Annotated in this window: 52 protein-coding genes, 1 tRNA gene and 4 pseudogenes; 22 read left to right on the top strand and 35 right to left on the bottom strand. The window is 54.8% G+C overall.

Annotated elements, in window-relative coordinates; translation table 11 throughout:
• Positions 1-7: 7 nt before the first annotated feature.
• The 3 genes from ACLRGG_RS18575 to ACLRGG_RS18565 form a co-directional block, all read right to left on the bottom strand.
• Entirely contained in the window at positions 8-922 is a 915-nt protein-coding gene (locus ACLRGG_RS18575; protein ID WP_416251146.1) for an ABC transporter permease subunit, read from the bottom strand.
• Between the two features lie 131 nt (positions 923-1,053).
• Positions 1,054-2,169 carry a branched-chain amino acid ABC transporter substrate-binding protein gene (locus ACLRGG_RS18570; protein ID WP_345828045.1) on the bottom strand — a complete coding sequence of 372 codons (1,116 nt, stop codon included), beginning with the start codon at positions 2,167-2,169 and terminating at the stop codon, positions 1,054-1,056.
• Positions 2,170-2,669: 500 nt separating this feature from the next.
• Positions 2,670-3,545, bottom strand: coding sequence for a LysR family transcriptional regulator (locus ACLRGG_RS18565; protein ID WP_416251145.1), 876 nt, complete (start codon positions 3,543-3,545; stop codon positions 2,670-2,672).
• A gap of 134 nt (positions 3,546-3,679) precedes the next feature.
• Here ACLRGG_RS18565 and ACLRGG_RS18560 point away from each other — a divergent pair, with 134 nt between their 5' ends.
• Both ACLRGG_RS18560 and fos read left to right on the top strand, forming a co-directional pair.
• Positions 3,680-4,936: an alpha/beta fold hydrolase gene (locus ACLRGG_RS18560; protein ID WP_416251144.1), complete on the top strand. Its 1,257-nt coding sequence runs from the start codon at positions 3,680-3,682 to the stop codon at positions 4,934-4,936.
• 182 nt (positions 4,937-5,118) lie between these two features.
• Positions 5,119-5,517, top strand: coding sequence for a fosfomycin resistance glutathione transferase (gene fos, locus ACLRGG_RS18555; RefSeq protein ID WP_416251143.1), 399 nt, complete (start codon positions 5,119-5,121; stop codon positions 5,515-5,517).
• A 186-nt stretch (positions 5,518-5,703) separates the two neighbouring features.
• On the opposite strand, the gene yajD is transcribed toward fos, so the two are convergent.
• From yajD to ACLRGG_RS18540, 3 genes are all read right to left on the bottom strand, one after another.
• On the bottom strand, positions 5,704-6,051 hold the full coding sequence (yajD, locus tag ACLRGG_RS18550; protein WP_067707249.1) for an HNH nuclease YajD: 348 nt from the start codon (positions 6,049-6,051) through the stop codon (positions 5,704-5,706).
• Positions 6,052-6,187: 136 nt separating this feature from the next.
• A complete protein-coding gene (locus ACLRGG_RS18545) occupies positions 6,188-6,400 on the bottom strand; it encodes a hypothetical protein (RefSeq protein ID WP_416251142.1) in 213 nt (70 codons plus the stop codon).
• 881 nt (positions 6,401-7,281) lie between these two features.
• Positions 7,282-8,403 (bottom strand): Gfo/Idh/MocA family protein, encoded by a 1,122-nt coding sequence (locus ACLRGG_RS18540; RefSeq protein WP_416251141.1) that lies wholly within the window; start codon positions 8,401-8,403, stop codon positions 7,282-7,284.
• A gap of 312 nt (positions 8,404-8,715) precedes the next feature.
• On the opposite strand from ACLRGG_RS18540, the gene ACLRGG_RS18535 reads away from it, so the two are divergent.
• A tRNA-Asn gene (locus ACLRGG_RS18535) sits at positions 8,716-8,791 on the top strand.
• A gap of 139 nt (positions 8,792-8,930) precedes the next feature.
• Here ACLRGG_RS18535 and ACLRGG_RS18530 read toward each other — a convergent pair.
• From ACLRGG_RS18530 to ACLRGG_RS18515, 4 genes are all read right to left on the bottom strand, one after another.
• Entirely contained in the window at positions 8,931-9,401 is a 471-nt protein-coding gene (locus tag ACLRGG_RS18530) for a DUF1203 domain-containing protein (protein ID WP_416251140.1), read from the bottom strand.
• 349 nt (positions 9,402-9,750) lie between these two features.
• Positions 9,751-10,683 (bottom strand): DMT family transporter, encoded by a 933-nt coding sequence (locus ACLRGG_RS18525; protein ID WP_416251139.1) that lies wholly within the window; start codon positions 10,681-10,683, stop codon positions 9,751-9,753.
• A gap of 39 nt (positions 10,684-10,722) precedes the next feature.
• Positions 10,723-11,175, bottom strand: a complete 453-nt coding sequence (locus ACLRGG_RS18520) for a glutathione peroxidase (protein WP_416251138.1) — start codon at positions 11,173-11,175, stop codon at positions 10,723-10,725.
• 178 nt (positions 11,176-11,353) lie between these two features.
• Complete coding sequence (locus tag ACLRGG_RS18515; protein WP_416251137.1) at positions 11,354-13,156, bottom strand: DNA/RNA non-specific endonuclease; 1,803 nt, start codon at positions 13,154-13,156, stop codon at positions 11,354-11,356.
• Between the two features lie 132 nt (positions 13,157-13,288).
• On the opposite strand from ACLRGG_RS18515, the gene ACLRGG_RS18510 reads away from it, so the two are divergent.
• Complete coding sequence (locus ACLRGG_RS18510) at positions 13,289-13,984, top strand: RluA family pseudouridine synthase (protein WP_416251136.1); 696 nt, start codon at positions 13,289-13,291, stop codon at positions 13,982-13,984.
• A gap of 110 nt (positions 13,985-14,094) precedes the next feature.
• Here the strand turns inward: ACLRGG_RS18510 and ACLRGG_RS18505 are convergent, their stop codons facing one another.
• Entirely contained in the window at positions 14,095-14,634 is a 540-nt protein-coding gene (locus tag ACLRGG_RS18505) for a DUF2058 domain-containing protein (RefSeq protein ID WP_416251135.1), read from the bottom strand.
• Positions 14,635-14,869: 235 nt separating this feature from the next.
• On the bottom strand, positions 14,870-17,080 hold the full coding sequence (gene katG, locus ACLRGG_RS18500) for a catalase/peroxidase HPI (RefSeq protein ID WP_416251134.1): 2,211 nt from the start codon (positions 17,078-17,080) through the stop codon (positions 14,870-14,872).
• 363 nt (positions 17,081-17,443) lie between these two features.
• Here katG and ACLRGG_RS18495 point away from each other — a divergent pair.
• From ACLRGG_RS18495 to ACLRGG_RS18485, 3 genes and pseudogenes are all read left to right on the top strand, one after another.
• A pseudogene (locus tag ACLRGG_RS18495) lies at positions 17,444-18,127 on the top strand (metal ABC transporter solute-binding protein, Zn/Mn family).
• Entirely contained in the window at positions 18,124-18,933 is an 810-nt protein-coding gene (locus ACLRGG_RS18490) for a manganese/iron ABC transporter ATP-binding protein (protein WP_416251133.1), read from the top strand. Before ACLRGG_RS18495 ends, ACLRGG_RS18490 begins: the two are co-directional and overlap by 4 nt.
• Positions 18,933-19,760: a metal ABC transporter permease gene (locus ACLRGG_RS18485; RefSeq protein ID WP_416251132.1), complete on the top strand. Its 828-nt coding sequence runs from the start codon at positions 18,933-18,935 to the stop codon at positions 19,758-19,760. Before ACLRGG_RS18490 ends, ACLRGG_RS18485 begins: the two co-directional genes overlap by 1 nt.
• 83 nt (positions 19,761-19,843) lie before the next feature.
• On the opposite strand, the pseudogene ACLRGG_RS21480 reads toward ACLRGG_RS18485, so the two are convergent.
• The 3 genes and pseudogenes from ACLRGG_RS21480 to ACLRGG_RS18470 form a co-directional block, all read right to left on the bottom strand.
• A pseudogene (locus tag ACLRGG_RS21480) lies at positions 19,844-19,915 on the bottom strand (hypothetical protein); the annotation flags it as partial.
• 16 nt (positions 19,916-19,931) lie between these two features.
• Entirely contained in the window at positions 19,932-20,000 is a 69-nt protein-coding gene (locus ACLRGG_RS18475) for a hypothetical protein (RefSeq protein ID WP_416251180.1), read from the bottom strand.
• Positions 19,987-20,154, bottom strand: a complete 168-nt coding sequence (locus ACLRGG_RS18470) for a hypothetical protein (protein ID WP_416251131.1) — start codon at positions 20,152-20,154, stop codon at positions 19,987-19,989. The genes ACLRGG_RS18475 and ACLRGG_RS18470 overlap by 14 nt, the downstream gene beginning before the upstream one ends.
• A 671-nt stretch (positions 20,155-20,825) precedes the next feature.
• Here ACLRGG_RS18470 and ACLRGG_RS18465 point away from each other — a divergent pair.
• From ACLRGG_RS18465 to ACLRGG_RS18450, 4 genes are all read left to right on the top strand, one after another.
• On the top strand, positions 20,826-21,308 hold the full coding sequence (locus ACLRGG_RS18465) for a winged helix-turn-helix domain-containing protein (RefSeq protein WP_416251130.1): 483 nt from the start codon (positions 20,826-20,828) through the stop codon (positions 21,306-21,308).
• A complete protein-coding gene (locus ACLRGG_RS18460; protein WP_416251181.1) occupies positions 21,226-21,654 on the top strand; it encodes a hypothetical protein in 429 nt (142 codons plus the stop codon). The genes ACLRGG_RS18465 and ACLRGG_RS18460 overlap by 83 nt, the downstream gene beginning before the upstream one ends.
• A complete protein-coding gene (locus ACLRGG_RS18455; RefSeq protein WP_416251129.1) occupies positions 21,651-22,103 on the top strand; it encodes a YqeJ family protein in 453 nt (150 codons plus the stop codon). The genes ACLRGG_RS18460 and ACLRGG_RS18455 overlap by 4 nt, the downstream gene beginning before the upstream one ends.
• A 254-nt stretch (positions 22,104-22,357) precedes the next feature.
• Positions 22,358-23,713: a fimbrial protein gene (locus ACLRGG_RS18450; protein WP_503369244.1), complete on the top strand. Its 1,356-nt coding sequence runs from the start codon at positions 22,358-22,360 to the stop codon at positions 23,711-23,713.
• Positions 23,714-23,783: 70 nt separating this feature from the next.
• Here ACLRGG_RS18450 and zinT read toward each other — a convergent pair whose 3' ends face one another.
• On the bottom strand, positions 23,784-24,434 hold the full coding sequence (gene zinT / locus ACLRGG_RS18440) for a metal-binding protein ZinT (protein WP_416251128.1): 651 nt from the start codon (positions 24,432-24,434) through the stop codon (positions 23,784-23,786).
• A gap of 277 nt (positions 24,435-24,711) precedes the next feature.
• On the opposite strand from zinT, the gene ACLRGG_RS18435 reads away from it, so the two are divergent.
• On the top strand, positions 24,712-26,256 hold the full coding sequence (locus tag ACLRGG_RS18435; RefSeq protein ID WP_416251127.1) for a methyl-accepting chemotaxis protein: 1,545 nt from the start codon (positions 24,712-24,714) through the stop codon (positions 26,254-26,256).
• A 146-nt stretch (positions 26,257-26,402) separates the two neighbouring features.
• On the opposite strand, the gene ACLRGG_RS18430 is transcribed toward ACLRGG_RS18435, so the two are convergent.
• Positions 26,403-27,614, bottom strand: a complete 1,212-nt coding sequence (locus ACLRGG_RS18430; protein ID WP_416251126.1) for a pyridoxal phosphate-dependent aminotransferase — start codon at positions 27,612-27,614, stop codon at positions 26,403-26,405.
• Positions 27,615-27,689: 75 nt separating this feature from the next.
• Between ACLRGG_RS18430 and ACLRGG_RS18425 the strand changes: the two genes are divergently transcribed.
• Positions 27,690-28,859 carry a glutamine amidotransferase-related protein gene (locus tag ACLRGG_RS18425; RefSeq protein WP_416251125.1) on the top strand — a complete coding sequence of 390 codons (1,170 nt, stop codon included), beginning with the start codon at positions 27,690-27,692 and terminating at the stop codon, positions 28,857-28,859.
• Here ACLRGG_RS18425 and ACLRGG_RS18420 read toward each other — a convergent pair.
• From ACLRGG_RS18420 to ACLRGG_RS18385, 8 genes are all read right to left on the bottom strand, one after another.
• Complete coding sequence (locus ACLRGG_RS18420) at positions 28,752-29,687, bottom strand: dihydrodipicolinate synthase family protein (RefSeq protein ID WP_416251124.1); 936 nt, start codon at positions 29,685-29,687, stop codon at positions 28,752-28,754. The genes ACLRGG_RS18425 and ACLRGG_RS18420 overlap by 108 nt on opposite strands.
• 9 nt (positions 29,688-29,696) lie before the next feature.
• Complete coding sequence (locus ACLRGG_RS18415; RefSeq protein ID WP_416251123.1) at positions 29,697-30,866, bottom strand: M24 family metallopeptidase; 1,170 nt, start codon at positions 30,864-30,866, stop codon at positions 29,697-29,699.
• The gene (locus tag ACLRGG_RS18410; protein ID WP_416251122.1) at positions 30,850-32,007 is read right to left on the bottom strand and encodes a mandelate racemase/muconate lactonizing enzyme family protein; all 1,158 of its coding nucleotides are present in this window, start codon (positions 32,005-32,007) and stop codon (positions 30,850-30,852) included. The genes ACLRGG_RS18415 and ACLRGG_RS18410 overlap by 17 nt, the downstream gene beginning before the upstream one ends.
• Entirely contained in the window at positions 32,004-33,179 is a 1,176-nt protein-coding gene (locus ACLRGG_RS18405; protein ID WP_416251121.1) for a M20 family metallopeptidase, read from the bottom strand. The genes ACLRGG_RS18410 and ACLRGG_RS18405 overlap by 4 nt, the downstream gene beginning before the upstream one ends.
• A 13-nt stretch (positions 33,180-33,192) precedes the next feature.
• On the bottom strand, positions 33,193-33,939 hold the full coding sequence (locus ACLRGG_RS18400; RefSeq protein ID WP_067707373.1) for an amino acid ABC transporter ATP-binding protein: 747 nt from the start codon (positions 33,937-33,939) through the stop codon (positions 33,193-33,195).
• Complete coding sequence (locus ACLRGG_RS18395) at positions 33,936-34,661, bottom strand: amino acid ABC transporter permease (RefSeq protein ID WP_416251120.1); 726 nt, start codon at positions 34,659-34,661, stop codon at positions 33,936-33,938. Before ACLRGG_RS18395 ends, ACLRGG_RS18400 begins: the two co-directional genes overlap by 4 nt.
• Positions 34,662-34,691: 30 nt before the next feature.
• Complete coding sequence (locus tag ACLRGG_RS18390; RefSeq protein ID WP_416251178.1) at positions 34,692-35,492, bottom strand: ABC transporter substrate-binding protein; 801 nt, start codon at positions 35,490-35,492, stop codon at positions 34,692-34,694.
• Positions 35,493-35,559: 67 nt separating this feature from the next.
• Positions 35,560-35,700, bottom strand: a complete 141-nt coding sequence (locus ACLRGG_RS18385; RefSeq protein ID WP_416251119.1) for a hypothetical protein — start codon at positions 35,698-35,700, stop codon at positions 35,560-35,562.
• Here ACLRGG_RS18385 and ACLRGG_RS18380 point away from each other — a divergent pair.
• The 3 genes from ACLRGG_RS18380 to ACLRGG_RS18370 all read left to right on the top strand — a co-directional run bounded on the left by ACLRGG_RS18380 (position 35,699) and on the right by ACLRGG_RS18370 (position 38,869).
• Positions 35,699-36,595, top strand: a complete 897-nt coding sequence (locus ACLRGG_RS18380) for a GntR family transcriptional regulator (RefSeq protein ID WP_416251118.1) — start codon at positions 35,699-35,701, stop codon at positions 36,593-36,595. The two genes, ACLRGG_RS18385 and ACLRGG_RS18380, sit on opposite strands and share 2 nt — an antisense overlap.
• Before the next feature lie 177 nt (positions 36,596-36,772).
• A complete protein-coding gene (locus tag ACLRGG_RS18375) occupies positions 36,773-37,561 on the top strand; it encodes an SDR family oxidoreductase (RefSeq protein ID WP_416251117.1) in 789 nt (262 codons plus the stop codon).
• Between the two features lie 99 nt (positions 37,562-37,660).
• A complete protein-coding gene (locus ACLRGG_RS18370) occupies positions 37,661-38,869 on the top strand; it encodes an FAD-dependent oxidoreductase (RefSeq protein WP_416251116.1) in 1,209 nt (402 codons plus the stop codon).
• Here ACLRGG_RS18370 and ACLRGG_RS18365 read toward each other — a convergent pair.
• The 6 genes from ACLRGG_RS18365 to ACLRGG_RS18340 form a co-directional block, all read right to left on the bottom strand.
• A complete protein-coding gene (locus ACLRGG_RS18365) occupies positions 38,866-39,507 on the bottom strand; it encodes a DUF998 domain-containing protein (RefSeq protein ID WP_416251115.1) in 642 nt (213 codons plus the stop codon). The genes ACLRGG_RS18370 and ACLRGG_RS18365 overlap by 4 nt on opposite strands.
• 5 nt (positions 39,508-39,512) lie before the next feature.
• Complete coding sequence (locus ACLRGG_RS18360; protein ID WP_416251114.1) at positions 39,513-40,742, bottom strand: MFS transporter; 1,230 nt, start codon at positions 40,740-40,742, stop codon at positions 39,513-39,515.
• 57 nt (positions 40,743-40,799) lie between these two features.
• The gene (locus ACLRGG_RS18355; protein WP_416251113.1) at positions 40,800-42,230 is read right to left on the bottom strand and encodes an EmmdR/YeeO family multidrug/toxin efflux MATE transporter; all 1,431 of its coding nucleotides are present in this window, start codon (positions 42,228-42,230) and stop codon (positions 40,800-40,802) included.
• A 718-nt stretch (positions 42,231-42,948) separates the two neighbouring features.
• Positions 42,949-43,269 carry a DUF496 family protein gene (locus tag ACLRGG_RS18350; RefSeq protein ID WP_067708320.1) on the bottom strand — a complete coding sequence of 107 codons (321 nt, stop codon included), beginning with the start codon at positions 43,267-43,269 and terminating at the stop codon, positions 42,949-42,951.
• 160 nt (positions 43,270-43,429) lie between these two features.
• Positions 43,430-44,488 (bottom strand): FUSC family protein, encoded by a 1,059-nt coding sequence (locus ACLRGG_RS18345; protein WP_416251112.1) that lies wholly within the window; start codon positions 44,486-44,488, stop codon positions 43,430-43,432.
• A gap of 140 nt (positions 44,489-44,628) precedes the next feature.
• Positions 44,629-45,495 carry a LysR family transcriptional regulator gene (locus ACLRGG_RS18340; RefSeq protein WP_416251111.1) on the bottom strand — a complete coding sequence of 289 codons (867 nt, stop codon included), beginning with the start codon at positions 45,493-45,495 and terminating at the stop codon, positions 44,629-44,631.
• Between the two features lie 97 nt (positions 45,496-45,592).
• Between ACLRGG_RS18340 and ACLRGG_RS18335 the strand changes: the two genes are divergently transcribed.
• Together ACLRGG_RS18335 and ACLRGG_RS18330 are read left to right on the top strand one after the other, a co-directional pair.
• Complete coding sequence (locus tag ACLRGG_RS18335; protein WP_416251110.1) at positions 45,593-46,102, top strand: phenolic acid decarboxylase; 510 nt, start codon at positions 45,593-45,595, stop codon at positions 46,100-46,102.
• A gap of 104 nt (positions 46,103-46,206) precedes the next feature.
• Positions 46,207-46,677, top strand: coding sequence for a DUF3237 domain-containing protein (locus ACLRGG_RS18330; RefSeq protein ID WP_416251109.1), 471 nt, complete (start codon positions 46,207-46,209; stop codon positions 46,675-46,677).
• Positions 46,678-46,830: 153 nt separating this feature from the next.
• Here ACLRGG_RS18330 and dacD read toward each other — a convergent pair whose 3' ends face one another.
• Positions 46,831-48,000 carry a serine-type D-Ala-D-Ala carboxypeptidase DacD gene (gene dacD / locus ACLRGG_RS18325; protein ID WP_416251108.1) on the bottom strand — a complete coding sequence of 390 codons (1,170 nt, stop codon included), beginning with the start codon at positions 47,998-48,000 and terminating at the stop codon, positions 46,831-46,833.
• Positions 48,001-48,269: 269 nt separating this feature from the next.
• Here dacD and ACLRGG_RS18320 point away from each other — a divergent pair, with 269 nt between their 5' ends.
• Entirely contained in the window at positions 48,270-49,418 is a 1,149-nt protein-coding gene (locus tag ACLRGG_RS18320) for an acyltransferase family protein (RefSeq protein ID WP_416251107.1), read from the top strand.
• Between the two features lie 87 nt (positions 49,419-49,505).
• Here ACLRGG_RS18320 and ACLRGG_RS18315 read toward each other — a convergent pair whose 3' ends face one another.
• The gene (locus tag ACLRGG_RS18315; protein ID WP_416251106.1) at positions 49,506-50,531 is read right to left on the bottom strand and encodes a glycosyltransferase domain-containing protein; all 1,026 of its coding nucleotides are present in this window, start codon (positions 50,529-50,531) and stop codon (positions 49,506-49,508) included.
• A 309-nt stretch (positions 50,532-50,840) separates the two neighbouring features.
• Between ACLRGG_RS18315 and sbcB the strand changes: the two genes are divergently transcribed.
• On the top strand, positions 50,841-52,268 hold the full coding sequence (sbcB, locus tag ACLRGG_RS18310) for an exodeoxyribonuclease I (protein ID WP_416251105.1): 1,428 nt from the start codon (positions 50,841-50,843) through the stop codon (positions 52,266-52,268).
• A gap of 106 nt (positions 52,269-52,374) precedes the next feature.
• On the opposite strand, the gene ACLRGG_RS18305 is transcribed toward sbcB, so the two are convergent.
• Positions 52,375-53,742 (bottom strand): APC family permease, encoded by a 1,368-nt coding sequence (locus ACLRGG_RS18305; RefSeq protein WP_416251104.1) that lies wholly within the window; start codon positions 53,740-53,742, stop codon positions 52,375-52,377.
• Positions 53,743-54,333: 591 nt separating this feature from the next.
• On the opposite strand from ACLRGG_RS18305, the pseudogene ACLRGG_RS18300 reads away from it, so the two are divergent.
• Both ACLRGG_RS18300 and ACLRGG_RS18295 read left to right on the top strand, forming a co-directional pair.
• Positions 54,334-55,477, top strand: a pseudogene (locus ACLRGG_RS18300) (IS3 family transposase).
• Between the two features lie 30 nt (positions 55,478-55,507).
• Positions 55,508-55,615, top strand: a pseudogene (locus ACLRGG_RS18295) (IS630 family transposase); the annotation flags it as partial.
• A 92-nt stretch (positions 55,616-55,707) separates the two neighbouring features.
• On the opposite strand, the gene ACLRGG_RS18290 reads toward ACLRGG_RS18295, so the two are convergent.
• A partial coding sequence (locus tag ACLRGG_RS18290) for a DUF7657 domain-containing protein (protein WP_416251103.1) occupies positions 55,708-57,173 on the bottom strand: 1,466 nt, incomplete at its 5' end.

Raw genomic sequence — 57,173 nt, 5'->3', positions numbered from 1 at the left:
CATCTCCTTACACCTTAGCGACCAGTGGACGGCCCAGCAGCCCCTGAGGGCGGAATATCAGGATCGCCACCAGCAGAGCAAATGAGAACACATCCTTATAATCAGAGTTGACCAGCCCGGCGAACTGCGCTTCCGCCACCCCTAACAGCAGGCCGCCCAGCATAGCCCCCGGCAGCGATCCAATTCCGCCCAGCACCGCAGCGGTGAACGCTTTGATGCCGATAATAAATCCGGCATAAAAATCAAAGGTGCCATAGTTCATGGTGACCAGTACGCCAGCCAGCCCCGCCATCGCCGCACCGATGACAAACACCAGCGAGATAACCCGATCGGTATTTATTCCCAGGATGGCAGCCATACGGCGGTCCTGCTGCGTGGCACGACAGATGCGCCCCAGCCGGGTGTACTGAATTATCCAGGTGAGAACCGCCATGCCGATGATGGCCGCCGCCAGAATAAAGACTTTGGTCCAGGTTATCTGCACCAGACCCTCGCCGACGTGCAGGCGCAGCACGCCGGTGAGCAGCGTCGGGATCCCCTGCTGATTAGGACCCTGGCTTATCTGCACGTAGTTTTGCAGGATCAGCGACATACCAATGGCTGAAATCAGCGGGGCCAGCCGGGTGGAGTTGCGCAGCGGCCGGTAAGCAATGCGCTCAATCGCCCAGCCATAGACGCTGGTCACAACGATGGTAAACAGCAGCGTCCCGAAGATCAGCAGCGGAAAGGAGTGGATGCCAAAGTAAGAGAGCAGCGCCAGACCGATGGCGCAGAGATAGGCCGAGATCATATAAACCTCGCCGTGAGCGAAGTTAATCATGCCGATAATGCCGTACACCATGGTATAACCGATGGCGATGAGGCCGTAGACGGCCCCCAGCGTCAGGCCATTGATCAGCTGTTGCAGAACGAATGCTTCCATTTTAAAGGGTCTCGCCGAAGGCCAGGCCGCGCCGGAAATCTGTTCCAGCGCATCACCTGAAAGGGTGTCATATCCCGCCCTTTACGGGCGGAACGTTGATTGAAGCATTAATACCGCATCGCCTAGCCTGCTCAGAGCGCGTGGTATTTACCCTTGTCATCCCACTGATAGACCACGTAGTCAGAGACCTTCAGGTCGCCCTTGCCGTCCCATGACTTCGGCCCCATCACGGTGTCCACGCTGTGGCTTTTCAGCCATTCGCTGGCTTTTTCATTGTCTTTACCGGCGCCGTTGTAGGCCGCCGCGATGGCCTGAATGGATGCATAGGCGTAGAGGGTGTAACCTTCCGGCTCAAAGCCCGAGGCGCGGAATTTATCAATTACCGCTTTACCGCTGGGCAGCGTGCGGGGATCCTTACCGAAGGTCATCAGCACGCCGTTGGTGTACTGCGGCCCGCCCGCTGCCGTGACCAGCTCTTCGGTGACCACGCAGTCGCCGGAGAAGAATTTCGCCTGCACGCCCTGCTCGCGCATCTGCCGTACCAGCGGCCCGGCCTCGGGGTGGCAGCCGCCAAAGTAGACGACGTCCGGCTTCAGGGAGCCGATTTTAGTGACCAGCGCATTAAAGTCCTTCTCGCCACGGGACAGCCCCTCATACAGCACTTCCTTCGTACCGCGCTTTTCCAGTGCGGCCTTCGTCGCATCCGCCAGGCCCTGGCCGTAGGTATCCTTATCGTGGATCACCGCGATTTTCTTCGCTTTCAGCACGTCCAGCATATAGTTTGCGGCAACGTCTCCCTGCTGATCGTCACGGCCACACATGCGAAACAGCGTTTTCATCCCGCGTTCGGTAATTTGCGGGTTGGTGGAGCCTGGCGTAATGCTTAACACGCCCGCCTCGTCATACACTTCTGAGGCAGGCATGGTGGATGAGGAGCAGAAGTGGCCGACCACGGCAGAGACTTTTGACTGATCGACCAGGCGGTTTGCCACCGCTACTGCCTGCTTGGGTTCACAGGCGTCATCGCCCTGTACCAGGACAATTTTCTCTCCCTTAATACCGCCCGCAGCGTTGATATCCGCCGCCGCCTGCGATGCACCTTTCCAGTACTGCGCACCGTACGTGGCATTAGGCCCGGTAAAGGGGCCTCCCACGCCAATCACCACATCCGCCTGAGCATAAAACGCCGTGCTCAGGCTGCTTGCCAACAAAACAGAAAGAGACAACCTGTTAAATTTAAAAGACATTGCGATAATCCTCAGCGGTAAAAAACCTTGAGCCACCGGGTGGCATGGGAGAGATCATTGTCATTATTTTCCCCTGCACAGACATACGCTGCGCCAGGGACGCTTTTATTAAGCAAAAAAACCGCCAGTCGTTAACAGCAGGCGCTTTTTATTGTCGATTGATGACCAGGCTCACACCGCAGTGACGTTCCAGCACCGAATTAACCCGCAGCGCGCAGTAAGCGCAGAGCCAGTGGGAATAACGTTGCCACTGCGTGGCGAAGGGAGAAATACAGCATCCGTGCCGACCGCATAATCAACATAGTTGTACCTTTATCCGGGTGCGCACCCGGCTGGTGCAAAAGTGCGAGGAGGATCGCATGTGATGCAGCGGTTATGTGCGGGTTCGCATACTGTGGGTAAGTGCATCCCGATAAAATAAATGGATGCGACGCTGCTGGCGATGAAAAGGCTAAATAATGCATAAGTCGACCAGACGGCTATAACGCGATGATGAAAGCTCAGGCCAGGTGAGCTTCAGCGATAATTTGCATTAAAAATTCTGCCACTACCCGGATTCGTGAAGAGGCTATTAAGTCGGCATGAGTGACCAGCCAGAGTTCTTCAGAAAATACATCTTGTGGGGGGATGACTTCTACTAGTTCGCTGTTCTGGGCGGCAATGAAGCAGGGCAAAACGGCAAGTCCCAGACTGGCTTTTACGGCAGCAATTTTCGTGACAAGGCTGGTCAAGGCTAATGCCGATGTCCTGTCCGGGAAATGCTTATTTAGCCATCTGGCAGAAGACAGATGGCTAAACGATTCGTCCCAGGTGATAAAGCTCCGCCCTGCTATTGGGTTATCTACAGGTGCAGGATGCTCATGAATATAGGTTTCTGAACCGTACACTGCGGATTTTATTACGCCCACTTTACGTATCTTCAGGGAATTCTGCTCAGGCCGGACAAGCCGCAGTGCAATATCAGCATCATTTCGTAAGACTGAGACGGTATTTACACCCGTGATGAGCTCCAGCAGGATATCGGGATAGCAGGCTTTAAAGCGTGGTAACGCAGGAATAATCAGGTGATTTGCCAGTGTTACCGCTGTAGCCAGGCGCACCGTTCCGGCAGGCGTCAGGTCCCGTCCGGACATCTGTTTTTCCAGCGTTTCTACCTTAGCTTCCACCTCTTCGGCATATCTGAGGACCTTTTGCCCTGCATCGGTAAGAAAATACCCGGTCTGATGATGGAGGAAAAGGCAGGTCTGCAAACTGCTTTCAAGTGCGCTAATCTTCCTTGAAACCGTCGACTGGCTGACCTTCAGCTTAACAGCACTTTTGGTAAGACTGTTTGTTCTCGCGACTTCCAAAAAAAAACGTAAATCGTTCCAGTCCATCCTCGCCCCATCCTGTTTTCTATTTTTGGAAGATAATTGGCCGATTTTATCCGTAGTTTTCACCTTATGGAAAAAAATAAACTCCCTGTCATCTTTTATTCCCAGGGCAATTTATTTTTTTCATAAGGAACAACATGATGAGTTCGCCAAATACGCTTGATTTGACCGGGCTAAGTGCATGGAAAGTTGTCGAGGCTTACCTTGCTGCATTTGCTGAAGGAAGAGTGAACGATATCCTCAGCCTGCTTGATGAGAATGTCGTGTGGCATATCGACGGTGATCCTGGCGTGTCCACCGCTGGGATTTTACAAGGGCCAGATCAGGTCAGGCGCTGGTTGCAAAATTTTCCACGGAATTTCAGGGCACGGGAATTTTCTGTCAGTGAAATTATTGCACACCATGACAGCGTTCTGGTGCTGGGCCGCTTTCGTCACACTGTATTAAGTACTGGCAATACGGTAGGCAGCGATATGATCATTCACTTTAAGATATCAGGGTCAAAAATAATGCGTTATCAGATATTTGAAGATTCAGCACTGCTGGCCAGGGCTTTTGATGCCCATGGTGAATGGCCGCTTCAGCAGGTTAGAATTAATGGCATCCTGTATCGTTACCTTGATGTTGGTGAAGGCCCTACGCTTCTTTTTGCTCACGGATTATTCGCAAGCCATGAAATTTTCACTGCACAATTTCAGGCCCTGAGTAAATCGTATCGTTGTATTGTCCTGGACATGCCTGGACATGGCCTGAGCGAATATAACCCTGCTGGCTGGAAACTTGACGACCTCAGCCATGATTTAGCGTTGATGATCCAGGAGCTTTCACTGGGCAAAGTGACATTTATTGGACAGAGTCAGGGCGGAATGATCGCTATCAGACTTGCTGCAAATTATCCGCAGCATGTGTCCGGGCTGGTTCTTATAGGTACCAGTGCCAGGGCTGAATTCTCTGAACGACTGCAAAATTGGCACAGGCAGCGTGAAATTCTGCTCACGGGTTCAGAGCAGGCGCGTGACGATTTATTTAGAAAAATTCAGGGTTATGTCTGCGATGAAGCGTGGTTGCAGAATAATCAGGCAGCAGCCGGGCGGGAACGCAGGATTATGCTTGCCCACAATCGCCAGGGATTAGCGCTTGCGCTGGACGCTGCGGTTTTCGAGCGGGGTGATATATCGACACTTCTGCCTGACATCACTGCGCCGACATTAATCATTTGCGGAGATCAGGACAGGGCAACACCTGTCGGGTTAAGTCAGGAGATAGCAGACCTGATGCCTGACGCCGATTTGCTCATTCTTGCTGGAGCCGGCCACCATCCACCAACTGAAGCAGCGCAGTCCGTCACCGATGCGATTACTGAATTCCTGGGAATACACCTACTATTAAAGTGAACACTTTTTGTTCGCCCCAACTCTTAATATTATGCATCGCGCGATGCCTTCAGTCGTCCGGGAGGATAGGAAGCCTGATCAGTGCGAAACCGGAAAATAACGCTTTCGGCTCACACAGGCAGTGAGCAAAAGTATAAATATGATAACGTGTAATTTCATAGAGTCTGCTGAGGTGACGCTGTATGTTGAACGGGCTGAACCACATAACAATCGCTGTAAACGACGTTTCAAGAAGCTTTACTTTTTACTCCAAAACACTTGGTTTCACACCTAAGGCCAGATGGAGCCGTGGGGCTTACCTTTTTCTGGGTAATCTGTGGCTGTGCCTCTCTGCTGACTCAGTCGATACACGAGAAGATTACACTCATTACGCATTCAGCATCCGAAGCGAAGATTTCGATGAGTTTGTTAATCACCTGAAATCCTCGGGCGTTACTGAGTGGAAAACAAACCAGAGCGAAGGAAAATCATTTTACTTTTTAGATCCCGATGGACATAAGCTGGAAGTGCATGTCGGCGATTTAAATAGCCGTCTTAACGCATGCATCCAGCATCCTTATGAAAATATGCAGTTTTTCTAGCCCTGTACAACAGAGAGGGTCAGTGATAATCAGTGAACCTGAATATACCGTAATGGTCAACCATGACACTTGCGAACAGGTTCAATCCTGGATCTATCCTCTAATATAACTTCCGCTCCTTGCTAGTAGCTAATCTAAGCGACTGTTGCTACCAGATTTTCCCCAGAAGCGGACAGCCTTCAAACGCTATTTCTTCTTATTCAGCATCGACTTTAAATCGGCAAAGGGACTGTAGGTGGCGGCCTCAACATCGTTTTGCGCATCCTCCCCTGCCACAACGGTACTGCCGTACTGGTCTGCTTCTGTGTACTTCGAGTGTTCGTGGTCATGGCAATACAGACACAACAGCTCCCAGTTACTGCCGTCTGCTGGATTATTGGTATGGTCATGATCGATATGGTGAACCGTCAATTCCCGCAGGTTTGAATAAACAAACTCTCGCGAGCAGCGCCCACACACCCACGGATAGATTTTAAGCGCTTTCTCACGGTATCCGCTTTCCAAACGCGTGTAGTTTTTAGGGATCAGAGCCATTGACGATGTTACCTGTGAACAAGAAAATTTTCGTAGTGCACAAATATATCCCAAAATGACATCAAAGCGTCAGCGGATTTCGGTAAGCTCAGCAACCGCGGCGCGGCTGCATGAAGACAAGAACATCTGCCAACGCTTACTCCCTGTGCAGGCCCCTCTTTTTAGCTAACAGCGCAATAATCGTTACGGACACATGCGTGAAAGCGTAGAAAGTGGACAGGGTGACAATAAAGTTGGAGATCGCCTGCGGAAATGAGAACAGTGCACCATACCCCACACCTGCGCCCTTTAAAAAACCCGATGCAATGATAACAGCCATGCATGCGACCAGCGGCCAGAAAAATTTCATGGTAATACTCCTTATTGATACCTCCTTCATTAAAGAAAGAGGTATTTCCTTTTACCAGGTGCACTGCCCCCCAAAATCATTTCCACCTGAATTGTTTCTTGTACCATTATTACCAGACCCGGAAGAATTCAGGCGCCTCCACCAACAGCACTCGCAATAGCTGAGGCTGGACCGCCATGGACCCTGTAACCATGCCACCAAAGATACCATTCAAACAGTCTTTATAGGCTGGGTTTATGTAAGGTGGACAATTTCCATTATTACGGGAATTATGTCCTCCGGACTGGCTCGCTCTCGCACTAGCTCCTGCATATGCCGGGTCGTAAGCACCAGAAGCCCCGCCACTGATTTAATCTCCAAACAATCAAGAAGCCTAATAGTCATTATAATATCCTTATTAGATTAACATAAATATCAACCATCTGAGTTAAAAATGCTAATCTATAACACATAAATATCAAATGAATTATATAGCATATTATTCCCCAAACTCTTAATGCACCTGAGGGTATAATCATCCCTCTATTGCACTCTTTGATACAGCCATAAGGGGTTATAAAAAATTCCTACATTGGCCTCCATGCCCTACTGTCTATCATATTTTTTTAAACAAACATTTGAAAATTGATGGCCATCACAGTTCCTCATGATATTGATAAAATATTATGTTGAGATTATCTCAAAACTTACCATACATACTTTGTAAAAAAACGCTGCACTATCAGAAAATAGGTTACTCGACCTGGCTTAGAAAAATTATTATAAAGGTGTGCTTGATGAGAATTATTTTACAAAACAGAAATTACTCTGTTACCTGTAATTTTCACGTATTCATTCTTTGATTCAGCATTGCCGCCAGTAAAACCGCTTGATAGTGTCCATCACACGCTCACCCAGCGACGCTGCTGCGCGGACAGGGCGATGGCTTCCAGCACCCGCGATACCTGTAAACCCTCGGCGAAATCCGGCCACATGCGATCGTTAGCCGCAACGCCATTAATCAGGTCGCGAATTTCCACCGTCTTCTGATCGTTGAAGCCAATTCCATGACCCGCCGTAATGCAAAAGGCGGCATAGTCCGGATGCGCCGGGCCGGTCAGCAGCGTTTTGAACCCCTGCCGCCCGACCGGATCGTCGTGTCGGTAGACAGCCAGCTCCGCCATACGCTCCTGGGTATAGCGCAAAGCGCCACGTGTACCGGTAACCACGTAGGTCAGCCCCATTTTGCTGCCGCAGGCGATACGCGATGTTTCAATCACGCCGTGCGCACCGTTCGCAAAACGCAGCAGCGCACTGGCCTGATCCTCATTTTCCACCTCACGCATCAGGGAGGGGTTAGCAGCGTCGGGTCGCTGCTTAATCACCGTCTGCATATCGCCGGAAACTTCGCTGATGCTTCCCACCAGATAGTGCGCCATATTCACGATATGGGCAGCCAGATCCCCCAGCGCCCCCAGTCCCGCCCGTGATTTCAGGCAGTGCCAGTCCAGCGGCGTGAGCGGGCTGGCCAGGTGATCTTCGTTATGGGTGCCATAAAAGTGCACCACGTCCCCGATCTCCCCCCGCGCTATGATCTCTTTTGCCAGCTGGCTGGTGGGATTCTTCATATAGTTGAAGCCCACCAGCGTTTTCACACCGGCCTGTTCCGCGGCGCGCGTCATCTCTTCCGCATCTGCGGCATTCAGCGCCAGCGGCTTTTCTGAGTAAACATGCTTACCGTGACGGATCGCCTCCAGCGCCATCTCCTTATGCAGAAAATTAGGCGCACAGATATCTACCACGTCAATATTCGGGTCGGCCACCAGCTCGTGCCAGTCTCCCGTGGAACGGTTAAAACTCAGCGCGGCGGCCTGAGCCTTTGCTATTTCCGGGTCGATCTCCGCGACCATTTCACGAACGACCTCCCCTTTCAGCGCAAAAACGGTGGGGGCCTGAGCATAGGCTATCGCATGACAGCGTCCAATATAGCCTGTACCAATCAACCCAATTCTGACCTTTACCATCGGAGTTTCCTGCGCATTAATAAGGGGTGAACTGGAATGTATATTTCAAAAACAGCCTCAGCAATCAACAAATGAAATAAACGTGACCATTCTGGCGAAAGTTACTGTAACGGATGCTGTTTCTTAATACCGCTTTGCGAGAGCGCCAGCAGTGAATGTGAAAACGCCCGAATAGCTTCAGAAGCCCGTCCCCGCCCGTCAACCCGTGAAAATTCAGCAAAATGCTGTTTTATTCAGCAGTTGATCAAAAAGGTGAAAACAGGCTTTGACATCCCCCGCCCGGGTCGATAACATGCGCCCCGTTGAAACAATTCCTCTGTAGTTCAGTCGGTAGAACGGCGGACTGTTAATCCGTATGTCACTGGTTCGAGTCCAGTCAGAGGAGCCATACATAGAAAAGCCCGCTTAGGAAACTAAGCGGGCTTTTTGCTTTTACGCGCAATTTATAGACGACTGGCGGACGTTAAGCTGTAATGTTCGTTAACAGATACAGATATGCCTGAGGCATCCTGCTTATCTCTGAAGGTTCATTCAGAACGCTCGGCGCAACAGGCATAGCATCCCTGTTTCGCATTATGTATCTGGATATAACTAATCAGCGGATCGGCGAAAAAAAGACCTAAAAGATTTTCAGCCAAATGTCCCTCACAGATATCTGCCTGTCTTAATAAGTGTGTCTCGTCATATGCCCGCAAAGACAAAACTCTGGCTTTCATAACTTCAGGTAATTCGTTGATGTAAATGCCTTGTTTGGTACATCCTTCCCATATATATATTGCATGAGAGCCGAAATAGGGTGTCTCTGCGGGTTGATAGATGTGGTTGATAAGAAGAGCGGTTTCGCCAGCAGGTATATCACACAACGAGATTCTGTCTGGAAATCCGGGGCAGCTAACTACAGTTAGTCTGATTGCACCGTATCTTTTTAGATAGGCATCGCTCTGTCCATAAAGATGGGTAAACGGCTCGGCACTCAGCCCGGAAATTCTGTATTTCATAATACCTCCTGTCGTTTTCAGCATTATATTAGCTGCTATTTGCAGGAGGAACTCGCTGTTTTCGGTCAGGGAAATAGCAGTGATTTGCCAGGGTAAAAGTAGTATATGTCAGGGCCGTTTGTGAAGAAGCAGCATTGCGCAGGAGCACGTCAGGTGCAGTGCGAGGCACTGATATACACTTCTTACCGTCCCCGTTTACGCTTCCACTTATCCACTACATCATCCAATTTTTTGGGCACAAAATTATGTATCCGTGCCGTGAATTCACGATGAATCGAAATGTTTATCCCCACTCCCTGACCATGAAGCGATCAACACTTTATCTGTTTTATGTTTTCTTATTAGCCGATTAAAAAGTGCCCGATTTGCATCTGCCGGACAGGAAACGCAGCATGTCGGCAGGCGCGGTGATCGCCGCCAGACTGACGACTATCAGGGCAACGCCGGCCCATCCATACGTCGGCAACCTTTCTCCCACCAGCATTACCGCCAGCAGCGCGGCAATGACCGGTTCCAGCAGGGTAATCGTCGTTGCCATGCTGGCCGGGATGCGTGCCAGCCCGAAGCCATAGCAGACGTACCCTACAAACATCGGCACCAGCGCCATGTAAATTCCTGTGGCGGCATTATTCCAGGCGTCAAGCAGCGGCGCGCCGGTGATCAGCAACACGGGCATCAGCATCAGACCACCGGCCCCAAACGTGGCACCCATCGCCGCGCGTGGGCGCACACCGCCCTGCATTAACCGCCTGGCTGACCACGAGTAGAGAGCATAGGTGAAGCCAGCCAGCAGACCGAGGGCTATGCCGGCCATCGCTGAGCCGCTTCCTGAACTGTGGCCGCCGCTTTGCGCAATACACAGCAGTGCCATTCCGGCTACGCCAACCAATGCCCCCCCCGCCCACTGCTTTGTCAGCCGCAGCCCGTCAAGACGGGTTTCGATCAGTGCGGACAGCAGTGGCGCCGAGCCGATAGAGATAACGGTGCCAACCGTCACCCCGGCATAGCGCATCGAGGTATAGAAGGCGAGAGGATAGACAGCCACCGGGAGTGCGCCGGTCAATAAAACAGGCCAGTGCCGCGCAATCAGCCGGCGCTGACGAATGATGGTGGTTGCGGCCATCAGGCCCTGCAGCAGCCCGCCAACCCCCATCGCCACCGCCCCCACGGCCAGCGGGCTCAGGTCGGGCGCGTAGGTGGCAGCCGTCCCGGTCGTTCCCCAGAGAATTGCCGCGACAAGCACGCCAGCCATGCCGCTCAAGCGTTGTCCTGATGCCAGCATCAGTATGCCTCTCTTATGGAATGGTTAGACATCCCTATCCTACAGAATGAAGGGGGTGGTGATCGATGCAAAACGCCTGAGCGGTTTACCGTCGCGTCCGATCAGGAACTTAGTGAAGTTCCACTTGATCCGCCCACCCAGCACGCCGGGCAATTCGTTTTTCAGATAACGAAACACCGGGTGCGCTGCGGCTCCGTTGACCTCTACTTTCCCGAACATCGGTAAGCTTACACCGAAGTTAATGTGACAGGTCTGCGCAATTTCGTCGGCATCGCCCGGTTCCTGCTTACCGAAGTGGTTGCAGGGGAAACCAGGCACTACCAAACCCTGGCCGGCGTATTTCCTGTAGAGTGCTTCAAGGCCGCCGTATTGTGGCGTGAAGCCAGAATGGCTGGCGGTATTCACTACAAGAACGACCTTACCCGCGTAGTCGACCATAGAGATAAGCTGGCCGCCAGGGCTGGTGGCGGTGAGTTGATAAAACGCGTTCATATCGGGATCCTCAAAGCAGAATCAGTTCGACGTCGACAGTGCCACGTAGCGCGCTGCTGCATCATAACGTCAATTTTCATCAGGATGAAAGCAGACCTGTTTATCAGGCCCGCTTAAGTAAACTTAAGCGGGCCTTTGGCGGTTTATCTCCTGACGACTCCTCCTCCGGTACTGCCCCTTACAACAGATCCTGCCATGTCATAATCAGTTTCGCCGTTAGCGGCTCCGCCAGCAGTGCGGCATCCGGCTGCCAGCTGTCCCAGTCACGGAAAGCGCTGAAATTAAGCCCGGTCAGGGTTTCCAGCGAACTGACCGAAACGCGAAATTCATCGACGTTGGGCGCTGCCTGCGGATTCGCCAGCGGCAACACCCGGCGCGGTTCGTCCAGCAATTTATCCTGGCTGACCAGCAGCGCGGTGGCCTGCGGATTGCCCTGTGGCCCAATGCGCAGCACTACCTTCCAGAACATCAGCGGCACCTGTAACTCCCCATACTGTCTGCTTTGTTCGTTGAGAACCGGGCCGGTGAGAACGCTGATCTGCTTTTTTGTCTGCAACACGCCAGATTCAAGGATATAGCGCTCAACCCCCTGCCAGTATTGCTGACTCTGGTTAAAGCGGAAATGCTGCGGTGAGCAGTTGGTAAAGTGGAAAGTGTCTTTATTAGCACGAACCGCTTCGGCAGCGCTCCCCCACGTGGGATCGCTGCGGCGGGTAAGGTGGCCCCGATCGAACCAGCGGCTGAACTCGCTGTAGAAAGCCTGACCGGTTACATATCGGCTGTCGATACGGCTGTCCTGATACCAGCTGTCCGCTTCAGGCAACAGCGAGGGCTGACCACTGCTGCGATCGATACTGATATAGCTTGCACCGTCGATGTTGGTGGCGGTAAAAAAGGCCAGCTTTCGCTGCGCGTTCATCAGCAGGGAAAAGTGCTGGTAGTTGAGTCTCGCCTCTGCGCCTTTGCTGCCGTCGAGTAAGGGTGCCACTTCCGCCACGCGCGGCGCGATAATCTCTGCCATATCAATATGCGTACCGGCAAGGAAACCGGCCTGAAAGCCGTCACGATTGCCGTAATTTCCGTCCGGAGCAGCAGCGCTGGCAACGGGCCGCTGGGGCGTAGCATCAGAGGTTAACGCCTGCATCAGCTGTACCTGCATATCAGCAGAAAGCTGCGGCAGTTCGCCTTTCAGCCAGTCGGTCAACGCGCTGATGCGTATCCCTTCGTTAACCCATTTTCCTTTGTCTTTAACTCCCCCATGATGCAGCGCCACCAGCTGCCAGCCGTCGTTGAACACGGGCGCACCGGACGATCCGCCCTCGCTGTCGGCCTCGTAATGCAGAAACTGTTCGTGCCGGGCCAGCAGCATATTGTTGCGCAGCGTAATCTGCTGCGGTGCGCCACCCGGATGATGGATCAGATTAAGGTTGATGCCCAGCGCATGTTTATCGTTGCGATCGTTAAGCGCCAGCGGCAATGGCGTTTCGCCGCTGCCCTGCAGGGCGTCGCCCAACGCGATCAGCGTGCAGTCAAACTCTGCTGTCGGGCTGGTCAGCCAGAAGCGTTCCGCATCCAGTGAATAGAGGCGACCTGCGATAATTTCGCCCGTTTCGCTCTGGCGATAGCCGAACTGTACCGTTATGGTGCCCGGCGCTGGCGGGTCAGGCAATAAATGGTGATTGGTGACAAAAAGGCCGCCATGCGTCAGAAAACCGCTGCCTTTTGGTATCCCATCCTCCCTTATCAGGCCTACTGACCGGGCCGAGATTAGCCCCTGCTGCAAAAATGAAATCGGCAGCAGATCGTTTGTATCACCGACAATCACACTCTGCCGGGTACGCTGCTGAAATGCGTAGCGCTGCGCGCGTCGCCGATCCGGATCTGCCTGATTTCCCTGCGCAAGGGCTGTGCGGGATTGCTGCTGCTGCTCTGAGGTTAGCGCCAGCCGTGAGGCAATCAGTTCTTTCTGTTGCTCGTTCATTCGCATCTCCATGGTAGGGTGTGAAGCCTTTTAACCATAGCTGCTACTTCTGACGGAACAAGCGACAATCTGATTCGCCACCCGGCTGGAAATCCGCTACTATCCGCTCCCACTCTCCATCCGGGCGGCCTGATGTCTGTGATTTTCGATACGTTTATTGCCCCACCGTGCCATGACAGCATAGAGATCCTCTATCAGGACCAGCATCTGGTGCTTATTAATAAACCCGCCGGGCTACTGAGCCTCTCGGGGAAAAATCCGCAAAATCTCGATTCGGTGCATCATCGCCTGGTACAGATCTTTCCCGGCTGCACGCTCGTCCACCGCCTCGATTTCGGCACATCCGGGCTGATGGTGATTGCCCGTAATAAAGCAATTAACGCCGCTCTCTGCCACCAGTTCAGCCAGCGCACGGTGACTAAGGTCTACAGCGCGCTGCTCTGTGGACATCTGGACGATGACGAAGGGGTGACAGATGCTGCGATTGCAAAAGATCCGGCGCTGTTCCCGCTGATGTCTGTCTGCTCCATCCACGGCAAGCCCGCCCGCTCCCGCTATCGGGTCATTGAGCGCTTTTATCACCGGCTGGAAGAGAGGATGCTGCCATTAACGCGGGTCGAGCTAACCCCGGAGACCGGGCGCACCCATCAGCTGCGCATTCACTGCCAGCAGCTGGGCCACCCTATTTTGGGCTGCGATCTGTATGGTGGTCGCCTGCTGCCAGGAACCGAAGGGACACCGCGCCTGATGCTGCACGCCAGTGAATTACACTTTGTTCATCCCGTCAGCGAAGAAGAGATTAAGGCCATACATCCCTGCCCGTTCTGAATGCGAAAATCGCTGTTACGATGCCAGAGCGGAGACGCCCGGCATCAGGCTAAGGTCCATGGGTGAAGCGTTAGCCCGCTGGCGATGAACGTAAAGACGCTTTCTGAAACTTACCACATCAGATCATCAGGCACTTTAAAATCGGCGTAGGGATCGTCTTCGTCCTGTTCTTCCTGGCTGAGTGCGCTATTTAATACAATGCTGTTCGCATCCCGCTGGGCAATTTTATCGGCCACGCTCGCCGGGATAATCGCGTACTGGCTTTCGCCACCGTTATCGGCGACCAGACGGGCAATGGCCAGGCGACCATTGATAAGCTGGGTTTGCGTCGTCTTATCAACGGCTATTTTTTTAATCAGGTTACTGTCTGTAAAGTTAAAATCAATGCTGCCTTTTGCAATGACCACCCTGTTCATTTCAATAAGCTGTTTCACCTGAGCTTTATACTCTTTCGATAAAGCGGCCTGTTTCTGCTGTTCATTGAGCTGCTTGTCACGCTCAAGCTGTGACTTTTTATTTTCTTCCACCGCCTCTCTGGCCTCACGGGCCTGAACGCGTGATTTTTTAGCCGTTTTTTGCACTTTGGCCATTTTTTTGCTGGTCACTAATCCAGCCTTAAGCATCTGCTCTTGTAAGGTGAGTTTTGTCATCTTCGTCTCTAAACCCATAAAAAAATTTAGGGGATTATACCTGTAATTTTTGGGGCTGTACCAGCCTGTCGGAGCCGATCGCTGGGGGGTGAGTATGGCAGAGTTTATCGGCACCTGGAGTGGCCTGCTCTGTGGCCGGGGCGGGCTTTTGTATTTGCTGTGGATCAGAAAAGCCCGCTTAAGAGCACTTAAGCGGGCTTATTGTACGGCAGTTTTAGCCGTTAGCGGGCCGACCTCAGATGTCGAAGCGATCCAGGTTCATCACCCGGGTCCATGCCGCCACAAAGTCCTTAACAAACTTCTCTTTGGCATCTGCGCTGGCGTAAACCTCGGCGCTGGCACGTAATACGGCGTTGGAGCCAAACACCAGATCGGCACGCGTGGCGGTAAATTTCACCTCACCACTGACGCGATCGCGCCCTGCAAAGCGTTCACCGGAGGCGTCGGTGGTTTTCCATTCCGTACGCATATCCAGCAGGTTCACGAAAAAGTCGGTATTCAGTTCGCCCACTCTGTCAGTGAAGACGCCGTGCTGGCTGCCGTCAAAGTTGGTTCCCAGCGAGCGCAATCCACCGACCAGAACCGTTAATTCGGGCACGGTCAGGGTAAGCTGCTGGGCCTTATCGATCAGCAGATCCTCTGTTGAGGTGTTGCCAAAAGTACGGCGGTAGTTACGGAAGCCATCCGCTACCGGATTAAGCAGTTCAAACGACTCGATATCCGTCTGTTCCTGACGGGCATCCACGCGACCCGGGGTAAAAGGCACCTCGACGTCTACGCTGACCGCCTTCGCGGCTTTTTCTACGCCCACGACGCCTGCCAGAACAATGATATCCGCCAGGGATGCTTTCGGATATGACTGCTGAATAGCTTCCAGAACCGGCAGTACGCGGACGGCAGTGGCGTTAACCTCCCACTCTCTTTGCGGCAGCAGCGCCAGACGAGCGCCGTTTGCGCCGCCGCGTTTGTCACCGCCACGGAAGGTTGAAGCCGAGGCCCAGGCAACCGAGGTCAGCTCACCGATGGAGAGGCCGGAAGCCGCAATTTTTTCCTTCAGCTGTGCAATGTCGGCAACCGTTGGGTGATACAACGGCGCGGGCAGCGGATCCTGCCAGATCAGATCTTCTTTAGGCACTTCTGGTCCGATATAGCGCGCTTTCGGCCCCATATCCCTGTGGGTCAGTTTATACCAGGCCCTGGCAAAGGCTTCGTTAAAGGCCTGCGGATCGCTATGGAAACGGCGCGAAATTTTCTCAAATTCCGCATCGAAACGCAGGGTCAGATCGGTCACCAGCATGGTCGGCTTGCGTTTTTTCGACGTATCGAAGGGGTCGGGAATGATATCTCCGGCATCTACCGCTTCAAACTGAATAGCACCGGCTGGGCTGCGCGTCTGTACCCACTCATATTTAAACAGGTTTTCGAAGAAGTAATTACTCCACTGGGTTGGCGTCTGTGACCAGATCACTTCCAGACCGGAGGTAATGGCATCCGCACCGACACCGCTGCCATAGCTGTTTGCCCAGCCAAGGCCCTGCGCTTCAATAGGCGCGGTCTCAGGATCGACATCAACATGGCTGGCTGCCGCTGCCCCATGGGTTTTACCCAGCGTGTGACCGCCAGCGATTAGCGCAACGATCTCTTCATCGTTCATCCCCATATTACCGAAGGTGGCACGAATAGCCGGTGCCGCCGACGCAGGATCGCCACTGTGTTCAGGGCCTTCCGGGTTAACGTAAATCAGCCCCATTTCCGTTGCACCCAGCGGCGCGCTCGCCAGCGATTCAGGATGGCGGTGTTCAAGCCAGGTGGTTTCATCACCCCAGTTCACATCCATATCCGGCTCCCAGACGTCTTCGCGTCCGGCACCAAAACCGAAGGTACGGAAACCAGAGTTTTCCAGCGCAACGTTGCCCGCCAGGATATAGAGATCGGCCCAGGAAATTTTCTGGCCATATTTTTGTTTAACCGGCCACAGTAAGCGGCGCGCCTTATCCAGACTCACGTTGTCTGGCCAGGCATTCAGGGGAGCGAAACGCTGCTGTCCGCGACCTGAACCGCCCCGCCCGTCAATCGCACGGTAGGTACCGGCGCTGTGCCATGCCATACGGATAAAAAGGCCAATGTAGCTGCCCCAGTCGGCAGGCCACCAGGATTGTGATTCCGTCAGTAGCGCTTTGAGATCGGCTTTGAGTGCAGGGTAGTCTAATCTGGCAAATTCTTTACGGTAATCAAAGGAGTCATCCAGTGGGTTAGAGCGGGCTGAGTGCTGATTCAGCAGATCGACTCTGAGCTGATTGGGCCACCAGTCACGATTGCTGGTACCGCCGCCCGCCGTTTTATTTGAGTTGCCTGCATGGAAAGGACATTTGCTAATGTCGGCCTCTCTGTCTGCTTCAACGATCGGTTTTGCGTCTTTTGCTGCTTTATCAATAGAACTGCTCATTCTCACACCCCTTTTATCTATTCTTGTCGCTACTCTATACGCGGAAATAACGCAGTCACATCTGAAATACCCTATGTATTTGATAGAGCTTCCCTTCGGAATTTTTGGGCGCTTTTGCGATATTTAACCCACCGAGATCAGTACCACTCTAATAATAGCCGCTTAGCGATCAGGGTTTAGTTTCTGAGGCCACAATTAACTGGCGTGTTACGGTGCCCCCTGTGATGGCTTCTGCTTTCCCTGCCCGCTTCTGACCTGGCCTGACCCGTACGGAAAAAACTGCTCACCCTAATTTATAGCCTATGCTATACATTATAGCTATTGCTAATAGTGCTGTTTTTATAAGCCTTATGGAGGATTTTTATGCCGTTTGCTTCGTGGTTAAAATCAGGGATTTGCGCCCTGCTGGCGACCTTTCTGTCGCTCACGCCTGCCGCTGCGCAGGAGAAGTTTAAAGTCATCACCACCTTCACCATCATTGCGGATATGGCGAAAAACGTTGCCGGTGACGCTGCCGATGTGGCCTCCATCACCAAACCGGGTGCGGAGATCCACGAATACCACCCCACTCCCGGAGATATTAAACGCGCACTGGGCGCACAGCTGATCCTCGCTAACGGTCTGAATCTGGAATTATGGTTTAAGCGCTTTTATCGCCATCTCGCTGGCGTGCCGGAGGTGTTGGTGTCCAATGGCATTCAGCCCATGGGCATCAGCGAAGGCGCCTTCTCCTATCTGACCCGCGACTTTGGGCTGAAAGAGCTATACCTGTAGCCGATAAATGCCGATCGGCAGGGGACGCCGCAGCAGGTGCGGAAGGTGATTGACGTCGTTAAGCAGCAGCATATCCCGGCGGTGTTCAGTGAAAGTACCGTTTCCGATAAGGCCGCCCGTCAGGTGGCGCGTGAAACGGGGAGCCACTACGGCGGCGCGCTCTATGTCGACTCACTCAGTACCGCCGACGGCCCGGTGCCGACCTATCTCGATTTGCTGCGCGTGACCAGCGACACCATTGTTAAAGGCATCACTGAGGGTTTAGCGAAATGAATCCGCGCTCTGCTCTTCAAAGCGGCATACGGGTTGACAATCTGACGGTGACCTACCGCAACGGTCATACCGCCCTACGCGCGGCAACCCTGGCGGTTCCGGCCGCCAGTATCACGGCGCTGCTGGGCATCAACGGCTCGGGTAAATCCACGCTGTTCAAGGCCATTATGGGCTTTGTGCCGCTCTCCGGCGGGTCAATTACGCTGCTGGGAATGCCGGGCAAACGCGCGCTGAAAAGCAATCTTGTCTCCTGCGTGCCGCAGTCCGAAGAGGTGGACTGGTCATTTCCGATACTGGTGGAGGACGTGGTCATGATGGGCCGCTACGGTCATATGGGCATGCTGCGTATTGCCCGCGCGGAAGATAAACGCCTGGTGGATGCGGCGCTGGAAAGGGTGGGCATGTCCGACTTTCGTCACCGGCAGATCGGTGGACTCTCCGGCGGCCAGAAAAAGCGGGTTTTCCTGGCGCGCGCCATTGCCCAGCGCGGCCAGCTGATCCTGCTGGATGAGCCATTTACCGGCGTTGACGTTAATACCGAACGGCAGATTATCTGCCTGCTGCATGAGCTGCGGGCAGAGGGCCGCACCATGCTGGTCGTCTCCACTCATAACCTCGCCACGGTTAGCGACTACTGCGACCATACGGCAATCGTGAAAGGCACAGTGCTGGCCTGCGGGCCGACCTCCACGACCTTTACCCGGGAAAACCTGGAAAACGCCTTTAGCGGCGCGCTGCGCGGGGTGGTGTTCAGCGATCCGCCGCCTCAGCCCCAGGATCTGGCGGCCGTTGGGGAGGTGCGCTGATGGCGTGGCTGACCGAACCCTTCCACTATCAGTACATGCTGAACGCCATGTGGGTGTCGGCGCTGGTCGTCGGAGTATGTGCTTTTCTCTCCTGTTACCTGATGCTGAAGGGCTGGTCGCTGATTGGCGATGCCATGAGTCACGCGGTGTTTCCCGGCGTGGTCATTGCCTGGATTATCGGCATTCCCCTCGCCATCGGCGCGTTCTGTGCCGGGCTGTTTTGTGCGCTGGCTACCGGCTACCTCCAGGAAAACAGCCGCATTAAGCAGGATACGGTGATGGGTATCGTTTTTTTCGGGATGTTTGCCGCAGGCCTGATCGTCTATATTTCCGTGAAGTCTGAGGTGCACCTCGATCATATTTTGTTTGGCGATATGCTCGGCATTGCTTCACAGGATCTCTGGCAAAGCGGCCTTATCGCCTGCGCCATTGCGCTGATTGTCGGAACGAAATGGCGCGATCTGCTGCTGCATGCCTTTGACCCACAGCAGGCTAAAGCCTGCGGTCTGAATACCTCGCTGCTGCACTACGGGCTGCTGAGTATGATTGCGCTGACCATTGTTGCCACGCTGAAAGCGGTGGGGATTGTTCTGTCGATCGCCTTGCTGATTGCGCCCGGCGCTATCGCTATTTTGCTGATGCGTCGCTTTTCGTCGGTGATGATCTGCGCCGTGCTGCTGTCGGTCACGGTGTGCTTTAGCGGCACTTACCTCTCCTTTTTCCTCGACAGCGCGCCAGGCCCAACCATCGTGCTCCTGTTCGCCATGCTGTTTATTGCGGCGTTTATCTTCTCGGTCCGGCGCGAACGGCGCAGGACCCTGTGTTGAGCTGTCAGACAGCGCTGCCCGTAGGAAAACGTGGCCCACGAAATAATATATTGCGATCTTTCATGGATTGTCCGCTTAGGTATCCCCCGCGTTCCGGTCACAACGAGCGCAAACCCGTGCTGATAGCGAAAGCGGCAGGGATCCTCCCGAACCAGAAACAGATGCAGTCCGTCACAGACCCACCGCCACCTGCTGCACCAGATACTGATGCCCCCGGGGGAAGGGATTAGCATTTATCACGCCAGCCCCAGGCCTTCACCCCGAAATCCTGGCGAGAGGGCCACATGCTAATGATAATGTCGGCCATGCCGACGCAGGCCACCAGCTGGCCCGCCTGCATGGCCGTCTCAAACACCCTGATGGTCCTGTCGAGGCTCAGATCATTTTCACGCACTAAGCCATTCATTGCCGAAACGGTGCGTTCGTCAGTCCGGTATACCCGAAGTAAATATCGCCCCCCTGGGTTTTATTATGAATGAATAACCAAAATGAACACTGTGTTAACCACATCTGCAGATTGAATATGAAATTTAAAACAGCATGGTTACTTTACCCTTTCCGGATTAGCGCCATGAGAAGGTATTGAGCATATATCTTATCTTTAATGGGTTTATGCTGTTTCGGTTCCCCACTCCTTGTCAGTGAACCACAGGGAAGGAATGTCTACTCAGAAAAGCGTGCGTAACAGTATACGCAATCAGCAATCAGCAATTAACAGACGCAGGCGCGAGCGTTCCATCGGCTGCGGTAAGACGGGAATACTCAGTCTCACACCAGTAACACCTCCCCCAGACCCGCCTGCATTCATACAATTTAGCAATTTTCTTATTTTTTTTAACTTATTAAGCCTGAGAAAACGGTATAATTTATTAATCACGGCCGGATTTTCACCATTGTGACGTTATTCGCTTACAGATCGCAGATAACCTTGCAGAAACAAAACTGAGATAACTCAAAAAATGATATACAGTACAGCGATCTCCAGGCATAAGTCAGCTTTAAAAGAAAATTTTAATATTTAATAAAAGTTATCAATCTCTGATCTTACATCACGGAGAAGTCCCGATGAGAAAATTTTCCATAGGAGGGGAAGTTGAATTTGAACCTGGCAGAAGAGTTATGCGCGGCGGTGGCAAAGAGTTAAAAATGCAGTCATCCTCGGTATATTGTCTGGAGTTGCTTATTGAAAATCAGGGAAAGGTTACAGAGCATGAAGCTTTTTATGATTTTGCCTGGAGAAGGTTTGGCATGGAAGTCAGTCCCAATGCGCTGTATCAAAGCATATCAATGCTCAGGAAAGCGCTGTTAATCTGCGGTAATAGTGAGGACTTTATTCGCACCGTTCCCCGACGCGGATTTATGCTCCTGGGAAAGGTCGAAATAACCTGCACCGAGTTAAAGAATGAGTCTTCTTCAGCTCAGGGGGAAAATGATCCCGCCCCCAGGCAGCCAGAGCCTGAGGGCAATGAAAACGTCACCATTTATCCCGATGAGCTTCCTCTTCCCACTCGCTTCAGAAGCCCCCGCCGGGATATATTCGCAGCCTGAGCGTATCAGACTGAAAATAAATAACGCTCGATTCTGGATTGCTTATGGCGTTGCCTTTGCCGCCATGGTGTTGGCGCCCTGTTTTTATTTTATCACTTACGGCATGGACTACGTGAAAAGATTCGATCTTAATGGATGCGCGTTTTACAGCAATAATATGGCGGATGATGATATCACTATGCAAGCGGTGATAAAAAAGAAGATAAGATGTGATGATCGAAAGTATGTCTACATCACGCTATTTCCGGGTGGCAGCAGAATGTCAGTGATACAGTGTGAAAAAGAGACAGGTCCCTTCCTCAGACCTAACTGCATTTCTTATTACTATACAGGTAATCCCCTGTGAGGAAGATCCTGACCTTTGTTCTTATTTTGTTTGCAATAGGTGAATTATTTTTTTACAGGTTCTATGAGAACGATGAGATCAGCTGCGTAGGCAACATTAATTATTTCAAGGGTGAAGATAAACTCTCTCTTATCATCGGGCAGAAAATGAATGATGGGAAAGGGTTGCTTACCCTCTCCGGTGCCCTTTATGAGGGAAAAGAGAACCGCATCAATGTCAGTAAAGTTATTCAATTTGACTACCATGAGGAAAATAACATCCTCATCGCGCAGTCAACGCTTATTCAGAACTCCCCAATGAATGAGCTAAAGGACGAGGAAGAAAAAAAGTGGTTTCCGGAGTTCTTTTTCAAAAAAGGCGGGAAGCTTCCTTTAACCATAAAGAGAACGGGAATAGACACCTGGCTTTTTTACTCAAATCCTGTGCCACTCTTTATCTGCGAAAAGTAGCGAGTCATATAAAACCTGAACGGCAGCATAAAGGCGGGTTATATCTTCCTGTCGTTCAGGTCGCTACCTGAGTATGACGCGTTATTACCCCCCATGAAACAGCCGAAAAACAGAGTCGACCACCCTTTCGCGACAACTCCACTCCGCCTCATCTCTCATCTCTCATCTCTCATCTCTCATCTCTCATCTCTCATCTCTCATCTCCTGAATCTACATCAACTCATTGTTATATAAGAAATCAACCAGGATAAAAAATGAAATATTTTATTTATGCATTCGTTGTCCTTATTTCCAGCCTCTGCACATCGCTACAGGCAAACTGTACCCGCGTCAGGGCGGTCGATCAGGGGTGTGACGCCTGTGGCGCATCTCTGAATCTGGGTAACATTGGCCTGATGGACCTGCGCTATCAGCCTGCTGGTACGGTACTGGCCCGCTCCGTGTTTCAGGTTGTTCCCTCAACTAAAAATAGCGATCCCGAACGCGTGCTCTATGAGTGCGACCTGGCGGATAAGGATAAGATCTTCGAGGTATTTGCCACTAACGGCGACAGTAACGTCGGGGGCGCATGGAATATGGGGGATAACTATTACCAGACCTATTTCCCCTTTACCGCGCTAAAGCTGGTTCATCTGCGCAGCGGTAAGCCGTTTACGCGGATCTGGCAGAAAGTCCCGCTGACTGATTATGACGTGAGCGGTAATAAAATACTGATTAATGGCAAGCACTTCAGCCCGATCAGCGCTGAACTGATCAGAACAGATAAAAACAATCGGGATAGCGGCTATGCATCATGGGGTTGTCTCTATGCCGCAAAGGACAGCTATGCGGGTTCCTATAACTGCAATCAGCCCAATGGCTACGTGGTTTTTATGGGGCCAGGACAGAATGTTCCCGAAGCCGGAAAAGACAGCTGGAATAACTTCGACACCTGGATCACCGGCCGTTATATGGCCTTCGGGATGAATACCGCGCCGGTAGCCACCCTTACGCAGAACCGGAGTCAGGGATGCCGGGTGGAAAACTATACCGCCCACGTCCTTTTTCCATCGGTCAGCATTAACGCGCTCTCGCAGGGTCAGTCGGTAAGCGCGCCGTTAAGCGTCACGCTTGAATGCTCAGCTGCAGCAGAGACGCAATCCGGTGTGGCTTCAGGCCAGATCTCACTGGGTTTTCAGTCCAGCTATGCGGCCTGGCTTCAGGCTCAAAAGCTGGGGCTGGCCGGGAGCAATGGCATTTCAGATTATCTGGTGTCTGATCACTATGATTCAGACTCCTCCCTGGCCACTGGCGTGGGTATCAAACTCAATACCTCCAGCGGCAAACCGGTCTCATTTCTCGGCTGGAGTGATTACAGCAGCAATGCCGGATGGCGGCCCGTGCTGGAGGATGCCCAACGGACCAGCAGCGGTCAGGGAGACAGCAACATCTATCAGAGAAACTTTGTTGCGCAGCTGGCTCAGCTGCCGGGAAAAAACGTCAGCGCGGGCAAAACGTTTACCTGGATGCGGAGAAAAACGTTGCCCCGTTCTCTACCAGGACGTTTCTCCTGCAGAATAAAGCCGGAATATTGCCCGACGGTGAATCGACACTCAACTATACGGCAATAGACGACCAGGGCGCCTTGCATGCCTTTTCCTTTCTGCGGCGTGGGAGCTGAGCCAGGTTCAGGCGAAAGGCTTAATGATGCAGCATTTCGTCTGCCACCTCTTTATCCGACAGCTGATAGGGATAGTAGGTTGGCCAGTTGTCCATCTCTTCCAGCAGCGTCTGCTGCGAGCGGTTACCCATAAAAATGTGGAAATGGCTGGATTTTCGCGGCGCGATAATATGATCGCTGAACTGCACGTATTTTGGCGCGCTGCTGTTGGCGTCGTGGCATTCAAACAGGTAGCGAACGCCCTTTTTACCGGACGCATAGGTCAGGATTTTATGACCCGCGTAGGTGTAGTGGCAGGCACTGACCTTGTCCCCGACGTGGAACTCCATCATGCCATCCTCAATGCCAATGGTGGCGACGTCGGTGGCATAACCGGTGCGGTAATACTCCTTTACCGACGCAAAGGTTTTGCTGTTGTCCTTTTCGGCCTTTTTACGGAATACGGCATCCAGAGTGCCCTTCTGCAGCAGCGGATAAACCGACTGCCACATCCCTTCCCAGTCGGTCAGATTTCTGTCCTGCACATCCCGATCGGCAAACACCCCTTCCGCCGCGTGCTGTTCTGCCTCACTCAGCGGCCTGCCGTGTGAATGATGCGCATGTGACAGCGCCTCGCCGCTGACGATCAGCATCCCCGATGCCAACACCCACTTCCCCAGATGACTCTTCAACGTTCGACCCTCGCTTGAATAAAGATGTAAAATGTTATGATATAACATTACACAAAGCAAGTAAGCGCGAAACTCAGAAGGTTCGGTAGCTGTGTCACGGCACGGCGAAATCGATGCAGCTGACTCTTTTGTAAGGTGTTATTGAAATATTCCACACCCAGCCCCCTCACCCGCAGGCAGGGTAACATCGCTTAAATAAATTTTCCTCTCACCCTGTTGCTCTGTAGGGCTGCTGTCGATAGTAGATCTGGCCTATTACCATTAGCTGGATGGATACATGAAAATATCGACCCGTTTAACAGCAGGTTTTTCCCTGATAATTTTGCTCTTTATGCTTTGTCTGGGCCTGGCATTTAATGGTCTGAGTCAGTCCAGAGACAGTATGAACACCGTCGTTAACCTCAAACTGAAAAAAGTCGTGCTGGTTAACGAAATGGGAACCACGCTGCGAAATATGCTGGTTGAAATAAGGAACATGGCGCTTTTTACCGATCCTCAGGCCATTGAGTCGGAGCTATCCCGCTTCGATCAACAAAAGCAGGTATATCTGCAAACGCGTGATGCGCTTGCCGCCATCATCCATGCCGAAGGGGCCCCCGCTGAAGTGAAGCTGCTGGCAGACGTCAGTGATTCAGAGAAAGCCGCCCTTACCGCCCTTGATACCGCTGCCCATATGGCGCAGCAGCGTCAGCTCCAGGGGTTCGCAGATTATCTCACTCACGGCGTGAGGCCCCCCCAGCAGGTGCTGGTCGCCAGTCTTAATGCCCTGACAGATATTCAGACCCAACAGGCCGAGGAGACGGCCAGGGCAAACAGCGCAACCGTAAACCGCCTCTCACTGCTTTCAGGGATCATGATGGTTGTCTCCGTTATTGCCGCAGCGATCGTCTGTATCCTGACCGTACGTCTGCTGATGCGTCAGCTGGGTGGTGAACCGGTTCAGGCTCAACGGCTGGCCGCTGCCATCGCCAGCGGCGATCTGACAACCTCGGTCGCTTTACGCCACAACGACAGCAGCAGCCTGCTGGCCTCCCTGGCGGGTATGCAGGTAAACCTGCGCGGCCTGGTGTCGCAGATTAAAGAGGCTGCGGTTTCCGTTGCGCTCGCCTCAGACGAAATCGCCCGGGGTAACACCGAACTCTCATCCCGAACCGAACAGCAGGCGGCAGCGCTGCAGGAAACGGCGGCAAGCATGGAGCAGCTAACCGCAACGGTGAAAAGCAATAGCGTCGGCGCACAGCAGACGGCAAACTCGGCCAGGGAAGCGGCGTCACTGGCCCGCAACGGCGACGGCGAGGTTCAGCGAATGACGAGGACCATGAACGATATTTCCCTCAGCGCGGGTAAGGTGCGTGATATTACCAGCGTGATTGAAGGCATCGCCTTTCAGACTAATATCCTGGCGCTGAACGCCGCGGTCGAAGCGGCCCGTGCCGGAGAACAGGGTAGAGGTTTTGCGGTGGTCGCCGGCGAGGTCAGAACGCTGGCGCAGCGCAGTGCTGTGGCAGCAAAAGAGATAAAAGCGCTGATCGAGCAGGCCGTGACGCAGGTGGAAGGCGGCGTGGTCGTTGCACAGGGAACGGGGCAAAGCATCATCAAAATCGTTAGTATGGTTGGCAGCCTCGCCGACGCGATGGAAGAGATTTCACTGGCGTCATCAGAGCAGATGCAGGGTATTTCGCAGGTCAGCATCGCGGTAAGTCAGATGGATGGCGTAACGCAGAATAATGCGGCACTGGTTGAAGAATCCTCCTCGGCTTCGCACTCCCTTTCCGGGCAGGCTCATGCGCTGCGGGGAATGGTGGACACCTTCCGGCTCTGAATCCCCCGGGCTAACGCCGCAGGCTTAAGCATGGCGTCGGCTTATACTGGCGACGCCTCTCAGCCTGTTTACCCGCCGTGTGCTATTCCAGCCTACGCCTTTTCAGACCGTTAAGCGGCGGCAGTTTTGCTCTGCCGATGCCTCTTTCAGACCGTTAAGCGACGGCAGGCGGCCTCAAGCCGCTGGCAGGCTTCCTCCAGCAGTTCATCTTTTACGGCATAGGCGATGCGCAAATAGCCCGGCATGCCGAACGCCGATCCGTGCAGTACCGCGACCCCCGCCTCTGCCAGCAGCCAGCGGGCCACGTCGCTATCGTCAGCCAGGGGATCGCCCGCTGGGGTAATGCGCCCAATCAACCCTTTACAGTTGGCAAACAGATAGAACGCTCCCTCGGGCGGGGTGGCGCTCAGCCCCTCCGTTGCCGCCACCCATGCCATCACGCGCTGGCGACGGCGGGTCAGCTTCTCCAGCCATTGGGAAAAAAAGGCGGCGGGCTGTTGCAGGGCAGCTACTGCCGCCGCCTGAGAAATACTGCTGGGGTTGGAGGTACTCTGCGATTGCAGAATTTGCATCGCCGTAATCAGCCAGGCGGGTCCGGCGGCATAGCCCAGCCGCCAGCCGGTCATCGCATGACTTTTGGAGACGCCGTTAATCGTTAACGTCCGCTCTGCCAGCTGCAGTGCCGCCTGAGCAAAGGTGGCAAACGGCGCGCCGTTATAGCGCAGCGGCTCGTAGATATCATCGGCCATAATCAGCACCTGCGGATGATCTGCCAGTACGTCGGCCAGCGCGCGCAGCTCCTGAAGGCTGTAGATGGCCCCGGTAGGGTTGCCGGGAGAGTTCAGAATAATCCAGCGCGTCTGCGGGGTTATGGCCTGCGCAAGGGTCTCCGGCCGCAGTTTCCAGCCGTCCTGTTCCTCACAGGGTACAATCACCGGCTCGCCCTCGGCCAGCGCCACCATATCCGGATAGGAGACCCAGTAGGGCGCGGGGATAATCACCTGCTGGCCCGGGTCAACCGTCGCCAGCAGCGCATTGAAGATCAGCTGTTTAGCCCCGCTGCCCGCGATGATCTCATGCTGCTGGAACGTCAGGCCGTTATCCCGGGCAAACTTATGCGCGATGGCTCGCTTCAGCCCGGCGGTGCCCGCCACGGCGGTGTATTTGGTCTGCTGACCCACAATAGCCGCAATCCCGGCATAGCTGATGACATCGGGGGTGGCAAAGTCCAGCTCCCCCTCGCCCAGGTTGATGATCCGTTTCCCTGCGGCCTCAAGTTCACGAACGCGGTCAGAAATCGCTGCGGTCGGAGAAGGTCTGACCCGCTGCATACGGCGGGCGGTAGTGGTGTTATTCATAAATCCTCTTTGTATATATTGAACCAGTGAATACAATCGATTGCGTACCTCATCCCAGACAGCCAGGAGCTTGCCGTGTCACTGACTTTTATCCTCGACGATGCCAGACTGCCCGCCCACTATGGCGCCTGTGCGATCGCCTGGGCCAGGCAGCAGCGCCTGCCCCTGTGGAGCCTGCGGCCGACCTTTAGCGGCGACTACCCCGACAGCCATCAGCACGTGGTCGCGGCCGGTTACTGCGTCACCAGCGGGCTTTATCCCTGCGACCCACAGCTGCGGGAGGTGAGCGATATCGCGCAGCTGCCTGCACATGATGCCGTCGTGGTGCTTGCCGCACGTGATGCCGGGCGCGTGGCGCGCCTGCCGGGAAACCGGCTTTACGCTCAGCGCACAGGCGGCCTGTTACAGCTCTGCAACGCCGGGGGCAGCGTACTTTTACAGCAACCGGTCCCCGGTGACCGCCCACGCGACCAGCCGGTCGGTGAACCTCTGTTACTGGGACTGGTGGGACGGGAGGCGGATCACCGTGAGGTTTATCCTGCCACCCTCGCGGCACTTGACGATGCCGCCCGCCAGTCTGGCATTCCGATCCGTCTGCGATTTCTACCGCCGGATGCCCACTCCGACCGGCTGGATGAGCTGAACGAACTGGACGCGGTGGTGCTGCCCGGCGGTGCCTCCATGGCGGCCGTCAGCGGGCAGATCCGCGTGGCCAATGCGACCCTGCAGAGTCATCTCCCCACCCTGGGGCTCTGCCTCGGAATGCAGAGCATGGCCACGGCGGCGGTTCGGCTTCAGCCCGGGTGCGATAAGGCAATCCTGGCGGAGGTAGCGCCGGATGCCGCCCTGCACAGTTTTATCCTCTTCGGAGATGGCGCTCATCGCTGCGGGCTTCTGCCTTTTACCCCTGCTGCGCCGCTACCCGGGCCGCTTCCCCCACGGATGCACTACAACCATCGCTACCGGTTTAACCCCGCCCTTCGCGCCCAGCTGGCCGCCAGCGGTATTGTCGTTACGGCCGAAACCGCCGGGACCGTTGAGGCCATCTCCCTGCCCGACCACCCTTTCTGGCACGGCGTTCAGGGGCATCCGGAACTGCAGTCGCGTCCGGAGGCCCCACACGGCCTGTTTACTGCATTACTTAATGCGGCCCTCAGCCAGCGTGACGCCGCTGCGCGGATCGCTGGCGAGCGTCGTCATCACGCGGGTCAGCGCCGCCAGCGCCTCTGGCGAGAGGGGTTTTAACGGGGCGCGCACCGTGCCGCCGTTAAAGCCGCGCAGCGCCATTGCCGCCTTAACCAGCTGCGGCTGACCGTGCTGGCGCGCCAGCGCGCGGTAGTCGTACCACAGCTGATGCAGACTGCGGGCGGTGTCCGCATCCCCCTGCTCCACCGCGCGAAAGGTTGCCAGAATAATCTCCGGTAACGCGCCGCTGTTGGTGGTACTGATGCCGTCAAAACCACACATCATCGGGCCAAGGAAGGCCAGATCGGAGGCGCAGAACAGCCGCAGCCGACCGCCCAGGCGATTAGCAATCTGGTCGATAGCCGTCGGGTTGAGGTCGCCCTGCTTAATCCCGACCACGCCTGGAATATCTGCCAGCTGCACCAGCTGATCGGGTGAAAGGGTGATACCAATGCCGGGGGCGTTGTAGATCAAAATGCCGGTTTTTGACAGCGGCGCCATTTCACAAAAGAAGGCATGGATCTGCGCCGGAGTGATTTCACTGACAAACGGCGGCGTGACCATTGGCAGGCCGCCAAGATCGCCCGCCAGCGCGGTGAGCTCCCGCACGTCGCGCGGATCGGCACTGGCGCTGCACAGCATCACCGGAATGCGATCGCCCACGCAGGCCATCACTTCGCTAAACAGCGATCGCCGCTCGGCCAGAGACATCACCGGGAATTCGCCGTAGGTGCCGCCAATCAGAATGCCGTCGTAGCCCAGACCGATCACCCGCTCAATATTTTCACGCAGCGCCACAAAGTCGATGGCGCCCTGTGTATCAAAAGGCGTAACGGTAATGTTGAAGATGCCGCGCAGGCGCTCATGGCATTCAGTCATATCTTTCATTGTTGTTCCTTACAGCAAAGTTAATGGACGAGCCAGGGTGCCGAGCTGGCGATAGCCCGTTTCAGTTACCACGATGGTTTCACTGACGCCGACGGTAAAATCCCCATAGATGCGCAGCGCGGGAGGAATATGGAAGGTCATTCCCGGCTGGAGTTCAGTGGTGACGCCGCTGTAGAGGCTGAGGATGCCGCCCTCGCCCCAGTCGGGCGCAAAGGAGACGCCAATGGCGTAGCCGGTACGTTTTTTGAAATTATCGGTAAAGCCCGCGCGGTCAATGACCTGCTGGCAGGCCAGGTGAGGCGCTTCGCAGGTCGCGCCGGGGCGAATGGCATCCAGCGCCGCCTGGAGTGCCTCCTGGCACACCTTTTCCATTTCCAGCGCGATAGCCGGAGGGCGTCCCAGCCAGGCGGAACGCATCAGCGCGGCGTGATAGCGATCGTGAGCCGCCGCCATCTCCAGAAAGACCGGTTCGTTATCCTGTAGCACCCGACGTCGCCAGGTGCCATGCGGCACGCCGGTGCGCGGGCCGGAGGAGACCAGCGGCTCCATGCCTACATATTCGGAACCGGCGGCAATCGCTGACCCCATCATCGCCGAGACTAATGCATTTTCGTCAGCGCCCGCGCGGATGGCGGCAATGCCCGCGTTCATCCCGGCGTCAACGTAGCGCGCAGCGGCGGTGATTTTTTCCAGCTCCGCCCGGGACTTCACCGCCCGCAGTGGCTCAATGACGCCTGCGGCATCGGCGATATCGCCTAATCGCTGCTGTAGCGCCTCATAGATGGCGACCGGCAGGAACCAGCCGCGCTTATCCAGGCCGATGCGTTTTGACAGCCAGTGATGCTGTTGCAGCATGCCGAACAGAAAATCGACCGGGTTATCGCCATCCTGATATACGGCCGCGTCGGCGATAAAGGTGTTGGCGATAAAGTTGCAGAACTCCAGCTGTCGAATAACAAAGACCGGCTCCCCTTCCAGCGGCAGCAGCAGCGCCTGGAAGGTGTAGTAGCCTGGCGTCTGCTGGCCGGTGAGCCAGAAGATATTTTCCGGGCCGGTGACAATCATCACGTCGATGCCTGCCGCCTGCTGACGTTCGCGGGTGCGGCGGATACGCCCGGCATATTCGTCGGCGTTAAACGCCGATTCGCTGCCCTGAATCACATTATCGGGTAGTTGCATGGTTAAGCTCCTGAAGGAAAGTGGCGCGCGCGGCATCGAAATGCACGCCCAGGCCGGGAGAATCGGGCACGCTGACGCGCCCCTGGTGGTAAATCAGGCCGCTGACCGGGTCGTCCGTCAGGCCGTCGGCCCCGTAAAGTTCCGCAAAGTCCGGCTGCACCACGCGACAGAGCTGTAGCGCGGCCGCCGTAGCGGCATGACCTTCATTCATCTGACCGATCATCAGCTTCACGCCCGCGGCCTGCAAACGTCGCGCCGCGTCCAGCGCCGGCAGAATGCCGCCCAGCTTCACCAGCTTGAGGTGTGCCCAGATGCCGCCGCCGGTGGCGCCATACGCCGGGGCTTCAGGCTGCGCTGCCTGACGGGTGTCCGCCGCCAGGTCCGCCAGTCGCGCGATAGCCGCCTCGCCGTTAAGGCTCTCATCCAGCATCAGCGGGATACCGCACGCCACCAGCTCGGGCAGCCGCGGATCGTGTTCCGGCGCAAGGGGCTGTTCCACATAGCTGAGATCCAGACGGGTCAGCTGCGGCAGACGCTCAAGCGCCCCGGCGACCGACCACTGGCCGTTCACATCAATCGCCAGGGTGATCCCCTCCCCAAAGCGCTGGCGCAGCGCCTGGAGCCGCCGCAGATCGGTGGCGAAATCCGCCACCCCGGTGCGCAGCTTGAGCTGAGTAAAGCCGCGCGCCACATAGCCTTCAGCCTGATCCATCATTTGCGTTTCGCTGCCCCAGAACAGCGTCTGGTTGGTCGCGACGGCGCAGGGTGCGTGGGTCGCACCCAGCCACTGCGCCAGGCTTTGCTGATGCTGACGGGCCAGCAGATCCAGCAGCGCCATCTCCAGCAGCATCCGCGTGGGTGCCAGCAGTCCGCTCTGTAAGGCGTGAACCGCCGCCAGCTGTGCCTCGGGAGGCTGCTCCCAGTCCCAGCGGGCCAGATGGTGCTGGACGTTGCCGAGCACCTGCTCCTCGCTGTAGCCGTGCAGATAGCGGATATTCAGCCTGACCTCGCCGACCCCTCTGTCGCCGCCGTCGTCCAGCGTCAGCCACAGGGTGTCGAGCGCGGTCACCGCACCGGAGGCGGCGGTGTGCAGGGTGACGCCCGCATAATGAAGATCGCCCCGCCACAGCCGCGCTCTCATGGCGCCACCGTCACGGGCAGCATCGCCAGCGCAATGTCCAGATAGATCTCAGCGGCGGCGATAAACTCGTCCACGGGCACAAACTCATCCGGTTTGTGCGCCACCGCGAGCGATCCCGGCCCAATCACCACGCCCTTAGCACCCAGCGCACGGAAATGCACCAGGTCACAGCCCCCCTGAAAGCCAAACGGCCCCGGTTCGGCCTGGCCGTGACGACGACAGGCCGCCAGACCCGCCTGCACGATCGCCTCAGTGCTGTCAGTTTCCGTTGCGCCGCCGGTAGTGGGCTGCCAGGCGACAATCTCCGCCTCAACGCCAAACTGCTGCTTTGCCGTCTCCAGCAGCTGTTGCAGCTCGGCTTTTACCGCCTCCTCATCCTCGCCGGGCACCATACGGCGGTCGAGCAGCAGTTCGCAGCTGTCGGGCACCACGTTATCGGCATGACCGCCGTGGATGCGGGTCACCGTCAGGCTGGCATTCCCCACCAGCGGATGGCAGCGGCAGCGCACCTGCTGCTGATGGGCGTCTTCAACCAGCCCCAGCAGCTGTCCCGCCCGATAGATGGCATTGATCCCCAGCTCCGGGGTGCCCGAGTGCGCGGTCACCCCTTTCACCCGTACGCGCGGGCGCAGGCTGCCCTTATGGGCAGAAAAGGTGGCGTTGGCGGTCGGCTCGCCAATCACCGCGAAATCAATGGCCGGGGGCGCATTGCGGACATAAAATTTCGCCCCTTCGCTGGCCACCTCTTCATCGGCGGTAAAAACGCCCATCAGCGTGCCGGACCACTCCTGACGCCGCTCTGCCAGCATGCGCAGGGCTTCCACCATCGCCACCAGCGGGCCTTTGGCATCACAGGCGCCGCGACCATATAGCCGTCCGTCGCGTTCGGTGAGCGTAAAGGGGTCGCTGGCCCAGCCTTCTCCGGCGGGCACCACGTCCAGATGGGTGTTAAAGGCAAAGCACGGACCGTCGCCGTTGCGCAGCACGGCGGTCACGTTCGTCCGTCCGGGTGCGTATTCGCTGAATGAGAGGTCGAAATCCGCCGCCCGTAGCCAGTCAGCAATACACTCTGCCGCCTCGCGCTCCCGGCCCGGCGGGTTCTCGGTATTGATCGCCACCAGTGTGGCAAGGTCCTGCTTCATACGTGCGTGCCTGGCGCGGTAAATGGACATAGCAACTCCGTGATTAATGTAAAATTTGATCGAGAAAACGGCGCGCACGCTCGCTGACCTGGCCGGAGAAGAAATCGCTGGCGCTGGCGTTCTCCAGTATCTCCCCCTCCTCCATAAACAGGATCTGATTGGCGGCCCGGCGGGCAAAGCCCATCTCATGGGTCACCACCATGCTGGTCATCCCCTCTGCGCTCAGCTCGGCCATCACGTCCAGCACTTCGCGGATCATCTCCGGGTCCAGCGCCGAGGTCGGCTCGTCGTACAGCATCAGCTCCGGCTTCATCGCCAGCGCCCGGGCTATTGCCACGCGCTGCTGCTGACCGCCCGACAGCTCATCCGGGAAGTGATCGCCCCGATCGTTAAGCCGCACCTTTGCCAGCAGGTTTTCCGCCTGTTTTCTTGCTTCCGTACGGTTAAGCCCCAGCACGGTCATTGGAGCGAGCATGATGTTCTCGGCCGCCGTCAGGTGGGAAAACAACTCGTAGTTCTGAAACACCATGCCAATACGCTGGCGCAGCTGATGCGGCGGCACCTCGCCCCGGCTGATATTCTGGCGGCCAAAGAACACATCGCCGCTGTCGGCAGGCGAGAGCAGGTTTACGCAGCGCAGCAGCGTGGATTTGCCGGATCCGGATGGCCCGATCAGTACCAGGGTTTCACCGCGCCGGAGGGTCAGCGAACAGTTCTTAAGCACCGGCTGACGCCCAAAGGCTTTATCAATACCGATCACTTCCAGCAGCGGTTTTTGACTGTGGCTCATGATATCTCCCGTTGTGATCCTGACTGTGTAACCCCGGCGGAGGCGGTACGCTGCCACCGACGGCGGCGCTGTTTAGGATCCAGCGATCGCTCCAGCCAGGCCTGAAAAAGCATAAATATCGAGGTCAGCAGCAGGTAGTAGATCCCCGCCGCACACAGGGCTTCGAAGTAGCGGAAGCTGGCGCTGGCGGTCTGATTAGCGATCAGCAGCAGCTCCTGTACCGCAATCACCGACACCAGCGCGCTTGATTTCAGCATGCTGATCATCTGGTTGCCCATTGGCGGCAGAACGATGCGCGCCGCCTGCGGCAGCACAATCTTGCGCATGATCTGTACAGGGGTCATGCCCAGCGCCATTCCGGCGGTGCGCTGCCCGCTTTTTACCGCCTGAAGCCCGGAACGGAGGATTTCCGCCATATAGGCCCCTTCATTCAACGACAGAGCCAGCACCGCACAGGTAAAGGCCGGCAGGCTGATGCCAAAGCCAGGCAGCACGTTGTAGACGAAGATGATCTGGAACAGCACCGGGGTGCCACGGAACAGCCACAGGTAGATAAAGGCCACTATCCGTCCTGCGCGGAAGGGCGCCTCCTGTAGCAGCGCGAGGATTAACCCCATCACCACGCCGCAGAGCAGCGCGCTGACGGTGATTAACAGCGTCATCCAGGCTCCCTGCAGGAACGCGGGTGAGATGACGTACTGCCACATTAATGCTAACGACATAATAATCTCCGGGTCACGGCTAAAGGCGGATTAGAAAATGGCGACTGAGTCCGGGAAATGCCATTTTTCAATCAGCTGGCGGTAGGTGCCATCCTTCACCAGCGCCTGTAGCCCCTTTTCCAGCTGCGCGCGGGTTTCTTCATCGCCCTTTCGCACGGCAAAGGCAATATGGGTATCCGCCTCAAACTCAGGGCCAACCGCCTCAAACAGATCGGGCTTCTCGTTCATCAACGCGACGGTGCCAGGGGTAGAGAGGAACTCCGCGTCTGCACGCCCCTGCGCCACCGCCACGGCGGAATCCGTCGCAGTTGGGAAGGTCAGGACGTTAATCGCCGGCTTTTTAGCGTCGACGCACTTTTTACTGTCCTCGCGGGCCTGACTCTCTTCGATGCCCCCGAGCGTGACGACAATATTTTTTCCACAGAGCGACAAATCTCGCCCGGTTATCCGGGCCGGATCCCCCTTGCGCACGATGACCCGGCTACCGATCTTCATATAGGGCACAAAGTCGACCTGACTGGCACGTGCCGCATTGACGTACATCGCCGAGTTAATGATGTCGAGACGTTTGCCCTGTAGCGCGGGGATCAGCCCCTTAAACTCCATCTGCATGGGTGCCGCCGTCAGATTGAGGCGCTGGCTGAGGGCAGTGATAAGATCGATATCAAAGCCGCTGAGCTTCCCGTCTCTGACGAATTCGAAAGGCATAAAGGTCGCCGCCGTGCCGTAGGTGAGCTTGCCCGGCGTAACGGCAGGCGTGGCAGCGTGCCCGGTTAAGGGGATCGCAGTGCTGAAGGTCAGCATCAGGCCGCACAGGCGGCGGAACATCATTTTATTTCTGGTCATTGTGCTCTCCTGGTGAAGGCTTGCATTGGCTTTTATGAGTCAATAAATACAATCACTGACGCAGCGGGCCTGCGCGGTTAAGGTGCATTTTCGCACCCTTATGGTGCGGTTCTGGCTTTACTTCATTGTCGGGCGTGGCCTGTGTTATTGTCTCTTTTGACCACAATAATGCATTCAGGAACGCTACCATCATGCAGCCCGCTTCTTCTGCAAGCAGTCGCCGGATAGCCCGGCAAATACTCGACCTGATATATGAAGCAAGATTCGATCCAGGTCATCATTTACGTGAACAGCATTTGGCTGATGCGCTCGGCGTATCGCGTACGCCAGTGCGGTCCGCACTGAAGGCGCTCACCCTGCTGGGCGCGGTTGAAGCGCGGCCGAATCAGGGTTTCTTCTTAATCAAAAACGTCGATGAGCTGCTGCAGCTGGCCATTGAGCAGCCGAAAACCAGCGATCAGGCTCTCTATGAAAAGCTGGTGCACGATCGCCTCGCCGACGCGCTGCCCGTCTCCTTTACCCAGACGGAAATTGCGCAGCGTTACGATGTTGACCGGGGCGTGCTCTCCCGTACGCTGCTGAAGCTGGCGGAGGACGGGCTTATCGCCCGTAATACCGGGCACGGCTGGCGTTTTCTTCAGACGCTGGACTCGGAGGTCGCACGTCAGAACGGCTACGGCTTTCGCCTGATGATTGAGCCTGCGGCGCTGCGATCGCCACTGTTCCGTCCCGATCGCCACGCGATAAAACGCATGCGCGCACGGCATCTGTGGCTGATTACCCACCCGGATATCACCCAGGTTCCGGCAAGAGAGATTTTTGAAACCGATGCCGACTTTCACGAAATGCTGGCCGAGGCCAGCGGCAACCTCTATGTTCTGCAGGCTGTTCAGCAGCAGAACCGCCTGCGCCGCCTGCTGGAGTTCGGCAGCTACCACAATAAACGTCGTGTCCGGGAATGGTGCGAAGAGCATGTCGCCATTCTTGATGCGGTGCGCGATAACCTCCCTGAAAAAGCCGCGGTGCTGATGCAGCAGCATCTGCAATCGGCGCACGATCTGCTCGCAAAAAAGGCGACGACGTCTTAACTGGCACAGGGTTGAGTGGCAAACCCGGCAGCAAAGTGTTAAGCGGCGCACAATTGAGTGGCAAAACTGGCTGCGAAACCTTCAGCGGCACAGGTTGAGTGGCAAAAACGGCAGCGAAATCTTAATCGGCATCTTTTTTGCATTATCTGCTCCTGAAAATACAACCAGGAGAAAATAATGGATTTGCAAATTGATCACCGCGTGGCGCTCGTTTGTGGAGCAGGCAGCGGTTTAGGGCGGGCGATTGCGCTATCGCTGGCGCAGGAAGGGGTACGCGTCGCCGTCACCGGGCGAAACCGCGAAAAGCTGGCTGAAACTCTGGCGCTGATCCAGCAGCAGGGGGGAACGGCGCAGGCCTGGACACTGGATCTGGCCGCCCCTGAGCGCTTAACAGAGACACTGAACGCCATCCGCCAGCACTGGGGAGACGTGGATATTCTGGTAAATAATTCCGGCGGTCCGCCGCCAGCCCGCGCCCAGGGCGTGGCGGCAGAGGTCTGGCAGCAGCAGTTTAGCCTGATGGTCGGGGCGCTTATCCAGCTTACCGACCTCGTACTGCCCGCCATGCGCGCGCGCGGCTGGGGTCGCATCATTACCACCACCTCATCGGGCGTTATCGCCCCGCTGGCAAACCTGGCGCTGTCCAACGCGCTGCGCATGAGCCTGCTGGGCTGGTCGAAAACGCTGGCGGGCGAGGTTGCCGCCGACGGCGTGACGGTAAACGTGATGGTGCCCGGACGCATCGCCACCGATCGGGTTGCCCAGCTGGATGCCATTAAAGCCGGACGGGAGAACAGCACGCCCGAGGCCATCGCGGAGAAAAGTCGCCAGAGCATTCCCGCGGGCCGCTACGGCAGACCGGAAGAGTACGGGGCCGCAGCCGCGTTTCTGGCCAGCCAGCAGGCGGCCTATATTACCGGCAGCGTGCTGCGCGTAGACGGCGGACTCATCCCCTCGGTGCTATAGCGTTGCTTTATCCGCGGCACGGCAGCACAATCTGACACTGGTACGCGTTAATGATAACTATTATCATGCTTTACGATAATATTATCCCGGAGTGTACCTATGCAGGCAGAGCTACCCGAATCAATCACCACTGACTGCTGCATCGTCGGCGGCGGCCCGGCGGGCCTGATGCTCGGCTATCTGCTGGCCCTGGCGGGCGTTCAGGTCGTGGTGATTGAAAAGCACGCTGATTTCCTTCGGGACTTTCGCGGCGATACCATTCACCCCTCTACCCTGCAAATTATGCACCATCTGGGGCTGCTGGATGAGCTGCTCACGCTGCCTCACCAGCAGGCGCCTAAGCTCCAGGCCGAGATGAACGGTCGCGAAGTGACAATGGCTGACTTCTCACGGCTGCCGGTAAAGTGTCGCTTTATCGCCTTTATGCCGCAGTGGGATTTTCTGAATTTCCTGGCGGCTAAGGCCGCCGCGCTGCCGACCTTTACGCTCTACCGCTCGACGCGCCTCGACGAACTGATCCGTGAACAGGAGCGCGTCTGCGGGATCCGCGCGTCATCGGGTACGGCCACCACGGAAATCCGTGCGCAGCTGGTGGTGGGAGCGGATGGTCGCCACTCACGCGTCAGGGAAAAAGCCGGACTGACCGGCCGTGAATTTGGCGCCCCGCGCGACGTGCTGTGGTTTTCACTGCCAAAACACCCCGAGGATCCGGCTGTGAGCATGGGGCACAGAGGGCCAAAGCAGAATATTATCATTATTGACCGGGGTGACTACTGGCAGTGCGGCTACGCTATCGCCAAAGGTCATTATGAGCAGATGGAAAAGCGCGGTTTATCTGGCTTTAAACAGGAAGTTGCGCCCTTTATTCCCTTCCCGCCCGGGAGGCTGGATGCGCTGACGGCGTGGGATCAGCTCAGGCTGCTTGTCATCCGCATTGATCGCCTTGATGAGTGGGCAAAGCCCGGCGTACTTTGCATCGGTGATGCGGCCCATGCAATGTCGCCAATTGGCGGCGTGGGGGTGAATCTGGCGATTCAGGATGCGGTTGCCAGCGCTAATCTGCTGGTTCCCCACCTGCGAAAAGGTCGCCTCAGCCTGAAAAACCTGCAAAAGGTGCAAAAGCGGCGGCAGTTTCCCACCTGTGCCACCCAGTTTATCCAGATAAAGATGAGCGGCAAAAAACGCAAAAAAACCAACAGCACAGGCAGCCCAATCCCCAAACTGGTCAGTCGTCTGCGGTTTTTACCCCATGTGTTTGGCTGGGTAATCGGGCTGGGATTTCGTCCCGAGCGGCCCCGACGCTTTTAAGCTTTCGCTCTCAACAGCCACAGGCCGGTGAGGATCTGCCAGCAGGTGATGGGATAGACCGAGGCGCGCTCAATTAACCCCGTCGGCAGCAGATTAAGGGGGATAATCAGCATACTGAGCAGGCCAACCGTGCCCAGCAGCAGGCTGATGCCTCCCCACTGCCGATCGCGCCGTCGGCTGTGGCCACGCAGTAGCACACCCGCCGTCAGCAGGCACAGATTCCCCCCCGCAATCGCCAGTACCGCACCGGCCTGATGCAGGGTTATGCCGCCGTTCCCGCCTCCACTATGAAAAAGCGCAATCATCACGCCGCCGATGCCGTGCAGCAGGCCGGTCAGCAGGAATAGCCATCTGCCTCGCGGACGGCATCCGCTGCCGATCAGAAAGCAGGCAAGGAAAAACAGGATACCCTCGGCGGCAAAGCCCATATTCATCACCACATGACGCGGCGAGCAGATCGCCCGCCCGTCTGCCAGCACGCCGCAGACGGGAATGCCAAGGTCGCTAATGTAGTTCTGCATGTAGCGGTAAGCAGGAACATGCCAGGCCAGCGCGCTGATTTTTTCGGCGAGCAGATAGACCGCCCCGCCGAGAATAAAGCAGCCTGCACCGATTTTCCGTCTGATTGAGTCGTTCATCCGCGCTATCCGTTATGCAGCCGCTGTCGCGAACGCAGCGTGGGAAACCAGGCCATCCACAGTCCGACTACCAGCAGCGTGCCGACGCCGCCAACCGCCACCGCGGGAGCCGCCCCGAGCCAGGCCGCCAGCATGCCCGACTCAAATTCGCCGAGCTGGTTGGAGGTATTAATAAAGATCGAATTCACCGCGCTGACCCGCCCGCGCATGTCGTCCGGCGTATCAAGCTGCACCAGCGCCCCGCGGATCACCATGCTGACCATATCGAAGCCGCCCAGCGCAAACAGCGCCAGCAGCGAGAGCCACAGCTGGGTGGAAAAGGCAAACAGCAGCGTCGCGACGCCGAACCCGGCCACCGAGGCGAACATAATTTTGCCGACGTTGCGCTCAAGACTGCGACGGCTGAGCCAGAAACCCACCAGCAGACCGCCTACCGCCGGTGCGCCGCGCAGCAGCCCCAGGCCCCATGGCCCGGTATGCAGGATATCCTTCGCAAAAATCGGCAACAGCGCGGTCGCGCCGCCAAGTAGCACCGCGAACAGATCGAGCGAGATAACGCCCAGCACGTCGGGCCGACGGCGAATAAAGTGGATGCCGGCAAAGACGCTGGCGAAGGTCGCGGGCGTACGCGGCGGCGGCGCATGATCGTAGCGCAGGCGGCTGACCATCAGAATGGAGATCAGATAGAGCGCGGCGGTGGTGGCATAGACCACTCCCGGCCCGGCGACATAAATCAGCCCGCCCAGCGCTGGCCCCATCATTGATGCGGTCTGCATTGAGGCCGCATTGGCCGCCGTTGCGCGGGCCAGTATCGCCGGTGGCACCAGCGCCGGAAGCATCGACTGCAGCGAGGGCGCCTCCAGGGTACGGGCGACGGAGATAATAAAGATCAGGCTGAGCAGAAGGATTTCGTCGGTACGGTGCGCCAGCGTCAGGCCCGCCAGCACGGCGATGGCAATCCACTCGGTGGCCTGTCCGAGCAGCACCACACGACGGCGATCGAACTGGTCAGCAATATGCCCGGCCGGTAGCGCCAGCAGCACGGCGGGAAGAAACTGCACCAGGCCAATCAGCCCGAGGTCGAATGCGCTGCCGGTCAGCGAATAAATCTGCCAGCCCACCGCGATAGAAAGCATCTGAAAGCCGAAGCTTGAGGCGGTGCGGGCCAGCCAGAATGCGGTAAAGGATCGGTAGTGAAAAAGTGAGTCGGTGGCGTCAGAATAGGGTGTGGGCATAGCGATTCCTGGTGAAAGTAATAGCAGGTGTTATTTTTATTGTGTGGTCAGCGGGCATCAGGGCGAGCTGGCCGGTTTGGCATATTTCCATAGCCAGCGTCCCGAGTGCATCCGTCGGTAGAAAAACCAGCCGCGCACGATCCAGTCCAGGAACATCCCCATCCAGATCCCCACCACGCCAAAGCCCAGCAGCACGCCCAGGGTGTAGCCCGCGACGATGCGGCATCCCCACATGCCCAGCAGCGATATCCACATGGTGTAACGCGCATCACGCGCCCCTTTCAGTCCGGCAGGCAGCACCCAGGACGCGGCCCAGAACGGCATAAAGGCGGCATTCAGCCATACCAGCACTTTGACCACGTGAATAACGTCATCTTCCCGCGTATAAAACGAGGCCAGGATACCCGCGAAGGGTACCGTAAGCGCCGCCAGCGCACAAAGGCCGAGAGTGGAGAGCCAGAAGATGTGGCGCAGCTGCCGTTCGGGCTGGAGCAGCTGTCCCTTGCCGAGGCGGGTTCCCACAATAATGGTTGAGGCCGATCCGAGGGAGTTGCCGGGCAGGTTAATCAGGGAGACGATCGAGAAAGCAATGAAGTTACCCGCAATGACGTTAGTCCCCATTCCGGCGACGAAGACCTGGGTCAGCAGCTTTCCGCCGTTGAACAGGACCGATTCGATGCTGGCCGGAACGCCAATACCCAGCACCTCCATCAGTATGCTGGTGTTGAGCTTGCTGAAATAGCTTCCCAGGGTAATTTTCAGTCGGGGATTAAAGCCGATCATTAATACATAGATTACCGCTGCCGCACCGATGTAGCGGGAGAGGGTCAGCCCCAGTCCGGCCCCGGCAAATCCCATGCCCTTCCAGGAGAAGCAGCCGTAGATCAGGACGGTGCTGATAATAATATTGAGTATATTCATCCCGCCGTTGATCAGCATCGGGATTTTGGTGTTCCCTGCCCCGCGCAGCGCGCCGCAGCCGATCAGGGCAATCGCCGCCGCCGGATAGCTCCATGCGGTGATTTTAAGGTAGGTGAGCGCCAGCGCTTTAACCTGCGGCTCTGCCGCTCCGGCAATCAGGTTGATGATGGCCCCGCCAAAGAATTCGATCAGCATCGCCAGCAGTATGGCGAAGAGGGTCATCAGCACCAGCGACTGGCGGGCAGCGGCCTGCGCCCGCTCGCGGTTGAGTTTGCCGAGGCTGAAGGCCACCACGACCGTGGTCCCCAGGTCAATGGCGGCAAAGAAGGCGATAACCACCATATTGAAGCTGTCGGCCAGCCCTACCCCAGCCATCGCCTCTTTACCCAGCCAGCTGACCAGGAAAGTGCTGAGTACTCCCATCAGCAGGACGCAGAGGTTTTCAAAGAATATCGGTACGGCCAGCGGCGATATTTCCCGCCAGAAGAGAACACGGTACGACTGTCTTTTGGGATACCACGCCGAGTGCTTGATCGCCTGCAGCAGAGTCACTCTGAAGTTTTGCAAGTTTGTTCCAGCCGGAAAGAGAAGAGTAGGCCTGATTGATGATGGTAAAAGCCTGACAATTATGCAAAGTCTTTTTGTGAGACTGTTGCGAAAATTTTACTGGGAAGGGGATTTTTTGTGACTGTTTGGATGTGACGGGCTGTGGTATCTGCTGTGGCGGTGGATAATCCCCGCGGGTGCTGGGCTGCAATATCTGCTGTCGCGGTGGGTAATCCCTGCGGGTGCTGGGCGTCCTCACGCCACGCTTCGCGTGGTGCCTTTGGCTCCGAATCCGGGCCGGACGGCCCGGTCGCGAGCGGGCATCCCTGCCCGCCGCTCCCTGAGGGCAGCATCCCTGCTGCCCTCGCCTGGCCCTCCGTCTGCGCCGCAGCGCTGCGGATTGCCCTTAACCCGCAGGGATTATCCACCTCTCAGGCTTTGGAGTTGCTTTAAGTGTGTTAGCTAAGCCTTGATCTGACACACTTTGTAGGTTGAAAATTATCAAATCTGACGGTCTGGTTTGAGCGAGCAGCGGTTGTTTTCAACGCATCTTCCATGACGAATGACGATACTGTGGACTGTCTCCAGAACCCCTGGAACCGCTCTTACCCACAGCCAGCACACTGCAAAGGGAGCCGCCTGTGGGCGCCCCTCACTAAAGAATCAAAAAGGGGAAGGGCAAACGGACAAAGGGCGATCGGCGACCGCCCTGATGTGACATTAGCAGCTGGCTGAAAAGTTACTGCGCCTTAGGTTCACCTGCGGCCTTAAGCCTTTTCGACAGGTCACGGCGCTCCTTCGACAAATCGGCATTTTTGATGATGTAATCATCAACGCGATCTTCATAGTCGCTGCGCATGCTGCTAATAATCTCCTGAATAGCCTCAATGCTCATGCCCGGTTTGATATATTCGCTCAGGTTGTCGAGCAGCAGGACACGCTTCTGATTATCACGAATTTTCTTTTCGTTGTCGTGTATCTCGCGCTGCAGTTTATTCTTGCGACGGAACATCCGTACAAACTCCAGCACGTCCTGAAATGATTGCTTTGCATTTTCCATGAAGACACCTTTCATTTAGGCCTGTTCGCACAGGCGTCATTATCGTAGCCCTCAGCTTAACGGCTCACCGCCGCCGAAGGCAATTTTTAAACTGTAGAGTAAGACTGGCGCTTATCTTACCGCGAAGCGCTAATTCCCGCAGTAAGTTGTTGCATATCGCTTATTTACGCAGCGCCAGGCGTAGCAGATCCGACAGCCTTTCCAGCTGCCCGGCCAGCTCAAGACTCAGCCAGACGTAACCGTGGATCGGCGTTTCTACTCCCTCACTGCTGTTAGATGCCTTGATCAGCTGACGCAGCTCGCGGCCAATCTCCGCCAGTTCGGCATTGTTGGCGGCAATTTTTTCCGTGCTGCCCGCAACAATCGCCGTCGAGAGTGCGCGCAGCGTATTTTCAGTCATCTGCTGGGTGCGACGCAGCGTCGGCGCATTGAGCATGATCAAGTGACTCTCGCGTGACGCCCACCATGCGTTCAGCTGCAGCTCCAGGGTGCAGACCATATTGCGATTCAGCGTTTGAATGCCTTCGAAAACCGAGCGCGGCGTACGGGTTTCCTTACTGGCTGGCTCGATCAGCGCACGCATTTTTACCACGCCGGTCAGTAGCCGCTGCAGAGGACGCGTCAGCCGCGGCTTCTCTACCAGATTAGGGGAGACACCGGCATGGTATATTTTCGCCGTTTCAAGCCAGACGTCCGACATCCTGATGCGCCAGTGAGTGTAAGCCTTTTGCGGACAGATGCTGGTGAACAGCAGCGCAAGGATCGACCCCAGAATCACATCGCCGCCCCGCCACAGGGCGGTGGTCATATCGCCAGGCGGCGCACCGCAGATCACCGCCAGGGTAATGCCAATCAGCAGCGCCATGTAAGGGTGTTTCCCCAGGGTGAGAAAGCCGCACAGAAACATCACCACCGTACACCAGCCCAGCATGACCGGCAGCGAGATAAGCTCCAGCTTGAGCGCTATCAGCCCGGACACCGAGCCAAAAATCGTCCCGCCTATGCGCTGCACCGCGCGGGGAAACACATTCCCCCAAGAGGAGATCGGCCCCATCACCACCACCAGGGTGATCAGCGGCCAGCTCCCCTCGGGAATATGCGTCAGGCGCACTAACAGAAATGTCAGCACAAAGGCCAGCGCCACGCGGATGCCGTGAACGGTTCGATAGTTGCGGTAAAGGGTGAATTCAAAGGCCGATAGCGGCTTGTCGGGACGCACTCTGTTCTCCTGGTGGCAGGTCATCGACGGGGATGATACCCGATTGAAAACTCTACGCACCAGACTCCCGTCTTATTTTCTTTCGCAACCGGCTGGCGACATCGGCAGAGAAGCGTACTCGATCCCGCTCTGACGCGGTTTCAGGCACTCTTCCTCAGCAGCTCAAGCAGGGTCTGCATCTGGGGATCCAGTTTGATAATGTCCTTTTTTACGATCAGATGAAGTGGCGTCGCTCTGCGAATACCGCTCTGCAACGGCAAAATTTTCATCGTACCCGCATTCAGATACTGCATGATGCGCTCCTCCGGTAGCCAGCCATAGCCAACCTGATGCATAACGGCCTCAATGGCGGCCTCAATGGTGGAAAAGGTCCAGGATTCGCTGCTGCTGCTTTCATCCTGCACCGGCAGGTGCTCTCTTTCCGCAATACGTATCAGAGGATATTGCCCCAGCGTCTCTTCAGTAAGCATCTCCGCCTGATGATGCAGCGGGTGGTCGCGATGCGCCACGGCAACGAAATCAATGTTCATCAGCCATTCACCGCGCCCGGTCATATCCTGGCGGCGCGTCATGACCATCACATCCGCTTCGGCACCGCTGCCGGTCCAGGTTTCCAGTACTTCCGTGAGGTTGATCTGCGTATGCGGATGCAGGTGCTGGAACTGCCGCAGCGCGGAAAACAGCCTGCCGCGCGGGAAAATACTGTCCACCACCAGCTCCAGTCGGGTGCGGATGCCCTTACGCAATGAGGCGGCGTGGGATTCTACGTAATCAAAGGCTTTAAGTAGCGGCCGCACCAGGGCCAGCAACAGCCCGCCGGCAGGCGTCAGTACCGTTCTGCGCCCCTGGGGCTCCAGTAGCGTCACCCCTAATCGTTCCTGTAGCAACGCCAGGTTGTAGCTAACGGAAGACTGACTTCTGTTGGTCACCTCGGCAGCCCGGGCAAAACTACCCTGTTTCACCACTTCGTTGAGCAGGCTCCACTGTTCGAGCGTCGTCTTATGCATTATTCATCTAAATTATGAATGGGTTTTATCCAAAATTAGCATTATTCATTAATAAAATGAAGGGATAGACTGATTTACGCCAACAGGAGGAGTCGTAATGAGCACATTTAATAAGCATAATCTTGACGGTATTGTCGGTAAACACCTGGTCTATACCTACGATAACGGCTGGAACTACGAGCTGTACGTTAAAAATAAAGAGACTATCGATTACCGCATTCACAGCGGCCTGGTGGGAAATCGCTGGGTGAAAGACCAGCATGTGTATGTGGTGCGCGTCGGAATGCAGATCTACAAAATTTCCTGGACCGAACCTACCGGTACTGACGTCAGCCTGATCATCAATCTGAGCGATAAGCTGTTCCACGGCACCATCTTTTTCCCACGCTGGGTCATGAATAATCCTGAAAAAACCGTCTGTTTCCAGAATGAGCATCTGGCAGAGATGCAGCGTTATCGTGATGCCGGCCCGGCCTATCCTGCCGAGGTGATTGACGAGTTTGCCACCATTACCTTTGTTCGCGACTGCGGCGTGAATAACGACAGCGTGATTGCCTGTGCGGCGAGCGAACTACCCGCTAATTTCCCTGAGAACCTGGAAAACTAACGGGCATCAAAAGTGAATAACTGACGGGATCACTGAGGCGTCGCCCCTGTATTCCGCGGTTAACTTTCGGACTGAGCCAAACACTGCATCCACCGGGAGTCATCATGCATCCGTCCCTTGAGTTATTTATTACGCTGACTATCCGCGTGGATCGCCCCATCGTTATTTATAACGATCCGGGTAAGGTAAAAAGGCAGCTTATTCCCATATCAGGCGGTGAGATGGCGGGAAGGCTGAGGGGGAGGATCCTGCCCGGCGGCATGGACAGCCAGATTATTGACCATGAAGGGGTTTGCCGCCTCTCTGCCCGCTATGGTGTGGAAACGGAGGATGGCAAACGCTTTTTCATCGAAAACAACGGTATACGCCGGGTGCCTGCCAGGTATCTGCCGCAGCTGTTTGCTGATGATATGGCTTTTTTCGCCACTATCCCGCCGGATGAGATCTATTTTTTCACCACCCCGACCTTTGAGGTCGCTGATGACGCGCTCTCATTTTTGCAGAAAGAGATTTTCATTGGCCAGGGGACGCGTGGTAACGACGGGCTGGTAATAGCTTTTTATCAGCTTCGCTAAGCCAGCCGGCTAACGACTGCCCCGTCAGCTACGCTAACGATGCTGTTAATAGTCGCAGCCCTGTCAGCTCCACTACAACTACGTAGCTAACAACAGCCCGTTCAGCTGCGCTCATCTGCAAAGCTGACGGGCCATGCTGGACCGATGCTGAGGTTACAGCTTCTGCTTAAAGTAGTCTTCAATACGCGTCAGCACGCCCGCTTCATTTACCGCCTGCAGGGTAACCAGCGGATAAGAGGCCAGCTGCTTGTCGCCGTCCACCAGCTGAATGGTGCCGACCTGTTCGTTAAGCTTCAGCGGCGCTTTAAGGTCCTTGCGCTCAATCACATACTTCGCCTTAATCTTTTTCACTTCGTCCCGTGGTAGCGCCAGATAGACGTCTTTATCGCTGCCGACGCTGACCTGGTGAGGATTGCCATACCAGACGTTTTCATGGCCAATTTCTTTACCCGCATGGAACAGCTGGACGGTATCGAAATTGTTCTGACCCCAGACCAGCAGCTTGCGCGCCTGCTCTTCCCTGCCCTTCGAACTTTTCCCGCCCATAATAACCGCAATCAGGCGGCGCTGGCCGTCCACGCTGGAGGCGATAATATTGAAGCCTGCGCTCTCCGTATGACCGGTTTTAAGGCCGTCCACGTGCAGGGTTTTATCCCATAATAAACCGTTACGATTTTGCTGAGTAATGCCGTTCCAGCTGAGGGATTTTTCACCGTACATCTGATAAAAATCGGGCTCACCGTAGATGATGGCGCGCGAAAGCTTCGCCAGATCGCCCGCCGTCGTGTACTGACCGGGCGCATCAAGTCCGTGCACGGTTTCAAAATGGGTGTTGGTCAGCCCCAGCTTCTGAACGTACTGGTTCATCTGCGCCACAAACGCCGCCTGACTGCCCGCGACGTAATCCGCCAGCGCCACGCAGGCATCGTTGCCGGAGTCAATGATTACGCCCCGACTCAGGTCGCGTACGGACACTTTTTCCCCCGGCTTAAGAAACATCAGCGATGATCCTTTAAACACCGGATTCCCCGCCGCCCAGGCGTCATTGCCGACGGTAACCATGTCGTCACGAGTAATTCGCTTGCTGTCGATGGCGCGATCGACCACATAGCCGGTCATCAGTTTTGTCAGGCTGGCGGGGTTGCGGCGCTCATCGGCGTTACCTGCGGTCAGCACCTGACCGGTGGTCGCATCCATCAGAACCCACGAGGCGGCATCAATTGCCGGAGCCGTCATTGGAAAGGCTAACGGATTTTCATCGGCCTGCGCCAGGGAGGCAAAAGCCAGGACCATACTTAAACTTGCAAGCTGACGCTTCTTCACCGGTAAACCCTCAATAATATGCTGTAGAAAAAAAACAGCCCGTTGTACGGGATCCGGCGCGCCAGTGTGTTAATAAATTGCAAGAAAATATTAATTTTCAGCCGATTAGCCTGCCCTGGCCGTTGGGGCGTTTTTCAGTCTTCAGGACCAGAGGAAAAATCAGTACCAGGGGTAATCTGATAAGTTTCACTTTAGGAACAGTTGACCTTGTTTCTCCGTGTCGCTCCTTTACCGTTCACTGACGAAAAACTTACAATTGAGGGATAGGTATGTCTGCAACACGGGGTTGGTCTACGGAACTGGAGGGGCTGCGTGGCATTGCCTCACTCTGGGTACTGGTGGGACATATCAGCCTGCTGATTCACTGTCATATTACGCTGATATCATCGCCCGGCATTGGCGTCGATCTCTTTATCCTGCTTTCCGGTTACCTGATGGCGAAAAACTACGTCGAGCGTCAGCAAAAAGAACCCTGGCAAAGCGCCACGACCATTAAGAAATTCTGGATCCGCCGCTTCTTCCGCATCGCGCCGCTTTACTATTTACTGCTGATCGTGGCGCTAATATATGGCCCGTGGTTTGGCGAAATGCGCGATACCATCGCCCAGTTTTATTCCGCTACCGCCACCGAATCCTCCCGATATTCTGACCAGTCACTGGCCAATATTCTGACGCATTTCAGCTTTCTGTTTGGTCTGCTACCTGCTTATGGCTTTAATACGGTGCTGCCGGACTGGAGCATCGGGCTTGAGATGCAGTTCTACGCGCTTTTCCCGTTTATTATGCTGGTGGTGCTGCGTTTCGGCTATGCCGTCTCGCTGACAGGCATTATGGTGCTGTGCTGCGTGGGCCGCTATCTGCTGGCCGACTATTATGAAGCCTTCGTGATGCCGTCAATGATTCTGATTAAGCTCAATATGTTCCTGTCCGGGATGCTGCTGGCTGAAGCGGTACGCCGTAAGGCCCTGCTCTATGTGGCTTTTGCCCTGCTGGGGCCGGTTGCCAGCGTGGTGATTGGTCTGCAGGCCATTAAGCTACAGATAATAATGGAAGTGCTGATGATCGTGGGCATGGCCGCGATTCTGTGGCAGTACGCCCCTGACGGCCTGATGGCCCGTCTTATCGCCCTGCCCCGCAGATTGCTGAATAACCGCCTGAGTACCTGGCTGGGGGATGTTTCATTTTCGGTTTATCTGCTGCATCTGCTGATTGTCATTCCTGCTATCGCTCTGATGCTGTCCCATACCAGCCTGGGTGATAAAAGTGACATCATCCGCTTCGCAACCCTCTGCGCGATATGCATTCCCATTACCTACGCGCTGGCCTCGCTGCTCTATAAGTGTGTCGAGAAGCCAGGCATTCTGCTGGGTAAGAAGGTGCTGGCACCGCGTCCGGTTGAACAGGATATAGTGAATTAATCTGCCCAGTGTCACCCAGCCCATTTGTGAGAGGGCTGGGGTTTTATGTTTATCTGCTACAGAATTACGCTGCCAGACACCCTATTTTTACTTCCATTTCCGCCCTTCCACCCAGCCAAAATTTAAATAATGTTGTACACTTTCCATTCCTGCGTTCCTGACATCTTCATTGAGTACAAGATACATTTCAGGATCGAATCCCTCTGGTGGTGATACAGGTTGATACTTTTCTTTCATCTCATCAAAGAGTTTCACCAAATTTTCCTTTTTTGTCTCAAGTTCAGATTCATATCCCTTAAGAGCCTCCATTTTTTCAAAAACCGCCAAAGCACCGGATAAGGTTGGGCTACGTAATCTTTTGGCATGCTTTCTGTTACTTGCAATTGGCCATATATGAAAGTCAGAGTTGTAATTATTAATTTTTATCTTGTTGATTGTTACTCCACTGACTAACTCGGCATAGTTTAGAGATAACTGGTCACGCCTGCTATATCTGAGTATATTACGATACCACTCCTCCATCAATTTCATTACAGCAGGATCCATATGGTCCCTGATGATTATTGCCCCCCAATAGGGACGACACTGTAATGCCTCAGGGTGTAGTATTTGGTAATGATTTAGTTGCTCGAAAATGCGCGAGGGGTCATCAAGCCCCGTTTTTGCCACTTCCAGGAATTCCTCAAGAACCGTATCACGATATGAGTGAATGGGCAGTGAAATAGATGAATTGCTATTAAAATCTTCAAAAACAGCCTGAGGATCCCGAATAAGCTTAACTGAGTTATCGATGTATATTGAACCCTTAAAATCAGATAGGTAATGGTGAGGAAGAACCTTTACATGCCGTTGACTTCTTACTGAATCCATCGGAAAAACAGGTTCAACGTACCTGACTTCCCAGTTATCACTTTTCAAATCTTTGTTGTCCGTAAAAAAAATCTTGCGAACATCAACATTAATCACAGCTTCATCTAGTTCATTTAAAGTTTCATAATCACCAAATACTGCCGTATATAAACATATTTCATCTTTATTGAATTTCATTATGTCCCCGATATTTTCGATATCTAAATATGCATTATAGCCGATAGTATCAAAACAAGAAGACAATGGTAAGCAACTATATGAATCAATTCTTCAATCAAAACCAGGTAAATCAACTCACTACACTTATCGCCACCTGGCTCACAGCTTTCAATGCACGCGGGCGGCATCAGGCAGTAAATGACGGTTTTATGCTGCACCTGGAGGAAAAGTCATAAACGACGTCCCAATTAGCGTCAGCAGAGCCACTTCAAGCTAAATTGGCTTACATTTAAGCAGTTCTTTTGAAGCAGTGATTTCAGAACTAGCTTAAGATCGTTTACCCTGTGAGTATGAATAAACAGATTTACATTTTTAAACGGGCGACTCTACACAGTGAAAGACAAACCAGTACAGCCAACATTCCTGTTTCACGACTATGAAACCTTCGGCAAAAGCCCGTCGCTGGACCGCCCAGCGCAGTTTGCCGGCATCCGTACCGATATGGACTTCAACATTATTGGTGAACCGGAAGTGTTCTACTGTCAGCCGGCGGATGATTACCTGCCACAGCCGGAGGCGGTAATGATCACCGGTATTACCCCGCAGCTGGCACAGGCAAAAGGCATCAGCGAGGCGGCGTTTACCCGGCGCATCCACGCGCTATTCAGCGAGCCGGGCACCTGCGTGGTGGGCTACAACAACGTACGCTTTGATGATGAAGTTACCCGCAATCTGCTGTATCGCAACTTTTATGATCCCTATGGCTGGAGCTGGCAGAACGGTAACAGCCGCTGGGACCTGCTGGACGTGATGCGCGCCTGCTACGCCTTACGGCCTGAAGGCATTGTCTGGCCAGAGAATGAAGACGGCTTTCCCAGCTTCCGACTGGAGCATCTGACCAAAGCCAACGGCGTGGCTCATGAGAACGCTCACGACGCGATGTCGGACGTGTACGCCACCATCGCGATGGCTAAGCGGGTAAAAGAGGCACAGCCGCGTCTTTATGACTTCCTGTTCAGCCACCGCAATAAGCAAAAAATCATGACGCTGATTGATATTCCACAGATGAAGCCGCTGGTGCATATCTCGGGAATGTTTGGCGCGTTTCGCGGCAATACCAGCTGGATAGCCCCGCTTGCCTGGCATCCGGTGAATAAGAACGCGCTGATCGCCTGCGATCTGGCTGGCGATATCAGCCCTCTGCTGGAGCTGGATGCCGATGCGCTGCGCGAGCGGCTTTACACCCGCCGCGATGAGCTGGGAGAGGCCTCTCCGGTACCGGTTAAGCTGGTGCATATCAACAAGTGTCCGGTGGTGGCCCCCGCCAGTACGCTGCGCCCAGAAGATGCAGAGCGTCTGGGCGTCGACCGCCAGCGCTGCCTGGATAATCTGGCCCTGCTGCGTCAGCATCCGGAGATCCGTGAAAAGGTGGTGGCGCTGTTTGCCGAGGCCGAGCCGTTTAAACCTTCTGATAACGTCGATGCCCAGCTCTATGACAGCTTTTTCAGCGATGCCGACCGCTCTGCAATGAATATTATCCGCGATACGGCACCTGAAAATCTCCCGGCACTGGACCTGACCTTTAACGATGCCCGCATCGATAAACTGCTGTTCCGCTACCGCGCACGCAACTTCCCCGGCACGCTGGATGAGGCCGAGCAGAAGCGCTGGCTGGAGCATCGCCGTAGCGCGCTGGATCCTGAGCGGGTGCAGAGCTTCGTGCAGGAGCTTGAGATGCTCTATAACCAGTACGAGGGGGATAAAGTGAAGATGGATCAGCTTAAGGCGCTGTTTGACTATGCGCGCGAGCTGGTCTCCTGAGACCAGGTGCCCGCCGCCGGGCTAGAACTCCGGTGATGTTAGCGACAGGTGAATGCAGAATACAAAAAGGGCGCCGGAGCGCCCTTTAGTCGTTAGCCGGAACGGCTTACATCGGTTCTTCGGTCCACTGCGGCACCGGGTTACGGAAGCGACGGGTCACAAAGGCCAGATAAATCAGGCCTATGGTGCCCCAAATCAGCCCCAGCACCATCGAACTCTCCTCCAGGTTAATCCACAGCGCGCCCACCGTCAGCGCGCCGCACAGCGGCAGCAGCAGAAAGTTAATATTGTCTTTCAGCGTCTTGTTACGCCCTTCACGGATCCAGAACTGGGAAATGACCGACAGGTTAACGAAGGAAAAGGCCACCAGCGCACCAAAGTTGATCAGCGCCGTAGCGGTCACTAAATCAAAGGTGATGGCTGAAAGCGCAATGACGCCCACCAGCAGCACGTTCAGCGCAGGCGTCCGCCATTTCGGATGAACGTAACCAAAGAAACTCTTCGGGAAAACGCCATCGCGGCCCATCACATACATCAGACGGGATACGCCCGCATGCGCCGCCATACCCGACGCCAGTACGGTGATGCACGAGAAGATCAGAATGCCAAACTGGAAGGCTTTGCCCGCCACGTAGAGCATGATTTCCGGCTGCGAGGCATCAGGATCTTTAAAGCGTGAGATATCCGGGAAGTAGAGCTGCAGGAAATAGGAGACCACAATAAAGATCACCCCACCAATCAGCGCCGTCAGGAAGATCGCCTTAGGGATAACCCGTTCCGCATCCTTCGTCTCCTCAGAGAGTGAGCTGATGCCGTCGAAGCCAAGGAACGAGAAACAGAGGATCGTCGCACCGGTGATCATCGGCACCACATGCGCATTCTCCGTCCAGAACGGTCGGCTGCTGACCAGCGTACCGCTGCCTTCGCCGTGCGCCACGCCGTAGATCACCATCGCCATAATGACCGCCATTACCGCCACCTGGAGCACCACGATCACGCTGTTAAAGTTGGCCACGGTCTTAATGCCTTTCAGGTTAGAAAGGGTCATAAAGCCGACCAGCATCACCACGAATATCCACGACGGAATACCCGGCACCAGCGCTTCAAAATAGATTTTCGCCAGCAGGATATTGATCATCGGCATAAACAGGTAGTCCAGCAGCGATGACCAGCCGACCATAAAGCCGACGTGCGGGCTGATGGCTTTCTGCGCATAGGTATAAGCGGAGCCCGCAGAGGGGAAGCGGCGTACCAGCTTACCATAGCTCAGCGCAGTAAAGAGGATCGCCACCAGCGCAAAGGCATACGCCGTTGCAACATGGCCGTCGGTCAGACCGGAGACAATGCCAAAGGTATCAAACAGGGTCATCGGCTGCATATAGGCAAGGCCCATCATGACGACCGGTAACAGAGTAAGAGTTTTTTTCAGGCCAGGGCGCGACGGGGTCGCACGATTTTGGGTATCAGGCGACATGATTCAGCCTCCCCATAGCATCAACCTGTCTGGGTTGAACCACGGGGAAACTTCGCGTTGTGCGAGCGTACTTATCAAGAGGGGTAACGGTGTGGCAGGCGGGGGTGGAGAGATAACCTGCAGCGGCGCCGTAGTCATCACGCAGGCGATAGCCGGCGCGGATCGGAGTAATAAAGTGTTGCCCCATCTTTTAATTCCTCAACATGACACGTTTTTGCGTGTACCAGACTGTATCTATCCGGTTCTGGACCGGCCTCTTAAATGCGATTAGGTTTACCTGCAAACTGACCGACGTGAGCGCTGCCGTGAGTAAATGTCAATTTCCAGGGCGCGTATTCTGCCCTGGTCACAGGGTATAAGACAAGCGGTTAAGGCGTGGGGGCGAAATTTCCTTGCTGGGGGAAGAAGATAACGGCGAAACAAATGCAATCCTGCATACTTCGTCAACGTTACATAACATGCAACCTAACTTCTTTGGTGATAAGCCTAAAATGGTCTAAATAGCTGTGCGGAATAGTAGATCATTTTATGATTTACTCAGCAATAGTGAAAACGCGATTAAGTGAGTAAACTCTTAACCAGAGGTGACTCATGACAAAACCAACATCAACCAGCAAGAAGCCCCGTAAACAACACACGCCTGAATTCCGCGATAAAGCCCTGAGACTGGCTGAGCGAATCGGCGTCGCTGCCGCTGCCCGCCAGCTCAGTCTTTATGAATCGCAGCTCTATACTTGGCGCAGTAAGCAACAGCAACAAATGACCTCTTCAGAACGTGAAAGTGAACTGGCCGCATAAAATGCCCGGTTAAAGCGACAGCTGGCAGAACGGGATGAAGATCTGGCCATTCTCCAAAAGGCCGCGACATACTTCGCGAAGCACCTGAAATGAAGTAATGTCTTTATTGAAAAATATCAGGCTGAGTTCAGCATCAAAGCCATGTGTCATGTTCTGCGGGTCGCCCGCAGCGGCTGGTATGCCTGACGTCTGCGCCGTTATTAGGTCAGCCCGCGTCAGCGGTTCCGCCTTAACTGCGATGATGCTGTTGGCAAGGCATTCAGTGCGGCAAAACAACGGTATGGCGCGCGGCGTCTTACAGCCGAACTGCCGGTATACAACGTGAAAACCATCGCCTCCAGCCTGCGTCGTCAGGGGCTGAGAGCAAAAGCCAGCCGGAAGTTCAGTCCGGTCAGCTACCGTGCGCACGGTCTGCCAGTATCGGAAAACCTGCTGCAGCAGGACTTTATTGCCAGCGGCCCGAACCAGAAGTGTACGGGTGACATTACGTACTTACGAACAGATGAAGGCTGGCTTTACCTTGCGGTCGTCATCGACCCGGTCAGTTATAAGCTGGTCGATGTCGTCGCGGATGACGGCACAGCTGGCCTGCAATGCGTTACAAATGGCGCTGTGGCGTCGGAAGCGGCCGGAACAGGTTATTGTTCATACAGACAAAGACTGTCAGTACTGTTCAACGGTTTACCAGACTTTACTGGAACGCTATAATCAGCGTGGCAGCATGAGTGCAAAAGGCTGCTGTTATGATAATGCCTGTGCGGAAAGCTTTTTGCACTCACTGAAGGTGGAATGCATCCATGGTGAACACTTGGCCAGCCGTGAAATAATGCGATGCACAGTGTTTAATTATATAAAGTGTGATTACAATCGCTGGCGCCGTCACAGTGCCTGCGGCGGTCTCAGCCCGGAACAGTTTGAAAACCCGAACCTTGCTTAGGGCGGTGTCCACATTACGTGGGTAGGAGCACGCAACCACCAGTGCCGTTCAATTTGGCAATTGCTGCGAAAAGTTTATCTTTTTATGGAAACCGTCAGCCCATTTCCCGGAGGAAAACATGGACTGGCAAAAGTGTAGCGATATTAGGCGCAGCTATTTAGAACTCGGCGCTGGCCTGGAGGGAATTTCACCCTCCTTTTTAATATATAATATAGAATTATTTATTTTACTTAGCTGGCCTCATATTTCAACTTTATTCTGGGGGTCAGCCCTGAAATAACAGAGTTATAATGGCCTGTAAAAACATTAATATTATCTTTGTCTTTATATAACCATATTGCTGTAGGGTATGTGGCATCACCGCTGATTTTCAAAGTATAATAAGTAAGTTCAGATGAATTTATCACCAAAGGCGTATTAAAAACCAGAGGTAAGTAGCTATTATCAGCTGCATTTTGCAAAGTAGTGCTAGCATTTTCACAAACACCACCATTACATAGTGTCAGCATGATATTACCAGTTGACAAGCCTGAGTAGGTACCAATCATTATTGAAAGAGTTTTTAATTTCCCACCATGAACAGATTTAAAAAAACCAGTAAGAGCTTCATTTTTATTGATCGAAAATGGAATATGGCTACTTTCGTCAATAGTCACAGGAAAATACAACTCATTGGAGAATATATTTACAGGGACCTCTATAGCATCCGCCCATACTAATTTAGGCTCCGCAACATCTGCAAGTCGGATATGCGAGTAACGATTAAATACACTATTAAATTTATTTTCATCAAGCTCAGGAAAATATTTCCTCCAAACATCCATAGCTGGGACTGCCGTAACGTGTGTAACAGATTTATATCCCAATCCATTAAGAGTTGCACCAAAATAACCTTTTACAGCAAGCGTACCATTTTTAGTATTTACTAGAGGATCCAGATTAGCTTTGATATTAGTATGATTGGAGAAGATTGTCTCAGATGACTGAACAGGATTAAACTGACACATTACTATTGCTAACAAAAAAGTTGATGTAACCATAACTGCTTCTAACGCATCACATTTTAAATAATTTACAGCTAGCGTCGTACAAAACATCGCAATAATAAATATTAAATCTAAATAATTATTTCTAAATCCAACATCAACGGAACTAATAGACGAGTTGAACCAATTAGTATATAGCCCTTTTGTTAGCCACCACCCTACAAGAATTAGCACGGAGTAAAGAATAAATCTTCTCCAGCTCACTACCAGTGGAATTTCCCTCACAGCCAGAAGAAAGGTTATTGAGAGTAGGAACCCTTCTGCATATTTCATGCGGCTAGGCTGAACGTTATCCCAAAGAAAAATTTTTCCACTCCAAGCGGGTAGAGGGACCAACATCCAAACGTTCATTAAAATCAAGCCTGATATAAGAACAACACCTTTTTTATTCATCACAAAGTTGAGATGTTTAACATTTAATTTTTTATAGTCAATCATGAACAGTAGCATCAGTATAAAGGGTAAACCAACTGCACCTATCTCACAAATATTACTGGCTGTAAAAACATCGAAATTATTATTAAAAGTTGAAAAGGGGAGAAACTGAGACAGCCATTCATAAACACTAACGGATCCTCCACCTGCAGCTCGATGTCCGGGATAAAGAGTATCCATTGTTTTCAATAAGTGGTAATCCCCCCGAAAAACCG

The organism is Erwinia sp. PPS120 (genome assembly GCF_047918655.1).
Lineage (GTDB): Bacteria > Pseudomonadota > Gammaproteobacteria > Enterobacterales > Enterobacteriaceae > Erwinia > Erwinia tasmaniensis_A.
The sequence above is the reverse complement of the archived record's forward strand: the minus strand, read 5'-3'. Positions and strand labels throughout refer to the sequence as shown.

Bases quoted from the DNA above. Each gene is read 5' to 3' on its own strand.
- ACLRGG_RS18375 (WP_416251117.1), top strand. From the start codon at position 36,773: ATGGATTTGCAAATTGATCACCGCGTGGCGCTCGTTTGTGGAGCAGGC.
- ACLRGG_RS18420 (WP_416251124.1), bottom strand. From the start codon at position 29,687: ATGAAAGATATGACTGAATGCCATGAGCGCCTGCGCGGCATCTTCAAC.
- ACLRGG_RS18370 (WP_416251116.1), top strand. From the start codon at position 37,661: ATGCAGGCAGAGCTACCCGAATCAATCACCACTGACTGCTGCATCGTC.
- ACLRGG_RS18415 (WP_416251123.1), bottom strand. From the start codon at position 30,866: ATGCAACTACCCGATAATGTGATTCAGGGCAGCGAATCGGCGTTTAAC.
- ACLRGG_RS18525 (WP_416251139.1), bottom strand. From the start codon at position 10,683: ATGCTGGCATCAGGACAACGCTTGAGCGGCATGGCTGGCGTGCTTGTC.
- katG (WP_416251134.1), bottom strand. From the start codon at position 17,080: ATGAGCAGTTCTATTGATAAAGCAGCAAAAGACGCAAAACCGATCGTT.
- ACLRGG_RS18460 (WP_416251181.1), top strand. From the start codon at position 21,226: ATGAAAACGTCACCATTTATCCCGATGAGCTTCCTCTTCCCACTCGCT.
- ACLRGG_RS18465 (WP_416251130.1), top strand. From the start codon at position 20,826: ATGAGAAAATTTTCCATAGGAGGGGAAGTTGAATTTGAACCTGGCAGA.
- ACLRGG_RS18320 (WP_416251107.1), top strand. From the start codon at position 48,270: ATGTCTGCAACACGGGGTTGGTCTACGGAACTGGAGGGGCTGCGTGGC.
- ACLRGG_RS18570 (WP_345828045.1), bottom strand. From the start codon at position 2,169: ATGTCTTTTAAATTTAACAGGTTGTCTCTTTCTGTTTTGTTGGCAAGC.
- ACLRGG_RS18545 (WP_416251142.1), bottom strand. From the start codon at position 6,400: ATGAAATTTTTCTGGCCGCTGGTCGCATGCATGGCTGTTATCATTGCA.
- ACLRGG_RS18485 (WP_416251132.1), top strand. From the start codon at position 18,933: ATGGCGTGGCTGACCGAACCCTTCCACTATCAGTACATGCTGAACGCC.
- ACLRGG_RS18400 (WP_067707373.1), bottom strand. From the start codon at position 33,939: ATGAGCCACAGTCAAAAACCGCTGCTGGAAGTGATCGGTATTGATAAA.
- yajD (WP_067707249.1), bottom strand. From the start codon at position 6,051: ATGGCTCTGATCCCTAAAAACTACACGCGTTTGGAAAGCGGATACCGT.
- ACLRGG_RS18560 (WP_416251144.1), top strand. From the start codon at position 3,680: ATGATGAGTTCGCCAAATACGCTTGATTTGACCGGGCTAAGTGCATGG.
- ACLRGG_RS18450 (WP_503369244.1), top strand. From the start codon at position 22,358: ATGAAATATTTTATTTATGCATTCGTTGTCCTTATTTCCAGCCTCTGC.
- ACLRGG_RS18360 (WP_416251114.1), bottom strand. From the start codon at position 40,742: ATGCCCACACCCTATTCTGACGCCACCGACTCACTTTTTCACTACCGA.
- ACLRGG_RS18565 (WP_416251145.1), bottom strand. From the start codon at position 3,545: ATGGACTGGAACGATTTACGTTTTTTTTTGGAAGTCGCGAGAACAAAC.
- ACLRGG_RS18530 (WP_416251140.1), bottom strand. From the start codon at position 9,401: ATGAAATACAGAATTTCCGGGCTGAGTGCCGAGCCGTTTACCCATCTT.
- ACLRGG_RS18540 (WP_416251141.1), bottom strand. From the start codon at position 8,403: ATGGTAAAGGTCAGAATTGGGTTGATTGGTACAGGCTATATTGGACGC.
- ACLRGG_RS18515 (WP_416251137.1), bottom strand. From the start codon at position 13,156: ATGAACGAGCAACAGAAAGAACTGATTGCCTCACGGCTGGCGCTAACC.
- ACLRGG_RS18520 (WP_416251138.1), bottom strand. From the start codon at position 11,175: ATGAACGCGTTTTATCAACTCACCGCCACCAGCCCTGGCGGCCAGCTT.
- ACLRGG_RS18335 (WP_416251110.1), top strand. From the start codon at position 45,593: ATGAGCACATTTAATAAGCATAATCTTGACGGTATTGTCGGTAAACAC.
- ACLRGG_RS18575 (WP_416251146.1), bottom strand. From the start codon at position 922: ATGGAAGCATTCGTTCTGCAACAGCTGATCAATGGCCTGACGCTGGGG.
- ACLRGG_RS18510 (WP_416251136.1), top strand. From the start codon at position 13,289: ATGTCTGTGATTTTCGATACGTTTATTGCCCCACCGTGCCATGACAGC.
- ACLRGG_RS18430 (WP_416251126.1), bottom strand. From the start codon at position 27,614: ATGAATAACACCACTACCGCCCGCCGTATGCAGCGGGTCAGACCTTCT.
- ACLRGG_RS18380 (WP_416251118.1), top strand. From the start codon at position 35,699: ATGCAGCCCGCTTCTTCTGCAAGCAGTCGCCGGATAGCCCGGCAAATA.
- ACLRGG_RS18405 (WP_416251121.1), bottom strand. From the start codon at position 33,179: ATGTCCATTTACCGCGCCAGGCACGCACGTATGAAGCAGGACCTTGCC.
- ACLRGG_RS18410 (WP_416251122.1), bottom strand. From the start codon at position 32,007: ATGAGAGCGCGGCTGTGGCGGGGCGATCTTCATTATGCGGGCGTCACC.
- ACLRGG_RS18490 (WP_416251133.1), top strand. From the start codon at position 18,124: ATGAATCCGCGCTCTGCTCTTCAAAGCGGCATACGGGTTGACAATCTG.
- ACLRGG_RS18390 (WP_416251178.1), bottom strand. From the start codon at position 35,492: ATGATGTTCCGCCGCCTGTGCGGCCTGATGCTGACCTTCAGCACTGCG.
- ACLRGG_RS18505 (WP_416251135.1), bottom strand. From the start codon at position 14,634: ATGACAAAACTCACCTTACAAGAGCAGATGCTTAAGGCTGGATTAGTG.
- ACLRGG_RS18340 (WP_416251111.1), bottom strand. From the start codon at position 45,495: ATGCATAAGACGACGCTCGAACAGTGGAGCCTGCTCAACGAAGTGGTG.
- fos (WP_416251143.1), top strand. From the start codon at position 5,119: ATGTTGAACGGGCTGAACCACATAACAATCGCTGTAAACGACGTTTCA.
- ACLRGG_RS18330 (WP_416251109.1), top strand. From the start codon at position 46,207: ATGCATCCGTCCCTTGAGTTATTTATTACGCTGACTATCCGCGTGGAT.
- ACLRGG_RS18435 (WP_416251127.1), top strand. From the start codon at position 24,712: ATGAAAATATCGACCCGTTTAACAGCAGGTTTTTCCCTGATAATTTTG.
- ACLRGG_RS18395 (WP_416251120.1), bottom strand. From the start codon at position 34,661: ATGTCGTTAGCATTAATGTGGCAGTACGTCATCTCACCCGCGTTCCTG.
- ACLRGG_RS18365 (WP_416251115.1), bottom strand. From the start codon at position 39,507: ATGAACGACTCAATCAGACGGAAAATCGGTGCAGGCTGCTTTATTCTC.
- ACLRGG_RS18350 (WP_067708320.1), bottom strand. From the start codon at position 43,269: ATGGAAAATGCAAAGCAATCATTTCAGGACGTGCTGGAGTTTGTACGG.
- ACLRGG_RS18305 (WP_416251104.1), bottom strand. From the start codon at position 53,742: ATGTCGCCTGATACCCAAAATCGTGCGACCCCGTCGCGCCCTGGCCTG.
- ACLRGG_RS18385 (WP_416251119.1), bottom strand. From the start codon at position 35,700: ATGATGGTAGCGTTCCTGAATGCATTATTGTGGTCAAAAGAGACAATA.